Source organism: Oceanobacter mangrovi, assembly GCF_019740315.1.
GTDB classification, from domain to species: Bacteria; Pseudomonadota; Gammaproteobacteria; order Pseudomonadales; family Oceanobacteraceae; genus Oceanobacter; species Oceanobacter mangrovi.
Window position 1 is genome coordinate 115,343 of sequence record NZ_JAHXZR010000013.1, and the last position, 46,129, is coordinate 161,471.

The 46,129-nt window shown below is 53.4% G+C and carries 37 protein-coding genes (1 of these 37 only partly in view); 15 read left to right on the plus strand and 22 right to left on the minus strand.

What is annotated here, in order from left to right; genetic code table 11:
• The 3 genes from K6123_RS21180 to K6123_RS21190 all read left to right on the plus strand — a co-directional run.
• A protein-coding gene (locus tag K6123_RS21180) for a Bug family tripartite tricarboxylate transporter substrate binding protein (RefSeq protein ID WP_221801384.1) crosses the window boundary here: on the plus strand, positions 1–975 show its 3' portion. The gene continues 24 nt to the left of window position 1, outside the view; the window shows 975 of its 999 coding nt (coding positions 25–999); its start codon lies beyond the left edge, outside the window; the stop codon is at positions 973–975.
• Between the two features lie 102 nt (positions 976–1,077).
• The gene (locus K6123_RS21185; protein WP_221801386.1) at positions 1,078–1,596 is read left to right on the plus strand and encodes a tripartite tricarboxylate transporter TctB family protein; all 519 of its coding nucleotides are present in this window, start codon (positions 1,078–1,080) and stop codon (positions 1,594–1,596) included.
• Positions 1,597–1,605: 9 nt separating this feature from the next.
• Positions 1,606–3,108, plus strand: coding sequence for a tripartite tricarboxylate transporter permease (locus tag K6123_RS21190; protein WP_221801388.1), 1,503 nt, complete (start codon positions 1,606–1,608; stop codon positions 3,106–3,108).
• A gap of 78 nt (positions 3,109–3,186) precedes the next feature.
• Here K6123_RS21190 and K6123_RS21195 read toward each other — a convergent pair whose 3' ends face one another.
• The 4 genes from K6123_RS21195 to K6123_RS23435 form a co-directional block, all read right to left on the minus strand.
• Entirely contained in the window at positions 3,187–3,600 is a 414-nt protein-coding gene (locus tag K6123_RS21195) for an ester cyclase (RefSeq protein WP_221801389.1), read from the minus strand.
• 143 nt (positions 3,601–3,743) lie between these two features.
• A complete protein-coding gene (fliD, locus tag K6123_RS21200) occupies positions 3,744–7,697 on the minus strand; it encodes a flagellar filament capping protein FliD (protein WP_221801392.1) in 3,954 nt (1,317 codons plus the stop codon).
• A gap of 117 nt (positions 7,698–7,814) precedes the next feature.
• Positions 7,815–8,195, minus strand: coding sequence for a flagellar protein FlaG (locus K6123_RS21205; protein WP_246624942.1), 381 nt, complete (start codon positions 8,193–8,195; stop codon positions 7,815–7,817).
• Positions 8,196–8,256: 61 nt separating this feature from the next.
• Entirely contained in the window at positions 8,257–12,300 is a 4,044-nt protein-coding gene (locus K6123_RS23435) for a flagellin N-terminal helical domain-containing protein (RefSeq protein ID WP_221801394.1), read from the minus strand.
• A gap of 331 nt (positions 12,301–12,631) precedes the next feature.
• Here K6123_RS23435 and K6123_RS21215 point away from each other — a divergent pair, with 331 nt between their 5' ends.
• The 3 genes from K6123_RS21215 (at position 12,632) to gloA (ending at position 14,095) form a co-directional block, all read left to right on the plus strand.
• Entirely contained in the window at positions 12,632–12,877 is a 246-nt protein-coding gene (locus tag K6123_RS21215) for a hypothetical protein (RefSeq protein WP_221801396.1), read from the plus strand.
• Positions 12,878–13,003: 126 nt separating this feature from the next.
• Complete coding sequence (nth, locus tag K6123_RS21220; RefSeq protein WP_221801397.1) at positions 13,004–13,639, plus strand: endonuclease III; 636 nt, start codon at positions 13,004–13,006, stop codon at positions 13,637–13,639.
• 51 nt (positions 13,640–13,690) lie between these two features.
• Positions 13,691–14,095 (plus strand): lactoylglutathione lyase, encoded by a 405-nt coding sequence (gene gloA, locus K6123_RS21225; protein ID WP_221801398.1) that lies wholly within the window; start codon positions 13,691–13,693, stop codon positions 14,093–14,095.
• An 80-nt stretch (positions 14,096–14,175) separates the two neighbouring features.
• Here the strand turns inward: gloA and K6123_RS21230 are convergent, their stop codons facing one another.
• From K6123_RS21230 to ung, 3 genes are all read right to left on the minus strand, one after another.
• Entirely contained in the window at positions 14,176–14,697 is a 522-nt protein-coding gene (locus K6123_RS21230) for a hypothetical protein (RefSeq protein WP_221801399.1), read from the minus strand.
• A gap of 254 nt (positions 14,698–14,951) precedes the next feature.
• Positions 14,952–15,332 (minus strand): c-type cytochrome, encoded by a 381-nt coding sequence (locus K6123_RS21235; RefSeq protein ID WP_221801400.1) that lies wholly within the window; start codon positions 15,330–15,332, stop codon positions 14,952–14,954.
• Between the two features lie 282 nt (positions 15,333–15,614).
• The gene (ung, locus tag K6123_RS21240) at positions 15,615–16,292 is read right to left on the minus strand and encodes a uracil-DNA glycosylase (RefSeq protein ID WP_221801401.1); all 678 of its coding nucleotides are present in this window, start codon (positions 16,290–16,292) and stop codon (positions 15,615–15,617) included.
• Between the two features lie 145 nt (positions 16,293–16,437).
• On the opposite strand from ung, the gene K6123_RS21245 reads away from it, so the two are divergent.
• The 4 genes from K6123_RS21245 to K6123_RS21260 all read left to right on the plus strand — a co-directional run bounded on the left by K6123_RS21245 (position 16,438) and on the right by K6123_RS21260 (position 19,630).
• Positions 16,438–16,746, plus strand: a complete 309-nt coding sequence (locus K6123_RS21245) for an antibiotic biosynthesis monooxygenase family protein (RefSeq protein WP_221801402.1) — start codon at positions 16,438–16,440, stop codon at positions 16,744–16,746.
• Between the two features lie 115 nt (positions 16,747–16,861).
• Positions 16,862–17,668 carry a COG4705 family protein gene (locus K6123_RS21250; RefSeq protein WP_221801403.1) on the plus strand — a complete coding sequence of 269 codons (807 nt, stop codon included), beginning with the start codon at positions 16,862–16,864 and terminating at the stop codon, positions 17,666–17,668.
• Positions 17,669–17,672: 4 nt separating this feature from the next.
• Complete coding sequence (locus K6123_RS21255) at positions 17,673–18,335, plus strand: response regulator (protein ID WP_221801404.1); 663 nt, start codon at positions 17,673–17,675, stop codon at positions 18,333–18,335.
• On the plus strand, positions 18,332–19,630 hold the full coding sequence (locus K6123_RS21260) for a sensor histidine kinase (RefSeq protein ID WP_221801405.1): 1,299 nt from the start codon (positions 18,332–18,334) through the stop codon (positions 19,628–19,630). The genes K6123_RS21255 and K6123_RS21260 overlap by 4 nt, the downstream gene beginning before the upstream one ends.
• 95 nt (positions 19,631–19,725) lie before the next feature.
• Here the strand turns inward: K6123_RS21260 and K6123_RS21265 are convergent, their stop codons facing one another.
• From K6123_RS21265 to K6123_RS21275, 3 genes are all read right to left on the minus strand, one after another.
• Positions 19,726–21,114 carry a TRAP transporter large permease gene (locus tag K6123_RS21265; protein WP_221801406.1) on the minus strand — a complete coding sequence of 463 codons (1,389 nt, stop codon included), beginning with the start codon at positions 21,112–21,114 and terminating at the stop codon, positions 19,726–19,728.
• Between the two features lies 1 nt (position 21,115).
• On the minus strand, positions 21,116–21,679 hold the full coding sequence (locus K6123_RS21270; protein WP_221801408.1) for a TRAP transporter small permease subunit: 564 nt from the start codon (positions 21,677–21,679) through the stop codon (positions 21,116–21,118).
• Between the two features lie 86 nt (positions 21,680–21,765).
• The gene (locus K6123_RS21275) at positions 21,766–22,815 is read right to left on the minus strand and encodes a TRAP transporter substrate-binding protein (protein ID WP_221801411.1); all 1,050 of its coding nucleotides are present in this window, start codon (positions 22,813–22,815) and stop codon (positions 21,766–21,768) included.
• Between the two features lie 293 nt (positions 22,816–23,108).
• Here K6123_RS21275 and K6123_RS21280 point away from each other — a divergent pair, with 293 nt between their 5' ends.
• The gene (locus tag K6123_RS21280) at positions 23,109–26,606 is read left to right on the plus strand and encodes a hybrid sensor histidine kinase/response regulator (RefSeq protein WP_221801413.1); all 3,498 of its coding nucleotides are present in this window, start codon (positions 23,109–23,111) and stop codon (positions 26,604–26,606) included.
• A 30-nt stretch (positions 26,607–26,636) separates the two neighbouring features.
• Here the strand turns inward: K6123_RS21280 and K6123_RS21285 are convergent, their stop codons facing one another.
• Complete coding sequence (locus tag K6123_RS21285) at positions 26,637–27,254, minus strand: response regulator (protein WP_221801415.1); 618 nt, start codon at positions 27,252–27,254, stop codon at positions 26,637–26,639.
• Between the two features lie 358 nt (positions 27,255–27,612).
• Here K6123_RS21285 and K6123_RS21290 point away from each other — a divergent pair, with 358 nt between their 5' ends.
• On the plus strand, positions 27,613–28,788 hold the full coding sequence (locus K6123_RS21290) for a glycosyltransferase (RefSeq protein WP_221801417.1): 1,176 nt from the start codon (positions 27,613–27,615) through the stop codon (positions 28,786–28,788).
• 34 nt (positions 28,789–28,822) lie between these two features.
• Here the strand turns inward: K6123_RS21290 and K6123_RS21295 are convergent, their stop codons facing one another.
• From K6123_RS21295 to K6123_RS21345, 11 genes are all read right to left on the minus strand, one after another.
• Complete coding sequence (locus tag K6123_RS21295; protein ID WP_221801418.1) at positions 28,823–30,658, minus strand: AAA family ATPase; 1,836 nt, start codon at positions 30,656–30,658, stop codon at positions 28,823–28,825.
• Positions 30,659–30,754: 96 nt separating this feature from the next.
• Positions 30,755–32,008 (minus strand): glycosyltransferase, encoded by a 1,254-nt coding sequence (locus K6123_RS21300; protein WP_221801420.1) that lies wholly within the window; start codon positions 32,006–32,008, stop codon positions 30,755–30,757.
• Positions 32,005–33,378 (minus strand): O-antigen ligase family protein, encoded by a 1,374-nt coding sequence (locus K6123_RS21305; RefSeq protein WP_221801422.1) that lies wholly within the window; start codon positions 33,376–33,378, stop codon positions 32,005–32,007. Before K6123_RS21305 ends, K6123_RS21300 begins: the two co-directional genes overlap by 4 nt.
• A gap of 12 nt (positions 33,379–33,390) precedes the next feature.
• Positions 33,391–34,377 (minus strand): sugar transferase, encoded by a 987-nt coding sequence (locus K6123_RS21310; RefSeq protein WP_221801424.1) that lies wholly within the window; start codon positions 34,375–34,377, stop codon positions 33,391–33,393.
• Positions 34,378–34,555: 178 nt separating this feature from the next.
• A complete protein-coding gene (locus K6123_RS21315) occupies positions 34,556–35,929 on the minus strand; it encodes a GumC family protein (protein ID WP_221801426.1) in 1,374 nt (457 codons plus the stop codon).
• A gap of 33 nt (positions 35,930–35,962) precedes the next feature.
• A complete protein-coding gene (locus K6123_RS21320; RefSeq protein WP_221801428.1) occupies positions 35,963–37,018 on the minus strand; it encodes a polysaccharide biosynthesis/export family protein in 1,056 nt (351 codons plus the stop codon).
• Between the two features lie 24 nt (positions 37,019–37,042).
• Positions 37,043–38,032 (minus strand): CpsD/CapB family tyrosine-protein kinase, encoded by a 990-nt coding sequence (locus tag K6123_RS21325; RefSeq protein WP_221801430.1) that lies wholly within the window; start codon positions 38,030–38,032, stop codon positions 37,043–37,045.
• A 32-nt stretch (positions 38,033–38,064) separates the two neighbouring features.
• Positions 38,065–39,456, minus strand: a complete 1,392-nt coding sequence (locus tag K6123_RS21330) for an ExeA family protein (RefSeq protein WP_221801433.1) — start codon at positions 39,454–39,456, stop codon at positions 38,065–38,067.
• Between the two features lie 162 nt (positions 39,457–39,618).
• A complete protein-coding gene (locus K6123_RS21335; RefSeq protein ID WP_221801435.1) occupies positions 39,619–40,935 on the minus strand; it encodes an MATE family efflux transporter in 1,317 nt (438 codons plus the stop codon).
• A 14-nt stretch (positions 40,936–40,949) separates the two neighbouring features.
• Positions 40,950–41,903, minus strand: a complete 954-nt coding sequence (locus K6123_RS21340; protein WP_221801437.1) for a glycosyltransferase family 2 protein — start codon at positions 41,901–41,903, stop codon at positions 40,950–40,952.
• A 100-nt stretch (positions 41,904–42,003) separates the two neighbouring features.
• Positions 42,004–42,786, minus strand: coding sequence for an OmpA family protein (locus K6123_RS21345; RefSeq protein ID WP_221801439.1), 783 nt, complete (start codon positions 42,784–42,786; stop codon positions 42,004–42,006).
• A 246-nt stretch (positions 42,787–43,032) separates the two neighbouring features.
• On the opposite strand from K6123_RS21345, the gene K6123_RS21350 reads away from it, so the two are divergent.
• From K6123_RS21350 to K6123_RS21360, 3 genes are all read left to right on the plus strand, one after another.
• Entirely contained in the window at positions 43,033–44,115 is a 1,083-nt protein-coding gene (locus K6123_RS21350; RefSeq protein ID WP_221801441.1) for an alginate lyase family protein, read from the plus strand.
• A gap of 154 nt (positions 44,116–44,269) precedes the next feature.
• A complete protein-coding gene (locus K6123_RS21355; RefSeq protein WP_221801443.1) occupies positions 44,270–44,998 on the plus strand; it encodes a GNAT family N-acetyltransferase in 729 nt (242 codons plus the stop codon).
• A gap of 3 nt (positions 44,999–45,001) precedes the next feature.
• Positions 45,002–45,988 (plus strand): polysaccharide deacetylase family protein, encoded by a 987-nt coding sequence (locus K6123_RS21360; RefSeq protein ID WP_221801445.1) that lies wholly within the window; start codon positions 45,002–45,004, stop codon positions 45,986–45,988.
• Positions 45,989–46,129: the final 141 nt, after the last annotated feature.

The following is a 46,129-nucleotide window of genomic DNA, read 5'->3' on the forward strand; positions in this document are numbered from 1 at the left end:
CTTGCTGCCCTGAGCCTGATTGCAGGCCAGGCCAACGCCGCAGAGTATCCGACCAAGGATATTCAGGGTGTCATTATGTGGGGCGCGGGCGGTTCAACCGATACCGTTATGCGTTCCGTCACCCCGCACGTCGAAAAGCTGCTGGGTGCTGATGTGATCATGACCAACAAAACCGGCGGTGTCGGCGCCATCGCGACCAAATACGTTTTCACTCGCAAGGCCGATGGTTACACCTTGTTGATGGGCGCCGAAAACCCGCAGATGTACAAAGTGCTGGGGCTGGCGCCCATTGATTACAGCGACATGATTCCAATCAGCATCCTCGCCCGTGGCACTCCGATCATGGTGGCCAGCAACGATGCGCCCTACAACAACATGCAGGAATTGATTGATTACGTTAAGGCCAACCCGGGCAAGGTGAAGGCTGGTTCCACCGGTCAGGGCGGTATGGCGTCGATTGTGATGTCGATGCTGCAGTCGCAGGTCAAGCTGGATACCACCACCATTCCCTATGATGGTGATGGCCCGGCACTGACCGCTCTGCAAGGCGGTGCCATTGACATCATGCCAGCGGTGCTGGGGGCCGCGATTGAACACGTGAAAGCTGGTCGCATGAAGGTGATTGGTCTGATTGATGTTGACGCCAATCCACTGCTGCCCAACGTTACCCCGATCACAGAGACCCTGCCTGGCCTGAAGTCCATGCTGCCATGGGGCCCATTCTTTGGTGTATTCGTCAAGGCAGGCACACCGGCCAATATCGTCAGCAAACTGTCTGATGCTTTCAACGCCGGCGCTCAAACCGACGACTTCAAGGCACTGATGGCACAGCGTGGCTACACTGTGATGGGTATCTCCGGTGACACGGCCAAAACCTTCCTGGAAAGCTACCGATCCGTTTCTTCCTGGCTGGTCTATGATGCCGGCTTCGCCAAACAGTCTCCGGACAAGTTCGGTATCAAACGCCCGCAATAATACAGCCCACGGCCAGCGCCCCGCGCTGGTGTTCGATCGGCCATCCCACAACCAGGGTTGTGGGATGGCCAGAATCCGCTTATCAATAACAAGGGGTTACCAATGTCTGTCGACATTATGACCATCCCGAAAAAACCTGGTGAAACCCTGTTTGGTTTCCTGATGTTGGCATTGAGCCTGTTGCTGTTCTGGCAATCCTGGAAAATTGCCGGATTTTCCTCTCTCAGTTCAGCGGGTGTCTTGCCTTTGGCAGCTTCCGGTTTAATGGTAATCAGCTGTGTGATTGCTCTGGTCGACGATTTCCGCCGCCCTTCCCATGACGGTGAATGGCATGAGTTTTTTCAGCACGTCCTGCCATTAACCGTTGCCCTGATGATCGCGGTGATTTTCCTGTTCGCCATCATGCTGGACACCGTTGGGTTTATTATCACCGCCTTCCTGTTCCTGTTTGGCAGCATTCAGTTACTGCATCGCCGGGGCATTGGCAAATCCTTGCTGATTGCGGCAGTAGCGCTGGTACTGGTGTATCTGGTGTTCCGGATTATTTTTGTTGTCGTGCTGCCAGAGGGCATTATTCCTGAACAGGATATGCTGTCTGCCATTACTGCCTGGCTGGAGTGAGACAGATCCATGGAAGCCTTAAGTTATTTTGCCAGCTCGTGGATTCACCCCGAATTACTGGCGCTCACTGCGCTGGGAACCTTCCTCGGCATTTATGTCGGCGCAATTCCCGGCCTATCCGTCACCATGGCGGTTTCGATCCTGATTTCCTTCACCTTCTCCTGGGACGTCAATAACGCCCTCTGCCTGATGGTGGGAATTTACATGGGTGGTGTATACGGCGGCTCCCGTACCGCCATTTTGCTGAATATTCCCGGTGCTCCATCGGCCATTGCCACCGCGCTGGATGGTTACCCGATGGCGCAACGCGGTGAAGCCGGTCAGGCTATTGGCCTGTCGACGGTGATGTCGGTTATCGGTGGTTTTGTCGGCATTATCGTGCTGGCGGTAGCTGCCCCGACCGTCAGTGAATTTGCCATCAAATTCCAGCCGCGAGACTACCTGATGCTGGGTCTGCTGGGTATTTTGCTGGTTGGTTCGCTATCCGGTGAGAGCCTTTCCAAAGGGATTTTTGCCGGTGCTCTGGGCATTCTGATCGGTACCGTTGGACTTGATCCGATGACTGCGGAAGAACGCTTCACCTTTGGTGTGGTGGAGCTGTGGAACGGTATCAACCCGGTGGCGGTCATGATCGGTATGTTTGGTATCGCCGAAGCCCTCAATCAGCTGCACCATCTGGATAAAACCGCCGTCAAACAGAAGGTCGACAAGATCATCCCGTCCTGGAAGGACATCAAAAAATACCTGCCACTGTCGTTACAAAGCTCCTCAATTGGCGTGGTCGTTGGTTCCCTGCCCGGCACTGGCGGCGACATTGCCGCGTTGATGGCTTACGACCAGGCCAAACGCTCAACCCGCAATCCTGAAGTGCCGTTTGGCAAAGGCGCCAGGGAAGGTTTGATTGCTCCGGAAGCAGCCAATAACGCTGCCGTTGGTGGTGCCTATATTCCGATGCTGACGCTGGGTATTCCCGGTGATGCCGTGACCGCCGTTTTTATTGGCGCGCTGTTTATTCATGGCCTGAACCCTGGCCCCATGCTGCTCACTGAAAAGCCGGAAATGTTCTGGTTTACCGTTGGCAACCTGACGCTGGCGAATATCTTTGTGCTGATTTTTGGCCTGACCGGTATCAAGCTGTTTACCAAAATCGTCGAAATGCCCAAAGGCATTCTGATTCCGCTGATTTTCCTGCTATCCATTGTTGGTGCCTACGCCATTAACAACTCGATTGCGGATATCTGGTGGATGCTCGGATTCGGGGTATTGGGATATTTTATGAAGCTCTACGGCTATCAGGTTGGCCCGGTGATTCTGGGCGTGATCCTCAGCCGTCTGATTGATGAAAACTGGCGGCGGGCGATCATGTCGGAACGCGGTGAAATCGATTCACTGTTCGTCAATCTGTTTGCCAGCCCGCTGTCGGTCACGCTGTTCTGCATTATCTGTCTGGTATTTATTTCCCAGACACCGATCTGGACTCGCTGGCTGAAGCCACGTCTGATTCGTTCCTGAGAGCTGCTGCAGTAACAAAAACGCCCCGATAAGTCGGGGCGTTTTTGTTTATAAATCTGGATCAGGTGCTGGCTTGAATCAGGCAACAGCCACCGTCAGCTGGCGTTGCAGATGGGCGATATCGACCATCATGTTGATATGGCGAACCTTGCCGCGTTGCAATGTCCAGGTAATCGCACAGGTAATACCAACCAGTTTGTTATTTGGCTGAAATCCGAATACCGGCTTATTGAACGTGCCACATATGGTCATCACACTGATACCACGGTCACCCTCGACCATGATGTCTTCGATCGCCAGATCGAAATCTGTGATGGCGGAATGGAGGTATTCTACTTCCTTGGCAAAATCATCAAATTCCCGGGATTGCATGGACTCGGATGCGTGAAACAGGAAGTCCCTACTCACCATTTGCCGCACAATGTTGAATCGACCTTTCCCCCAGGCATTGTGGATAAACTGCGCTATCAAAAGCTTCTGTTCACTAGCCATTGCCATTTCCATGGGTTGTTTATTTATTCGGCAGTGATTCTAGTTACAACTAATTACACCAGCTATCGGAAGCCGAAGGATTCGTGATCTGGTTCAATAATTCCGGATAACCGGTCTGTAATAACCTGTCAGCGGTCAATTAATCAGTTATTTTTCGCCGCGTTCAGCACCTCAAATTGCTGCTTCACATAGTCCAGCGTGGTGTTAAGTGTCTGGATAATGGCGTCATTATAGGAAAACTGCGATTTCAGCCGCGCCTCCTGAGCCGTCATCCGATCATCCAGATCTTCTTTCTCTTGTTCTATAGCCGTTTGCTGGTCAGTTAATGAGTTCAATTTGGTGTTGATCACACTGTCACTACCAGACAACAAGGACTCCATTAAATCCGCCAGTTGGTCACCAAAGCCGGATACATAAGTCACTGTGCCACGATCACCGACAGAGCCACCGGTAATTTTAAGACGCAAGCCCGAAGCATCATCAACCTGCCCTACCGCATCAGAACCCCGTTCCCCATCGCCGATGCCTTTGACGAAACCAAAGATCGACGCTGCTTCGGCACTAACGGAGGTAATTTCCACCACTGAGTCACTGCCGGTGGTATTCGAAATAATGCCGAACTTGTTGTAGGCAAATGAGGTAGCGTCGGTTGAGAAATCGACACTCACCGAAATGTTTTCAGACTTGAACGCCGAAGTGTTGTTTATAGCCGTTTCGAGCGCGCTGGCCAGCGCCCCGCCACTGATGTAGGTCGCCGGATAATTCAGCTGCACCTCAGCTTCAACACCATCAATATTGATACTGAAGGTGCTGTTATCGGCATCCAGTACCACGCTGCTGGAGAAATCGGCTGCTTCTCCACCGAGGTAATAACCCGGCTTGGCAGCCACGTTACCGTCCACGGCACGCAGGTACTGGCCGTTCCCGGTCGCGGTCACACCATTAATGGTACCGGCAACGTCCTGGCCGGTCGGAATCTCTTCGGAATACAGGCTGACGTCCTGCAAGCCCAGGTAGGAAATGGCGGTCGAATCGAGATCGGTAAAACCAACCCGGGTGCTCTGGCCGCCAATGGTGATGTTAAACGAGCCCTTGTCGTCATCAGCATTGTAGTTGTAGGCCACCTCAACATTGAGGTCATAACCATAATCCCGCTCTGACGTGGTCAGACCCAGACCGTCGTAACCATTGCTGGATACTTCAGCACTCATGCCCAGCGTGGTAGCGGCACTGCCAGCCAGATTGGATACTTCAATACTGGCGTTGGAACCCAGCGTCGCAGCATTCTTGATGCCATGCTGGCTGACAGTTTCAAAATACAGCTGGCCAAGGTCATCAACCTTCGCAACCACATCACCGGCAGAGAAATTACCCGAAGCCACCAGCGCTTCATCCAGCGCCAGCTGAATCACAGACAGGTTGGAATCGGCATCGTTAGTGCCTGCGGTACCGTCACCATCCACCGTCACGTCGATGGCGGTGCCTCCCACGGTGAGGGTGAAACTGGCGTTGTCACCAGTGAAATCAATACCGGTAGTGATGTCGCCAAACGACGAGGTGTAGGCACCACGGCCGTCAGCTGCGACTTCAATATATTCTTCGTGCCCCGTGGCCACGGTGGTCAGCTTGAGGCCGGTGCCATCCAGACTGGCCGTCACCACGCCACTGCCATAGGCAGCATCAATGGCACTCTGGATATCCGCCAGGTTGTCACCGGTCGAGCTGTTGATAATGATTTCCTGCTCGTCGCCGGAAACGTTCAGAGTAAAACCGGCATTGGTGGTGCCAAAATCAATCAGCGAGCTGATGTCGCGGGAACCGGTCGTGGTTTCCGCCCCTTCCACCTTCGGTGCCAGGTTGGCGTCGGCATCAATACTGGCCTGCAAGCTAGCCTGCAACTGCGCTGCCAGATCGTTACCGGTGGCGTAGGTACCGGCTGGCAAGGTCACCAGCGAATCGCCTGATGTACCATCCACCTGAACCCGAAACGACACGTCAGAGCCAAAGGTCAGCCCCGCGTCCTTACCATTGGTTTGTGCACCATCCGTGGCATCCAGCCCCAGCAGCACGTCGGCAGTACTGGAACCCGCAGCGGTAATTTCAATCGACTTGCTGGCGCCGGTGCCGGTAGTGGTGAAAATCAGATAGCCACTGTCATCAAACGAAGCCGTGACCTGGCCAGACAACGCAGTACTGTCGATCGCCGTCTGAATCGCCTGCAGGGTGTCCTGGCGGTCACCAAAAATACCGTCGCCGTTGAGGTCGTTACCGGACGCGCTCTGACTCACAGTGACGTCCACCGCCGCCGCACCGTCAACCGACAGCGAGAACGTGGCATTGTTGCTGGCGAAGTTGATACCGGCACTTTCTGCGACTGAACGGGTTCCCGCCAGCGTGCTGGCACCACGACCATTAAACGCAGAGGCGTCCAGCGTGGTTAATTCAACGCCTTTGTAGGTACCCGAGTTGAGCGTATTAAAGCCGAGGGTATTGGCAGTGTTTTCATCCACACTGGTGAAATACACCTTCGACGAGGAGCCGTAGGTGTTGGAAATAATGTTGAAGGACGACTGGGTTTCATCGTACTCCACCGATACCGAATAGCCCTTGTTGGCAATGTTGTCGGAACTGTTGATCTGCAGCGCCAGCTCCCGGGAAAGGTCGTCTGCGCTGCTGTAACTACCCTTGGTCAGCGTTACACGCGACGTTGTACCGTTGACGTTAATGGTGAACTGGTCGTTGGTGTCGTCGATCACGACCGGTGAGCTGAAATCCAGCCCGGCCACGCTGCCGCCCTCATAAATCGCCTGGGTCGCCAGCTGGGTTACGACCACATCGTAGGTGCCTGGCTTGGTATTGATCGAATCGTTCACATAAGTGATCTGGCTATCGGTGGTGGTACCGGTTTTGGCCAGAATTCCCACGACAGAGCTGCGCGATTCAGTCAGCGCGGTTTTAAACGCTGATGTGTCAAAGGTCAGCAGATAGCCATTGTTTTGGTCGGTGTTGACGCCCAGCTCGGTCAACGAGCGGTAGGACGTGCCCGACAAGCCAGTAATAGGTTGGCTGATCAGCGAACGGATCTGCGATTGAATACTGCGCAGGGTCGAGTCACCCAGCAGAATACCGCCGGTGGATTCGGTGGCATTGTAGGCAGTGACTTCGTCGGTAAAAGCCTTGAAGCTGTTGTAGGCGTCCACAAACGCCTGGATATTATCCGACAGGGTTTCAACATCCGGCTCAACCGTAATGGTGACTGAAGTCCCCACGTCGGCGCTTTTGAGGTTCAGCGTAACGCCGTTGATCACCTCATTCACGTCGTTGCTGCTGCGGGTAATCGTCAGGCCGTTCACCACCAGCAAGGCGTCCGAACCGGCACTGGTTTCTTCAATACCGCTGTAGGCCAACTGGGTTGGGTTATAGGCCAGCGCCGCCAGACCATCAGTCAGCTCGTTGCCATTGCTGTCGAGCGCCTGAATCCGCATCGCCTGCTCTTCACCGGTGTCATCCGAGGTGATCAGCAAGCGATAGCCCTGACCATCGTTAACGATTGAGGCGGTCACGCCAAATTTACCGGAGTTAATCGCGTCTCGAATACCGCTGAGGGTGTGGTTGGAGTCGTCAATCGTGATGGTGGCACCAGCGATATCCGGGTTTACTTCCTGGCCGGTCAGGTTGCCATCAACGTCATAGGTATTGGTGCCAAAGGTAAATACCAGCTTGCCAGTACCCACAATTTCCTGGGCGCTGGCATAACTGTCACTGGCCAGAGAATGCGCCTTGGCAGTGGCCTGAACTTCGACGGTGTAGGTGCCCGGTGTCGCCGAACTGGAGGTCGTCGCGGTCAGAATGCTTTCGTTGGAGGAACTGGCAATGGTCGACGCTGCTTCCGACGGACTCGCCAGAGCACTCACCGCCGAGTCAATGGAAGACAACAGCGATTTGACTTCGCCATAGGCAGTAATACGGGCCTCAACCAGCTCAGCTTCGGCATCCAGACGCAAATCAGCCGCTTCACGTTCAGCGCCAATAATGCTTTCGACCAGATCCGAGGTCAGTACACCTGAGCCAAGCCCCAGTGATTCGATGGTTGCCATGATTAACTCCAGGCCGGAACGGCGGCCAATAAAAAACCCACACCAGTGTTATCGACCAGTGTGGGTTTTACTTTAGTGCAATTTTTAGACAGGCATTAGCGAATCAGAATTTCCTCACTAGACCTGGGCACTGAACAATAACGATGGTTCTTCATCATTCAATTTTTGCGCCAGTTCCACTGCCAGTTCACTGGGAATTTGCCGGATCAACTCCTCTGAGCTTTTATCGTAAACCCGAATGATGGTCTTCCCTGAGTGTTCATCGAGTCTGAATTCCAGACTGCGTTCGGATTGTTGGACGTACTCGTTGATTCGACTTACTGCTTCCTGAACTTGTTCTGCATTCACTGCGGCTGGCTTGTTCCCTTCTGTTCCCGCCGCTGGCAATGCCTTGCCGCTTTCGATCGTCTTGCCAGTATTCGCCTGATACATACTGGTCACCTTGTTGGAGGCTCCCAGCGATGACAGGTCTGGCCGGTCCATGCTGAATTCGTTCATGGTTCACCTCACTGGTTTAAATACGATATCTGGTGGCCATCAGGCCACCAGACCCCGAGGATTAACCCAGCAGAGACAGAACCTGCTGACCAGCAGCGTTTGCCTGAGCCAGAACCGAGATACCTGCTTGCTGCAGTACCTGGGTACGGGACATCTCTGCAGTTTCGGCAGCGAAGTCGGCGTCCTGGATACGGGAGTTCGCAGAACTCAGGTTTTCAGAGGTGATCGCCAGGTTGCTGACAGTGGATTCCAGACGGTTCTGGATCGCACCGAGGTCAGCCCGCTGGGAAGCAACCTGCTCGATGGCGTTATCCACTGCAGTAATCGCAGCCTGGGCACCTTCGAAGGTAGTGATGTCGATATCTTTCAGATATTGACCGTCTTCACCACCGCCGTAGTTACCTTGCTGCAGACCCATGGCTTCCAGCTCATCGGAACCGTTTTCACCGTTCTCGATGTTGATTTCACCGGCCGAAGTCAAAGTCACTGTGGAGTAAGTAGTACCCGCAGTGTTGGCATAGCTGGCTTCAGTACCAGAGATATCCGCTTCACCAATACCGGCTTCGCTGGCGCTCAGGCCGATCGCGTTACCGAAGTTGGTAGAGTCATAACCGGAAACCGCGTTCTGGGTGGCGTGGTTATCAACCGCTACCGAGATGTTACGGCCGTCAGCAGCAGTCAGTGAGATGGACTCACCATTGTCGCTGGCGGTAACGCCGGTTTGACCGGAAATGGCGTTGATCGCGTCAATCGCAGTCTGACGGTCAGCAGCCAGGTCACCAGTCAGGGCAAAACCAGTGGTTTCCACGTTGTTGACGTAGATAGAACCGATTGAGCCAGCGTCGGCTTTTGCCAGCGCGCTGTTATCACCACCACCGGAAACGGTGGTTGCGTTAACAGTGGCTGTGACGCCGGTTTCTTCCGCAGATTCGTTAATTGCGGCGGCTACCGCAATACCGGAACCAGCTGCGTCACTGGTCAGTGCAGTGGTATCAGAAGCCGTGTCATCAGAGGCCGCAGCACCCTGAATCGCAATGCCGTTGATCACCAGGTCACCGGTTTTCAGGACGTTTGGAGTCACACTCTGGGACACTACTGCGCCAGAAGTGAAATCACCGTTGATCGCGAAAGTACCGTTTTCCAGTTCTACCGAAGAGCTGGTACCGGTAGATGCAGAGGTGAACACCAGGCTCTGATTGTCATCAGAAACCGCAACCGACATTGCCGGAATGTTGCTGGCGTCAGCCGAGCTACCCAGACCGCCGTTACCAGGCGCAGCGTTGTTGGCAGTGACTTCCAGCGTTGCACCAGACTGAACGGCAGTCAGTTTCAACGCACCGTCAGAGTAGGATGCGGTGATCTTGCCAGCACCGTACTGGGTATCCAGCGCAGCCTGGGCATCGCTCACCAGCGCAGCCTGGGCGTCTTCCAGAGTCGCTTCACCACTGTAGTCGCCAGTGAGCACCAGGTTGAAGTCAGCACCACCATCCAACGATACATTAACATCAATGTCTTCACTGGAACCGGTATCGCTGAAATCGAAGTTAGCCAGGCTAACGCCGCTCAGGTCCGCCACAACCACATCGGCAGCAGCTTCTTCCAGGCCAGCGTTAATGGCATCGGCCACTTCGCTCAGGCTGCTGTAGCTACCAGCTGCCAGAGTCACATCCTGGGCAGTGCCACCATCAATAGACACACTGAAGGTATCGTTTTCACCGGCAACAATGGTCAGCGGTGAAGACTGGGCTTCATAGGTAGTGCCATCGCCATCCGGGTCGGCAGTCACGAAGTTGCCGTCAGAGTCCACAGAGAAACCACCAGTGGTCGCAGTACCGGAAGTACCTTCCAGTGTGCTGATCACAGCCACACCACCACCAACCACAGAGGCTGCAGCACCGCCAACAGTTTCTGCCGCAGTAGAAGCATCACCGATGGTAACGTCACCGCCGCTGTTGGAGGAGATCAGGATCTGGTCACCAACCTTGGAGGCAGTGATACCGGAACCAGTCAGGGAAGCCGCCGCTACTTCGTTGATGGCAGACACCAGTGAGTCGATGTCAGTCACCGCAGTGGTAGCCGTGCTCAGATCCAGGTCCGCAGCGGTATTACCATCAACACTGATAGAGAAAGTATCGGTAGTACCGGAAGAGTAGCCAGCCAGGAAGCCGGTTACGTCACTGATTACCGAGTCACCGTTGGACAACTTGGTGATGTCCTGTTGCAGTGCAGAAACCTGCAGCGGAGAAGTACCTGCGCCAACAGTCACTGAGCCACCAGGCAAGGTAGACTGAATGGACACTGCACTACCGTCATCAGACAGTACGGCTTCGGCACTGAAACCACCGGCAGTCAACTGGGTGTTCAATTCATCAACCAGTTCCTGACCGGTGTAGGTTCCGGCAGAAATGGTGATATCAGCCGCCGCGATTACACCGTCGTTGATGTTCAGCTGGTTGTTGGCACCAGCAACCGTGATGCTGTTGGAACCAGCGAAGTTGATCTCCAGGGTTTCACCAGACAGGTCGCCGCCCTCAGTACCATTGGTAGTAACGGTATTGGTAGCGATTTCCATGTTGCCGTCACCAGTGCGAACGGCAACCGCAGAGTCGGCACCCACTTCGGTAGTGGTGAAGGTCAGGCTGCCGTCATCGTTGGCAGACGCAGTCACCAGCGCATTACCAGAAGCATCCTGGAAGTTGCTGTCGTTGGCGATGGCGTCGTTAATCGCTGCCGCCAGCTGGTCAGCGTCGTCGTAGTAACCAGCACCCAGTGCAGCACCAGCGTCGAAGTCACTGTCCAGTGTCAGAGTCTGGTAATCGCCGCCGTTAACGGAGATTTCAAACGAGTTATTGGTAGCGTTAACCGCAGTACCGGCTGTGATACCCATATCACCAGTGGTGAAGGTAGACGCAGTTTCGGTAGATTCGATTGAACTGGTAGTGACAGTACTGGTTACCGCAGACACGTTGGCCTTGTAGGTACCGGCAGTCAGACCAGAGTTGCTGATGTCGCCAGTGCCAGTGCCCTGGCCACCGCTGATCACGATGTCGGAACCGTCTTTGGAAGTCAGGGTATAACCGCCGTAGCTGGTGCCGGCAGTCAGACCGGTGGCTGCTTCAGTCAGGTTGTCTGAGCTGCCGCCAGAGTTCAGTTCGACCGTGATGTTACGGCCATCAGAAGCTTCCAGAATCACACCGCCGCCATCACCACCGTCACGGGCGATTACACCGGTTTGGTCAGACTTGGCGTTAATAGAAGCAATCACCGAGTTACGGTCAGCAGATGCATCAATACCACCGGTAGAGATGTTGATATCCACACCGTTCAGGGTCACGGTACCGGCAGTGGCTGCCAGCGTGTCGGAAGACATTTCAGTACCAGCGGCAACGTTGGTCATTACCTTGGCGGTCACACCGGTTTCACTGGACATTTCGTTGATCGCTGCAACCTTGGCGATTGCAGAGGCGTCACCGCCCACAACGGATGAAGTGTCATCGGAGGCACTGGAAGGAGAAATCGCCACGCCGTTGATGACCAGGTCACCGTTTTCCAGGCTGGCAGAAGTACCCTGTGCAGATACACCGTTGGACTTGCTGACACCCAGGCGGTCGGCGGTCAATTCGTCAATGGAAACGTCTACAGTCTGACCAGCGTTGGCACCAACCTGGAAAGTTGCAGAGAAAGAACCGTCCAGCAAGGTACGACCGTTGAAGTCGGTATCTTCAGCAGTACGGCTGATTTCCGCCAACAGCTGATCAACCTCAGCCTGCAGGGCTTCACGGTCAACGTCGGAGTTGGTGGCGTTGGAAGACTGTACTGACAGCTCACGAATACGCTGCAGGTTTTCGTTGATAGAGCTCAACGCACCTTCAGCGGTCTGGGCCAACGAGATACCGTCGTTCGCGTTACGGGTTGCAACGGTGAGACCGTTGATCTGGGATGTGAAGCGGGTAGAAATTGCCAGACCGGCAGCGTCATCAGAAGCACTGTTAATGCGCAGACCGGATGACAAACGCTCCATAGCCGTTTGGTTCGCCGCCTGTGAAGTGTTCAGATTTCGCTGAGCATTCAGAGAGGCGATGTTCGTATTAATGACTTGTGGCATGGTTAGTCTCCTGTGAGAATCTGGAGCAACCACCACATTTTGTGATGTTTGGCAGCGCTCCGCCTGACATTGTCATAAGGGTTAACGGCACACCCGTGGGGTTCTTTAGAAAATTTTCAGGATTATTTTTCGAACGCTATTTCGCCGTGGCCAAACCAGCCAGATATCGACAGCCCAACTCAGCCAAAGCCTTTGCTGTCCGACAAACCGTCAATATTCTCCACCTCGCTGTCAAGCCAGGTAAAAAGCCGTAAAGCGCTGGCAAAGATGGCAGTCATTGCGCCTCACTGCTGCTCCAATCTGACGAATTGACAAAAAATGGAGAACCCTCATGTCAGCCCAACACGTTACCCACTCATCTGCCAAAGCCAGGATTCAGCGCCGCCTGGCACAGGGCGCCTTGCTGCTCTTGACCAGCCTTACCTTGACTGCCTGTATTCATCCACCCGGTGGTGCTGGCGGTACCAACTCAGGCCCTGGCGGCAATTCCAGCCATGGTAGTAATTCCGGCCCAGGCGGCTCTGGCCATGATCAGCACCATGACCAGCAAGGTGACCATCGCGACCAGCCACGCTAGACCCGGGTTCGGCACAGCAGGCAAACACAAGGCTGGGCTACTGCCACGCAACGTGGCACAGTAGCCCGCCTGACCCGTGCAGACTTTATTGCCCTGTGCCTGACCTTGTGACAAAAGCCCAGCCCCATGAACAAAGACAAACGAATCGAAATTTTCAGCCGCCTGCGCGACGCCAATCCCCACCCGGAAACCGAACTTGAATACAGCAACCCGTTTGAACTGCTGATCGCGGTGCTGTTGTCAGCCCAGGCGACCGACGTTTCCGTCAACAAGGCCACCCGCAAGCTGTTCCCGGTTGCCAATACCCCGGAAACCCTGCTGGCGCTTGGCGAAGAAGGTATCAAGCAGTACATCAAGACCATCGGCCTGTTTAACGCCAAGGCCAAAAACGTCGTAAAGCTGTGTGAAATCCTGATCGAACAGCACCACAGTGAAGTGCCACAAAAGCGTGAACAGCTCGAAGCCTTGCCCGGCGTTGGCCGTAAAACCGCCAATGTGGTACTGAACACAGCGTTCGGCCAGCCCACCATTGCAGTCGATACCCATATCTTTAGAGTCTCCAACCGAACCCGCATCGCCCCCGGCAAAAACGTCGATGAGGTCGAACAGAAATTGCTGCGACTGGTGCCAAAAGAGTTCAGACTGGATGCCCACCACTGGTTGATCCTGCACGGTCGTTACACCTGCGTGGCGCGCAAACCCAAATGTGGCTCCTGTCTGATTGAAGACCTGTGCGAGTTCAAGGAAAAAACCTCTGACTGACGCCAGTATGGGTCAGCAACAAAACAACCAAGCTATTTGATGAGGCCTGCTATGCGAATTCTTCACACCATGCTGCGCGTTGGCGATTTGCAACGTTCGATTGATTTCTACACCAAAGTGATGGGAATGGAGGTGCTGCGCCAGCACGACAACGAGGAATACCAGTACACTCTGGCCTTTGTGGGTTACCAGCCAGAAAGTGAAGGTGCTGTGATTGAACTGACCTACAACTGGGGCCAGACCGAATACGATCTTGGCACCGCCTATGGCCATATCGCCCTGGAAGTAGATGATGCTGCCGACGCCTGTGAACGCATCCGTAACGCCGGTGGCAAGGTGACTCGTGAAGCTGGCCCGGTGATGGGTGGAAAAACCATCATTGCCTTTGTTGAAGACCCGGATGGCTACAAGATCGAGCTGATCGAAAAAATGCCGGTTACACCGATCGAACTGTAAAACAGACTGCCAGCGCTGAAGCTGAACCTTTCAGCGCTGGTTTTGCTTCCATCACCGCCCTCTGCGTTCCACAGCAAGACTCACGACTCGTCAGCAGACTCACGGCAAAGCTTGTGAGTGAGCGACAGAAAGACGCCCAGCGAACACAGCAACAGCGCACAGGCCACCAGAATCGCTACCGGATAATAGAGGTTACCGGCCAGTTCCAACTGACTGTACTTGATGGTCATGATCAGGGCCTCTAGCACCAGCGCAATACACACAGTGCCAACGAAGCGCGAAATTGTCCGTCGCACACTGACAAAAATGCTTTCGCCCTTTTCATCCGATGCGTATTCCTTGCCAACCCCGACACCCAGCTCATACATCGCCAGCGCAATCACCAGATTATTAATCGACTTGATCACATGGGTAACAATATCCAGCTCGGGCTCACCCAGACCGGTAAAAAAATCATGGAAGGCCAGTCCCACCAGCAACAGCGCGATCAGGTGAAAAATGCCGGAGAACAACAACGCCACACCGGTTTTGTATTCAAACCTCAGTAGCGCAGGCTCGGCAGTATCCCGCTGACGGCTTAACGGTGAAAAAATTGACAACATGAGTACCTCGATTTGTGATGAATTCAGGTTGTCGCGCGCAGACGTTAATGCGACTGGCATTTTGGTGTCAGGTTCCAGAAAACAGCTCAATCCGGTCAGTCTGACCAGACTGACGAATCCGTGAACAGGCCAGCGGAACCCGGCCCGAACGAGCCATGATTGCAGACACAAAAAAGCGGCCGCTTCTTTCGAAACGACCGCCAGACTCGCTAACAGAGTGTCAATTTTTCAGACAAAAACCGGATCACCAGCAATCAAAGCGTCTTGAGGTAGGCAATCAGATAGTCCTGCTCGGCCTTGTCGGTAATGGAAACGTGGCGCATGCGAGTGCCGGGCACCAGTTTTTCATTGTCGGTAATCCACAAGCGCAGCTGGTCTTCAGTCCAGCTGAAGCCAGCCGCTTTCATGGCGTCGGAATAGGCAAAACGAGGCATTGAACCCGCCTTGCGTCCCACCACACCGGACAAGCTGGGGCCAAAGGTATTCTTGCTGGAATCTTCCGAGTGGCAAGCGTGACAATTATGGTTAAACAGCACCTTGCCCTGAGCTGCTTCGGCGGCCATAGCATCAGCCAGAGCAGACTGTGACGCCAGGGCGGACAACACAACGGCGGAGGCCATAATCAGTTTTTTCATGGTGAAGCTCCTGTGAGGACTGGAAATCAACCGAATCGCGAAGACCTCGCCAATACGCCTTTCAACCAGCTCTCAATGAGCCTTGACGGTGTTTGGAAGGGCTTCCCTGATCTATGAATTCAGTCTAAGCCCGGGCTCCAAACCCACCTTCATGTACTATGGTACTGTTTGCTGAACACTGCTGAGGCAGATCAATTTTTGTCTGCTAACGGCGCTTGCCTGAGCGCTCAAGAGCCTTGTGAGCACCTCATCGCCGGGTCCCGGCAGGCCGGGACGGTAAGATCAAAGCGCCCAGTTAATCGGCGTCTGACCTTGCTGGATCAAGTAGTTGTTGATGCTGGAAAACTGCCGCTGGCCAAAAAAGCCACGGTGCGCCGACAGCGGCGACGGATGCACCGACTGCAACACCAGGTGACGACTGCGGTCGATCATGGCACCTTTCTTCTGGGCATAACTGCCCCACAACACAAACACCAGCCCGCTACGCTGTTCGTTCAGTACCCGAATTGCTGCATCGGTAAATTCTTCCCAGCCCTTTTTCTGGTGCGAACCGGCTTTAGCCTGTTCCACCGTCAGCGTCGCATTCAGCAGCAATACGCCCTGATCCGCCCACGGCGTCAGATCGCCGGAACCAGACATGCGAATGCCCAGATCGCCTTCAATTTCCTTGAAGATATTCACCAGCGATGGCGGCACCTTGACGCCTGCTGGCACCGAAAAGCTCAGCCCCATCGCCTGGTCCGGGCCGTGGTAAGGGTCCTGGCCAATAATCACCACCCGCACCTGTTCAAACGGGGTGTGATTGAAGGCATTGAAAATCAGCGGCCCGGGCGGAAAAATCACCTTGCCAGCGGCTTTCTCCGCCTGCAGGAACGACTTCAGCTGCTGCATATAGGGCTGTTCCAGCTCAGCACCAATAACCTGTTGCCAGGATGGATGCAGCTCTCCGGGTTTCGACATGATCAACCTCGTATGGGAATCCAGAAAAACAAAACGGCCGCGAGTATAACGCAGCCGTCCTTCTTATCGGCAAACAGCAGCTACTGGAAATCCGTCGGCTTCGGCTGTGATAATCCAGCTCCACCCAATCGTCGGAACTTCAACCATGTACGCCGTTATTTTCCGCGCCAGACTCAAACCCGCCATGCTGCAACAGCCGGACCCTGAATATGCCACGACAGCGGCAGCCATGCGCCAGCGCGCCTTTGAACGCTATGGCTGTCTCGACTTCAGCGCCGTCACCGAAGGGGATCAGGAAATTGCCGTGTCCTGGTGGCCATCACAACAAGCCATTCAGCAGTGGCAACAGGACGAGCTGCACCAGCAGGCGCAACAGCTTGGCAAACAGCGCTGGTACGCCAGTTACCATGTTGATGTGGTGGCGGTTGAGCGCCAGTATCAGCAAGTGCTGTAACCATGAAGAAAATCCCGCAGCCCTGATCAAGCTAAGTCAGTCCTAAGTTTCGGCTCAGACAATGGCCTGCAATGCCATTTTCCATGTGTAAACCATCTCACTAAGGGAGCCAGATATGACATCGACCAGCGCTGCAATCAGTACCTCACCAGTCGCCCCGGCGACTTCACTGGTGAACCGGGTACCGCATATCATCCTGCTGTACTGGGTTATCAAAATCGCCTCGACCACACTGGGGGAAACCGGTGCGGATATGTTTTCCATGACCTTTCAGCTGGGTTATGGCACCACCATTCTGATGTTTCTGGCGCTGTTTGCGGTCCTGCTGACAGCCAAACTGATGATTCAGCGATATGAGCCCGTCACCTACTGGCTGACGTTTACGGCAACCGCCATTGTCGGCACGGCCATTTCCGACTTTATCGACCGCACCCTGGGTTTGGGGTACGCCGCTGGTTCTGCCTTGCTGATGGCTCTGCTGATTGCAGTACTGGGTTTGTGGTACTGGCGTCAGGGCTCAGTGCGGGTTGAAGTGATCACCAACGGCAGTGCTGAATTTTTCTACTGGATTGCTTTTCTGATCGCCAACACCCTGGGAACTGCTGCCGGTGATTACGTTGCCGACCAGCTCGGCCTCGGCTTTGCTACCAGCGCCCTGCTGTTTACCGGCCTGCTGGTTGCCATCACCTTGCTGCACTTTTTCAGCCGTGTGTCTGGAGTATTGCTGTTCTGGCTGGCGTTTGTATTAACCCGTCCGTTTGGTGCCACCTTTGGTGACTGGCTGACCAAACCGCTCGACCACGGTGGCCTGGCATTGGGGACGATTGGCGCTTCGGTATTCTTTATGGTGGTATTGGTGGCCGCTGTTGGCCGCGAAACCTGGCTGGAGCGTTCCCGTCGGAGCATCCCGGAACTGGACTAGGAAAATGCGTATTTTACTGGCAGAAGATGACCACCTGATTGGCAGCTCGGTACAGCAACGACTGCGCGACGAAGCCTGTGCGGTCGACTGGGTACAGGATGGCAATAGCGCCGCTACCGCAATTGCAACCCATCCGTATGATTTGCTATTGCTGGACCTCGGGCTGCCCGGTCAGGATGGAATGAAGGTATTGCAGCAGCTGCGCGCCAACCGCAATCCGTTACCTGTGATTGTGATTACAGCCCGCGACAGCCTTGATGAACGTATTCGCGGGCTTGATCTCGGAGCCGATGATTTTCTGGTCAAACCCTTCGCCATGACAGAACTGCTGGCACGGATGCGAGCCGTGCACCGGCGCCATCAGGGCAATACCACTCCCCTGCTGGGGAATGGCGTGCTGGAACTGAATTTATTGACTCACAGCGCTCGCCGCGACGACCGCGAGATCAGCCTTACCGGCCGGGAGTTCGCGCTGCTGCAGGCGTTGCTGCATCGGCCCGGCGCGATCCTCTCCCGCAGTGACCTTGAGGATCGTATCTACGGCTGGAATGAAGAGGTGGAAAGCAACGCGATCGAATTCATCATCCATTCGTTGCGCAAAAAGCTTGGCGCTGATGCCATCAAAAACGTACGAGGGGTCGGCTGGCTGGTCGATCGTGAATCATGAGCCACTCCATTCAGCAAACCCTCAATCGACGGTTATTGGCGGCAACCTGCGTCTTCGCCTTGTTGGCCAGCCTGGTTTCCGGCTGGTTGTCCTTTAATGAAGCCCGCGAAATCCAGGACAATCTGCTGCAACAATTCGCCAGCCTGATCCGTATTCCTGTCAACCAGCAAACCGATCCAGACCCGGACTTCAGCAGCAGCGAAGATGCCCTGCTCTGGCAACCCCTGGACAATAATCCCGCCAACCCGCTGGCCCTGCCAAACGCTCTGGCGGAAGGCTTTCATACCTTGCGGATCGATGAACTGGAATGGCGGGTGTTCGTTTATCAGCCAGCCCACAGCCAGCAACGCTATGCCGTCAGCCAGCAAACGGAAGCCCGTGATGAGGTTGCCTGGAGCAACAGTCTTAATACCCTGATACCCATGTTATTGCTGGTGCCAGTGTTATTACTGATTGTCCGGCTGGTAATTCGTCGCAGTTTTGCACCACTACAGAAGTTGGCACGCCAGCTTGATCAACAAGGTGATGACTGCCTGGCTGCCTTGTCCAAACAGCCATTAGCCACGGAAATCGCACCCTTTATTGCCTCGATTAATCGGCTGCTGCAACGTCTGCAGCAATCCATCGACCAGCAACGCCGTTTTGTTGCGGATGCCGCTCACGAATTACGAACCCCGGTCGCCGGGCTCTCGCTGCTGGCAGATAACCTCAGTCAGGTAACCACACCGGAGCAGCTGCAGTCACGGCTGCCACCACTGCAAACCGGGCTTAAACGCATCCAGCTACTGGTCAGCCAATTGCTGGATCTGGCCCGGCTTCAAGGGCAAGGTTCGCAAGCCATCAAAGCCGACCTGCAGCTGATCGTGCAGGATGTGATCGCCGAGCTGTATCCGCTGGCGGAGCAGAAAACGATCGACCTCGGCATGCTGGTCAATGAACCACTGCAGGCAAAAGACATTGCCGGTGTCCTGCGGATTTTGATCCACAACGCCATTGATAACGCCATTCGCTACAGCCCGGTTGGTAGCCAGATCGATATCAGTCTGTTCAGCCGTGATGGCATGGCAGTGATTCTGGTAGCAGACAATGGCCCGGGTATCCCAACCGATGAGCTGCAGGCCGTACTGGAACCGTTTTACCGGGTTGGCGTTAATAGCGAGCCGGGCAATGGTTTGGGGCTGGCAATCAGTAACGAAATTGCCAAACGACTCGGTGGCAGTCTGACGTTGAGCAATCGCCCAACCGGTGGTCTGACCTTGCAGTACTGTCAGCCGCTGGCGAGCAGTCTCGATTGAGCAGCAGACAGGCGCTGCCAAGCCGACGCCTGACAACAAAACAGCCACGCCGATAAACACCATCGTGGCCGTTTGAGTTTGTCGATTAGGGGAAACTAGTTCCCGTACACATAAGCCGGGAACCAGTTCACCAGTGCCGGGAACAGGATCAGCAAGGCCAGCGCTGTCAGCTGCAGCAGGATAAACGGCACCACACCCTTGTAGATGGTCGAAAGCTTCACATCCGGCGGGCAAACCCCCTTCAGATAGAACAGTGAGAAGCCCACCGGCGGCGTCAGGAACGACGTCTGCAGGGTCAGCGCCACCAGCATCACAAACCACACCAGCGTCGGGTTATCGATCACACCATAACCATTGATGGAAATTTCCAGCGCACTCACCACCGGGGCCACCAGCGGCAGAATGATCAGGGTGATTTCGATCCAGTCGAGGATAAAGCCGAGCAGGAACACCACCGCAAGAATAAACAGAATAATGCCGTAGGGGCCAAACGGCAGCGACGTCAGCATCGATTCAATGTATTCATCACCGCCCAGTTCCCGCAGTACCAGCGCAAACATGGTGGCGCCAATAAAGATGGCAAAGATGTAGCCACTGACGTTGAGGGTATCGTTAAGACACTCGCGGATAACCTTGATGCTCAGACGACCGTTCTGCAACGCCAGCCCCATGGCGGCGGCGGCACCCACAGCCGAGGCTTCGGTTGGTGTGGCGATACCGGCAAAGATCGAACCCAGAACGGCCAGAATCATCGCCAGCGTGGGGGCAACGGCCTTGAAAACGTCGATCCAGACCTGTTTGGTGACCGGTTTGATGTCTTCCGACAGCGGCATCGAATCCGGTTTGATCAGACCCCAGCCCAGGATGTAGACAATGTACAACACGCCCAGCAGCAAGCCTGGCATCACAGCGCCCATAAACAGGTCGCCAACCGACAACGCCAGCTGGTCGGCCATGATCACCAGCATAATGCTGGGCGGAATCAGAATGCCCAGCGTACCGGCACTGGCAACCGTCCCGACCGTCACGGTTTTGCTGTAGCCCTGCCCCAGCATGGCGGGTAATGACATTACCCCCAGCAGCACCACGGAAGCCCCCACAATACCGGTAGAAGCCGCCAGAATAATGCCGATCAGCACCACGGTAATCGCCAGCCCACCCCGCACGCGGCCAAACAGTGCCTGAAACGACACCATCAGCTTTTCCGCTACTCCGGATTTATCCAGCAGGTTGCCCATGAAAATAAACATCGGCAGCGCCACCAGAATCCAGTTATCCATGATCTTGTAGACCCGGTCGACCACCAGCCCGACCGACAGGAAGTCGATACCAATCACAGTGTCGAGATACATATCTGACAGGTAAGCGATCAACGCAAACAGAGTGCCGACACCCGCCAATACCCAGGCCACCGGGAAGCCGGTGAACAGCAGCAGAATAAAACTGAAAAACATCGCAACGATGAGGATTTCATTGATTTCCATCTCAGCGGCCTCCCTCAGTGGTGTTACTGGAAGTTCCACTGAACAGGCGCTTCAGAACAATCGCATCCCGTAACAAACGATTCAGCGCCGCCAGCATCAGCAATACCATGGTGGCCGGAATCAACGACTTGATCAGCCAGCGCAGCGGCAAGCCGGCTGGCGCCAGCGAGCGTTCATCAATACGCCAGGACTCATAAACAAAATCCAGGCTGTGCCAGAACAGCAGCAGCAGGAATGGCATCAGCAAAAACAACAAGCCAAGAATCTCGATAATGCTCTTGGCTTTGGGGCCAAAACCGGCGTGAAAAATATCCACCCGCACGTGGCTGTTATTGGCCTGGGCATACACAGCGCCGATAAACACACCGATGGCATACAGATGCCATTGCAGCTCTTCCAGAGCCACCAGACCAGCACTGAAACCACGCCGTAAAATCACCTGGGTCAGAATCACCAGCATCAGCAAAAAGAAAATCCAGGCGACCCATTCGCCCAGTTTGATCAGCGCACGATCCAGCCTGTCGGCCAGCGGAACTGCAGCCAGAGCTTGCGGTTGAGCACTCATACAACACCCGTTTCAGCAAAAACAAAAAAGGCGCTGTCAGCCAACACCAGCTGACAGCGCGTGAAATGGCCGGTTAACCGCGCTGCTCAGTCACGCGGCAGGAAGGCACGGTTCGACCACAACTTGTAGTTTTCACGGAAGGTTTGCAGGTCATCATAAACGGCTGCGAAAGTCGGATCTTTCTTCTGCTCTTCAGCAACCTCCATCCAGGCTTTGTGGAACGCATCAAGCATTTCTTTTGGCCACTTCTTGACAATCACACCACGCTCTTCCTCGTTGGCACGGATCGCTTCGAACTGGATGTATTCAGATTCAGCAACCGAGTTGGTCACCGACGCCTTACAGGTGGTAGATACAACCGCACGCTGCTGGTCACTCATCGACTTCCAGGTGTCACCGTTGATCAGCAATTCAAAGAAGGTGGCTTGCTGGTGCCAGCCCGGGAAGTAGTTGTACTTGGCGACCTTGTAGAAACCGAGTTTCTGATCAATCGCGGGCTGGGAAAATTCCGTCGCATCAATGGCACCTTTTTCGAGCGCACCAAAGATCTCACCGCCCGGAATCAGCGAAGTTGATACGCCCAGCTTGGCCAGCACTTCACCGCCAAGGCCATAGAAGCGCATGTTCAGACCTTTGAGATCATCCAGCGAATTCACCGGCTTCTTGAACCAGCCGGAGGTTTCCGGGCTGATCAGGGCGCATGGCTCAACATGGATGTTGTAACCAGCATCGTCGTACATTTTCTGGTACAACTTGAGGCCGTTACCGTAATACATCCAGGCCGCGAATTCCGGTGCTTCCGGGCCGAATGGAATGGTCGAGAAAATGGCTGAAGCAGGCATCTTGCCAGCCCAGTAACCGGCAATCGAATAACCCGAGTTCACCTTGCCGCTGGATACCGCATCGAGAATTTGCAGCGGCGCGACCAGTTTGCCCGGTTCATAGAGTTTCATTTTGACTTCGCCGCCAGATACCAGCGGCAGTTGATCGGCTACCCAGGCAATCGGGGTACCCAGTGCAGGCAGGTTGGAGCCAAAGGCAATCGGGGTTTTCAGCAATACCGGTTTGGCCTGGGCCGCTACCGCACACATGCTCAGGGCAGATACAGCAACCAGTGTCTTCAGGTTCGTTTTCATAGCCGTTTCCTGTTTATTCTTGTTGTCTTGTCGGTTGATAGTCGACAGCCTTCAATGGCTGTCCAATCGCCAAAAAACTATAGGAATCGGCCGCTAGCGAACCTACCGTTCTTTAGTAGGGGAACTGGCCAGCCAACCGCCAATTCGGGACAAATCCCTACCAAAGTAGGTTGAGCCAAATTCGGGCGGGCGTTAGAAAACGGATATAACAATAACGTCCTGTTCAGAAGCGGGACCATAACAGAGACCATCACAGAGGCGCCTGCTGATGGCCGTTGCCAGGGAGTCATCCATTGAGTGAACTGATCAGCCAGCTATGGTTTGTCGGCGGCCTGTCGCTGGTCTACGTGGCATCGCTGTTTGTGATTGCCATGCTCGGTGGCCAATCGATTCGGCAAAGCTGGCAGCCCTATGTTTACAGCCTGACGCTGGCAATTTTCTGCACCACCTGGGCCTTCTACGGCACGGTCCAGCAGGCCATGACCCACGGCTGGCTGATGGCGCCGACCTACGCGGGCGCAATTGTGCTGATGACAGTGGGCTGGAAAATTATGGATCGCATGATCCGGGTCGCCCGGCAGGAAAACAGCACCACCATTTCTGACTTTATCTCCGCTCGTTATGGCCACAGCCGCGGTATTGGCGCGCTGGTCGCGCTGCTGTGTCTACTTGGTGTGGTGCCCTATATCGCGCTGCAGCTGAAGGCGGTTTCCGACAGTTTCCAGCTGGTGACCAGCACCTCGCTCAGCAAGCTCAACTGGTACAGTGATCCGACTCTGATCATCGCCGCGATTATGGCGCTGTTCAGCATCCTGTTCGGCACCCGTGCGGTGGATTCCAGTGAAAGCCACCAGGGGCTGATGCTGGCGATTGCATTTGAATCGCTGATCAAACTGGTGGCGCTGATGGCGGTGGGGATTTTTGTGGTGTACGGCCTGTTTGATGGCTTCATCGATCTGTTTGATCAGGCCATGGCCGAAGGCGATATCGCCCAGACCCTGACGGAATATTCCAATCCCAGCGCCTACCTCACCCACATGCTGTTGGGGGCAATTGCGATCATGGCGCTGCCGCGCCATTTCCATGCCACCGTGGTGGAATATCGCAGCGAACGCGACCTCAAAACCGCGCGCTGGCTATACCCGCTGTACCTGTTTGGCATGAACCTGTTTTTGCTGCCGATTGGGCTGGCGGCCATGCTTGACGAAGACTTGCTCAGTTCCTTCACCTACATCACGCTGGAATTACCTCTGGCCCATGGCGAGACCGGTCTGGCCCTGCTGGCCTACATCGGCGGCCTGTCTGCCGGTACGTCGATGGTGATTATTTCCTCCATCACCCTGGCCACCATGATCTGTAACGAGCTGGTGATTCCGCTGCTGCTGAAAAGCGGCTGGCAAGGCGACGACCAGCAGCTCAAGCGGCAGGTATTGCTGACCCGCCGGATCGCCATCATTGCCGTGCTGATGCTGTCGTTCTGCTATTACCGGCTGCTGTCGCATTACCACAGCCTGTCTGAGATCGGCCTGCTGGCACTGGTGGCCATTGCCCAGTTCGCCCCAGCCATGCTGCTGGGCATGATCTGGCAAGGCGCCAACCGGCTGGGCGCCTATCTGGGTATCCTGGCCGGTTTTCTGGTGTGGTTTTACACCCTGTTTGTGCCGGTTCTGGTGGATATGGACCTGTTGCCGCTGGCGCTGATGGACGGTGCCTTTGGGCTGGAATTTCTTAGCCCTTATGGTTTGCTGGGTCTCAATGGTCTCGACCCGATTGTGCACGGTACCTTCTGGAGCCTGTTTATCAATAGCCTGCTGCTGGTGATCGGTTCGCTCTACCACCACAACAGCTACACGGATATCGAACAGGCCAATCGTTTTGTGTTGACCAGCCCGCAATTACCTCTGATCAACGCCAAATCCGGTTCGATTCGTACCCAGGATCTCAAATCCCTGCTGGGGCGGTTTTTATCACCGGCCAAGATGGCGACTTTTTTTGAAGGTTTCAGTAACCCGCTGACGGGCCGGCTGGTGCAACAAGGAGTCGCATCCGACGCCGTGATTCGCGAAGCTGATCGACTGCTGAGTTCGGTGGTGGGCCGAAAAGGGGCTCAATCGCTGTTGCGCAACCTCAGCAGTGGCCGTTCCGACCATTACGACAACCTTCGCCATATGGTGGATGAAGTATCCGATGTGGTGTCGTTCAACCGCGACTTGCTGAATTCAATTCTGCACAGCCTCAATCAGGGCATTAACGTACTCGATGACGAGCTGAATCTGGTCGCCTGGAACCAGCGTTTTGCGGAAATCTACGGCTTCCAGAACGGTGAGCTCTACGTCGGCCAACCCGCCGAATCACTGCTGCGCCACATCTTGTTGTTCGGCCAGCCGCTCACCGCCGCCACCGAAGAGCAGATCAACCAGCGTATTCTGGAACTGAAGGCCCGAGAGCCATTGCGCTATGTACGCAAGACTCCGGATGGTCGTTTTATAGAACTGAACGGCCGTCCGATTGGCAGCGACCTCTACATCACGGTGTTTTCCGATATCACCCAACACAAGCAAGCGGAAGACCAGCTACGGCAGGCCAATGAAGAACTGGAGCAGCGCGTCAGTGAACGAACCCGTGAGTTGACCGAGCTGAACGAAGATCTTGAGATTGCCAGCCGTAACAAGACCCGCTTCCTCGCGGCGGCTGGTCACGATCTGGTGCAACCTCTCAATTCGGCGTCGCTGTTTTCGGCCGCTCTGCTCAACAAGCTGCAACGGGTCAGCCTGCATCACCCCGACCTGACCACAGAACTGACCGACACTGCCCAGTTGCTCGACCACTCGTTGCATTCCGCCGAATCCTTACTGAATGAGCTGCTGGAAATTTCCAAACTGGATGCCGAACTGATCAAGCCGAAGCTCCGGGATTTTCCGGTCACAGAGGTACTCAGCTCACTGGCGACGGAATTCCAGCCAATCGCAGCCCAGAAAAAATTGCTACTCCACTATGTACCGAGCAGCTGTGGCGTCCATTCTGACCCGGTATTGTTGCGCCGTATTCTGCAGAACCTGCTCAGCAATGCCTTGCGCTACACCCGCCACGGCCGGGTGCTGATTGGCGTTCGTCGTTTGGGTCAGCAGCTTCGTATTGATGTGCTGGATACCGGCTGCGGGATTCCGGCCGATCAGCAGGAACTGGTGTTTGAAGAATTCCATCGGCTGGACCCGAGCCAACAGCCGTTGTCAGAGCATGACAGCCAGACGCCCAAGGTTGCCCTCGGGCTCGGCCTGGCAATCGTTAAACGGCTCGGACGTTTGCTCGATCATCCGTTAGAGCTAAGTTCAACCGTGCAGCGTGGCACCCGCTTTTCAGTGTTGGTGCCAATGGCAACAGCGCCTTTACAGCAACAGCAAGAAACCCAGACCGGTCAGGTCGCAACCCAGTCCGGTTTGCTGGTGTGTATCGATAACGATCCGCTGATCGTCAGTGGTATGTCGATCCTGCTGCAGGAATGGGGTTATCAGGTGGTTGGAGCCGATTCACTGGTGAATGCCTTGCCACTGCTGGACGGCCGTACGCCGGATGCGCTGATTGTCGACTACCATCTCAATGCCGGAGCCACCGGGCTCGATGCGCTGGCACAGGCTGAGCAGCAATGGCCACAAAAAATCCCTGGTCTGATGATTACCGCTGACTACACCGAAGAATTAAAGCAAAACGTCGAAGAACATGGCTATCAGCTGATGCACAAGCCGGTCAAACCGATGGCCCTGCGGGCCTGGTTACGGGCCTGCTGTCACTGACAGCCGCTATGAGCCTTGGCAGAGAGAAAATTAATCCGGCACCTGTAGCTGCTGTACCAGCAGCGCCGCCTGGGTGCGGTTATTAATCTCCAGCTTGCGGAAGATATCGCTGATATGGGATTTGACGGTAGTTTCCTTGATATTGAGGATATAACCGATCTGCTTGTTAAGCGCCCCTTCGGCGATCAGCTGTAACACCCGCAATTGTTGCGGCGTCATCGACTGCAGCTGCCGGGCGGCGGTTGACTGATCAGCCAGCGGACTGGTGTCCGGAAAGCTCAGCTTGCCCATAAAAACATCGTTGAGTGCAGCAGTGATCTGTTCCATTGGCGCAGACTTGTGGATATATCCCATAGCGCCTAATTGCTTGACCTGGGCGATCACACAGGCGTCTTCGGAGGCACTCACGACCACGATCGCCAGCCCTGGAAACTCCGCACGTAACCGCATTAACCCCATCAGGCCATCCATGCCGGGCATCCGTAAATCCAGCAACAATAAATCCGCCCCCAGATCCGTCAGCTCCGACCAGGCCGCTGGGAGGTCACAGGCTTCTGAAATAACACAGGGTTCGCCGGTTTCAGCCAATGCTTCACGCATGGCGCGCCGGAATAATGGATGGTCGTCCGCAATAATTACCTGATACATGCTGATTCCGTACGCTGTTATTGTTGTGTGAATACCGGAAGGCAGTGGTCGGAATATAATCTCCGACGCCGCAATCTACTGCTACAGCTCGGACGGCAACAAGGCAACCTAAGGAGGAGAAAATCCAATTTTGGCTCAGAAAAACACATTTAAATAAGTTGCGGTTATTTTACATACATACTGACATTTACTTTGGCTCTATCCTTTTATCATTACCTCCGGCGGTACCACTCCTGATATAGCCATTGACGCCTTTAGACGGGCCGTTAAAAATGACCCCATACCGGGTTTGTTCCGGCTTACCCGCCTCCGCAATGGTCAGCGTCAGACAAGACGCCTAACGATGGATAGTTAAATCATGATTGGCTGGATTCTGTTGTATTTTTCGATAGTGGCGATTGCGGCGGTGTTTGTTGGTTATCCCCTGTTCCTCTGGCTCTACCGCCAGCGCTTGCCGAAACGAGCAGATATTGTCGATTTACCAGACTCTGGCCTGCCCCGTCTCTCAGTACTGATTGCCGTACGTAACGGCGAACACCTGATCGAACAGAAAGTCCGTAATTGTCTGGAGCTGGATTACCCCCACGACAAGCTCGAAGTCGTGGTGGTTTCGGATGGCTCCAACGACGGCACTATGGCGGTACTCAAATCCATCGATAGCCCACAGCTGCATGCCTGGGAACTGTCCGAGCACAAGGGCAAACACGAAGCCCTGAATACCGGCATGCCCCACTGTCGTGGTGATGTTGTATTGTTCACCGATGCCGATGCCATGCTCGAACCTCAGGCTGCCCGCAAGTTGGCACGTCATTTTGCTGATCCGCGTATTGGTGGTGTCGGTGGTCAGCGGCTGATCGGGGACGTCAGTGGTCAGCTGCAAAGTGCCCAATCAACCTATATTGATGCCGACAGCAAGGTCAAAATGCTCGAATCGGCCTGGGGCAGCGTCACCTCTAACGATGGCAAGATTTATGCGATTCGCCGCTCCCTGTTTCAGGGTGTCGCAGCAGCGGTCACCGATGATCTGTACGTCTGTCTGACCGTACTGGCGCAAGGCTGGAAGTTTCGCTTTGAGCCCGAAGCCAAAGCCTATATCCGCACACCATCGCGCGATTCCGGCCATGAGCTGTCCCGTCGACGCCGTATTGTGAACCGTTCCTTGCGTGGTATCTGGCTTAATCGTGTGGTCTTGAATCCAGCCCGCACCAGCTGGCAAATTGCCGTCGGCCTGTTTATCAACAAGGTAATGCGCCGCTTGCTGCCGGTGTTTCTGCTGTTGCTGTTACTCAGCTCCGCAGCCCTGTGCTGGCAACAGCCATGGTTATTGCTGTTACTGCTGCCACAACTGGGGATTTATGGCGCTGCACTGTTGCACTGGCTGCTTGATGGCAAAAAACTGCCACTCGGCCCACTCAACAAGATACTGTCCGTATCTTTCTATTTTGCGCTGGGGAATCTGGGAACATTGCTGGGCATGATGGATTTTCTGTCAGGACACCAGCCAATTCGCTGGGAGCCGAAGAAGTCCGGTTAAGCGTAATCCGGACCCGTTGGCACAAGAGCCACTTTCAGCCAAACAGGTAGGGAATAAAACCGATTTCCATACCGGCCATGGAGTTCCAGGCTTCCTGCTTGTCTTTGAACGGTCCAGCAAACACACGCCACATACGATCACGGCTGCCATTAGTCTGAATGGTCGCCTGGTAACCGTCTTTCAACAGCCGTGAACGAATTTCCAGAGCCGTTTCATGTTTGGCTGAACTGCCGTAATAGAAAAAGTATTGGCCATATTCATTACGAATCAGCAGCGTACGGGCGGTGATATCCGGTAAATGAACTTTTTCGCCGGTTTCAATATCGTCGATATTGCGAATCTGCGGATTGGCCGCCATCAGGATATCCTTGAGGCTGTCATTCCAGGCGCCGTAGCGGGTTTTCGCCATTTGGGCGACGGTTCGGTTAAGCGCCAGCGAATGCCATTGCCCTTGTGACTGGCCATCAATCGGAAATGGAATGACGGTGTTGCCACTCATCACGGCCGCCATACTGGGCTCGGGCCTGCTAGTCACTGCGGCTGTTGGTTTGCTGACCGTCGATTGAGTCGCAGCGGATTGTGTTTGAGCTTCAGATGGCTGTGAAGGACGTGACTGCGCAGCTGGTGATTGAGCAGCCGGTGATTGTGAAGCCGCTGACTGACTACTGTGAGTAACTGACGCGATTGTCTGTTTAACAGCCTTGGCCTGGTTATCCACCTTCTCAGACAAACTGGCAATCAGGCCTTCTGCCAACGAACGGGTTTCTGATGATTGTTCCTTTTGCTGAGCAGCATCAGCTGCCTTGGCTACAACCTTGTCAGGCTGAGGTTTGGCCGTCGATGAGGATTCAAAAATCTGCAGCGAATCGCGTTTTTTGGCAGGCTGATCATCCAATGACTGCATCAGTTCCGGCGCCACAATCAGGCGAGAGTCATTGGCTGTGTAGCTGTAAATTGCAAACACGACCAGAGCCGCCACAGAGCCACTGATAACCCAGCGAGCGCCTTTCGGATGATCCGTCAACCAGGCCATCGAACGCTCCATCCAGCCAGGTTCTTCCTCGTCGTCATCTTCCTCGTTTTCATAGGGTACTGACGTTGGCACTTGCATGTTCGACGCCACAGAATCGAGCAAGGCTTCATCCACCCCGGCCAACCCGTGCCAGCAGGCAGTGGTCATGGCTTGCTGACAGATCAGATTGATTTGTTCCGGAATCCCGGCACTGTAGAAATACAGCCGCTCCAGCGCCTGATCGGTAAAAATCGCAGATCTGGCCCCAACATGCTGCAGACGGGTTTGAACATAAGCCTTGCACTCGGGCAAGGAATATTGCCCCAGGCGCATTTGCACCAGCCAGTCGCCACTGTCGAGCACCTGACGGGAGACCAGCACGGAGGGAAACAGACGCACGCCCTGCCGCTCAGCCATCGTCAGGCTGATAATCATCGACCAGGCGTCAGCAGAGAGCTGGTCCGCATCATCCAGCAACAGCACCATACGGCGTTTGGGAGCCAGGGCCACCAGCGTATTGGCTACCAGTTCGAATAATCCATCGGTACCAATCCCTGTGGTCTGACCAATGCCTAACTGATGTGCCATTTCAAACAGAATTTGCTGGGTCACCAGCGAATGCTCCGTAGCGACCACAACCAGATGACCTTCCGTAGCCAACCGCTGTTTGAGACTGTCCAGCAGCAGAGACTTGCCAGAGCCCGGCTCGCCAATCAGACAACCAGGGCCCATGCCACGCCGCAGCATGTCGGCCAGTGCCTCCAGGCTGTAGGAAAAGCTGGCCGCATTATAGATACACGGCGTCTGGCCAAATTGACCAAACGGTTCTTCACGAAGACCAAAATATTGAACGTACACTTGCCTGTATCCCCGGTAATTAACCCTTGAACTACTTCCCTGTATTCACAGATATCCGTCACGAGCAAAGAGGCCTGAAGATCAGGCTAACGTCTGTCAGTGTAGACTGCTGGCAACCACCTTGTTGGCCAGCACCAGCCATTGACCCAGTATGACGTCACGCGAAAAATCTGCCGCGCGCTGTAGAGACTTCTGTTGATATGTTTCACATAATGTATTGTTATTTAGCATTCGCTCAATGGCATCCGCGAGCGATTTTTCAGAATCTGACATTACCAGCGCCGTGGTTAACGGCCCTTCCAGTGGTGCAGTCAGCACACCAAAACTGGCCATATCCACTGCAGTGGTTTTGACCGATGCCTGCGTTTCAGGAGCCAGCAGTTCGCGTGGTCCAGAACGACAATCGGCAGCTATCACTGGTCGGCCCAGCGCCATGGCTTCCAGCAAGGCATTGGGAAAACCCTCCGCCCGCGACGATAAAACAAACAGCTTGCAGCGGCTGATCCAGGCGTACGGATTGGCTTTGAACCCCACCAAATGCACACGCTGCTGCAACCCCAGCTGGTCCACCAACTGCTGCAGCTCTGCCCGCTTGGGGCCATCCCCAACAATAATTAAACGGGCATCAGGATGACGAGTGGCAACATCGGCAAAAGCACGGATCAGGGCATCCTGTCGTTTCACTGCCGCCAATCGACCACAGCTCAGAATACTGGTTCCCTCTAACAGCTGTTGTTCTTCGGTCGTCAGGGGGTCCTTGCCCTTTTGCAGCATCAATGGCTCAAAAAAATTATTGATCACCGACAGCTTTGGCTTTACAACCGGAAACCATTGCAACAGGTCTTCAGCCGCTTCACTGGAATTCAGATTGATATTACTGGCGCGCCCCAGCAGTAAGGCATAACCGCGTTTAACCAGCCAACGTTTGAGTGGGTCCTTATCCGCCAAAGCCATCGACAGGTGCTTGCGTATCGAAATAATCCGCGGCACCTTGCGACTGCCAAGCAAATTCAGAATATTGGCCCGCTCCATAAAACTGATGACCAGATTGAGCTGGTCATCTTCCACATGGCGACAAAAACGTCGATGCATACGCGGAAAGGCCAGTGCCTTTTTGAGCGTCGAGCCAGACTTGCCATCTCCCAGCACCACAATCCGTTCGGCCAGTTGACGCTGCTGTTCGGGAGTCCCTGGCAGCGGCATTTGGCCACCTGGGTCCATGCAATAGAACCGCACGTCCAGCCCTGCATCGAGGAGGGCACGGGCGACCGCCAGTGCCATCCGTTCTGCGCCACCAACTTCCAGAGTGGCAATCAGAATACCGACTCGCATAGGTACAGCGGTGTTCATGCTCCCTCCTTGCGATCATCGGGCAGCTCTCCCGCCAGCTTCATGCGATGTTCTTCCAGCTTGAATTCTTCGTAATATTTGATGGTTCCTGCCAAACCAATCAGTAGCAGGAAATACTTGTGTTCCAGACCGCTTTTGAAAAAGAAGTACAGGCACACCCCCACCAGCGACATTTTGAGTGCCGCCGCAAGCTGGGATTCAGCCTCCAGACCGTGTTCCCGCAAATTTTTTTCTGCTGAAGCAAAGTTTGAATACATTCGCCAGAGCAAGTAGAAAAAGGCAAACAGCCCCAGTGTGCCAGTCCCCACAGCAACTTCCAGGTAGGTGTTGTGAGCCGGCCGCCGGTCCATGTCGAAAAAGCGGGTTTCAACCGACCTGATCCAGTTTTCCTTGAAAGTGTCTGGTCCGGTTCCGATCACCGGATGCTCTTCAAATGCCCTGACTGCTACCGTGACATACGACGAACGACGGTCGAGCGAACGGTCCTGGGCAGGTTCATCACTGACCAGTGACATCTGTCGCTCAACGAAGTCTTCCGGAATAAACAGCACCACGGCCACCGAAAAGACACTGACGCCCGCAATTACCAGACCAAAATAACGCACCTGAAACTTGTTTTTGTACTGGTTCAGCAACACCACAGAGGTCAGCATCATCACCAGAAAGCCCGCCCGCGACAGGGTTGAAACAATCCCCCCCACCACAAACAGGGTGAAAATCCAGCCCACGATCTTGCCTAGATTGCTTTTGGCATAAATCGCTCCGTAGACCACCAGCGGATAAGCGAAAATACACATGATAGCCATGTTGTTGGAGCTGAGAGTTGCCCCTACGCCACGGTTGGAATCTTCCTGCTGGAATTGCTCCATACCGCCAAAATAGCCGAAACAGGCCAACAGTGCACCGATACCGGTACTCCAGGCAATCGACCAGTACAAACTGCCTTGCAGGCTAACCGGGTTCACCACCAGCACGGTCATGGTCACCAGCACAAACCCCTGTACCAGCATCATCATTCCGCTCACCGAGGGCCCCGGGAAGGGTGAAATCAGTGCGGAAATCAGATTAACCAGCAGGAACATCAGGTAGGCTGGCCAGATACTTGAACCCAGCCGGTAAATTGAGCGTTTATTCAGTACCAGACAGGGGCCAATGACCAGCAGCAGCCCGCCCATCGCCAGCCAGTCCACCCGCATAAAGCTGGGGCCCGGCAGGTCACGCCACTTAAAGAAGGGCACCGAACAAATAATGATGATAAACAGCAGCTGCGCGATCCAGTGATCAAAACAGCTGTTGTATCGCCCGCCCATGATCCGCTCACGAGCCAACTGGCTTGAGTCAATCCGTTTTTCGCTTTTCAGATTGATCACAATTCAGGCCTGTCAGTTGGGCGAGGCAATGATGGATTTGTGCAGAAAGTACTGATCGATCAGATAATGATTCAGCGGTGACGCCGGTTCATATTCAACCAGATATTCCCGTTCACCCGATGGCCGTCCGGTATTTTCACGCACCACACTGATGTAGCAATAGGCGACTTTTGAGCGACCACCGAGTGACTTCTTTGGCCTCGAAGTCATTCTGGCCTTGTAGCGCACATCATGATCCAGATCGATATGGCCAGACATGCGAATGTATTGGTGGTTGATGTCGCTGATCTGGCCACTAAACAGGGTTTCAGAACCGTCGTAGCTCTGGATTTCTACTCGTGCACCATTGGTATTAATACGCGGCTGGCTGCGACGCTCTTGCTGCCCCTTGATCAGCTGATTAGCAATTTTTTCCTTCCAGAAATAGTTAACAGAACCTAATACCAGGCGGCGTAACAATGCCCAGGCAGCAAACAGCCCAAAGCCCAGCTGGCTGCGCGAAGCACTGGTAACGTATTGGCGGTCAATTCGCGCCCGCATGGTTTTGGGCGCACTGTGCGGAGTACACAGCTGTGAGAACCCCACAACGCCGGGGGCCGTACGAAACCGGTCTTCGTAGTTCGGAATATCCTTGCATTGCTTGACGTACACTTCGTAGCGCTCTGGCCTTGGACCAATGAACTGCATGTCACCACGGGCGATATTCCACAATTGCGGCAGCTCATCCAGCCGGGTATCGCGCATAAATTGCGCCGCCGGACGAATCTGGTCGTGCTTGTGGTTAAACAACTCACCACCGATTTTCTGCTGGGCGTTTAATGGCAAGGTGCGGAACTTGATGATATTAAACGGCTTTTTCTGATAGCCAAGCCGCTCACCAACGTAAAAGACCGGCCGACCGGAAGTCAGCCAAACCATCAGGTAAAGGCAAAGAAACAATGGGGAAGCAAGAATCAACAGGAACAGTGCGAGCAATCGTTCTACTACGGGTACTTTCATAGCTCAGTCTCTGAGGCTCCGTAATGGGAATGGCTACCAGCGACTCTGGCTTTCCATCTTGTCACCAATTGGCAACTGCATTCCCCGTCAATTTTTTTGAGATCTACATCTCAAATACTAAACAACAACGCCAGTTTTTGCCTGGCCTCAGCAAACCCAATTACGGGCCGCATCAAGATTAATGGGTACTTTTATCCGGTACCGAAAAAAGATAGACGACGCCCGTATAGTTATTGATATCTTCAGGTCGCTTGAACCTGTGATCAAAAAACTCCAGCAGGAAGCCAATGGTCACACCCATTAACAGCCCCAGAATCAGACTGATGGGGAGAATTCGCCCGGCTTTGGGGAAAATCGACTGGTTGGAGGCATAAGCCCGCTCCAGAATGGATACCGAGAACAAACGATCCGATTCGGTTTCACTGCGAATCTTGGCTTCCCGGTAACGGGTCGCGAACGTTTTGTAGGAATCCTCAATAACACCATGTTCACGATCGAGCCGTTCAGCATCGAGCATCTTCTGATATAACTCGGCATTCTTGCGCTCCACCCCGGCCATTTGCTCTTTGGCTGCCAGGATCTGATCTTCCACACCACGCAGTTCACTGCGTTCTTTCTCAATGTGGCTCTGTACTTCCTTGCGATACACCTTGTAAAGACGATCCAGGGTTTCTGTCTCACGAACGACCTGTGGGTTTTGTTCGGTATAAACACGTAGTTTGGCTTCCTTCTCGATCAGCAAGTCCTGCACCTTTTTCGAAAAGTCACCCAGCTCCAGGCTGTCGATCGCTGTAAACAGGTTGATACCGTCGCGCTTCATGCTGTCTTCGAGGTAATCGACATAATGGGTTTTGGCTATCCGCTGCGATTCCAGATTGGTCATATCCTTCTCCAGATCTGCCAGCAGCTCAATATTGCGCTTGATCAGGTTGCTAAGCGCCTGGGCATTGGTGCCACCAGACACCTCCACCATTTGATCTTCCAACGTGTTTAGACTGTCGTGGAAAGACTTCAGCTGGGTTTCAAAGAAAGCAACTTCCTCTTCCGGATTGAAAACGCTCTGACGTCGCTTGAGGTATTCCTCAAACACTGCCGACAATAAATAGGTCGCGATTTCCGGGCTGTTCCAGGTCAGGTTAACGCGAATAATGGTCGAGCGAGGTACCAGACTGGTCGTCATGTTCTTCTGAATGTTGCTGGCCATGCGGCTCATCATCTCGATATCGTTGATATCGATATCCAGCTTGCCTTCCGCCTGTACCCGATGAATGGCGCCCAGCACCACATCCAGTGACTGGATAATTTCCATGTCAGAAAACAGGTCAGCCTCAGAGATTGGGCCGACTTCCGCCCGCACGTCCGTCAGCGTTTCCTGCGATTGCAATAACTGGCTGCCTTTCAGAATAACCGCGCCTTTGGCCTGATAACTGCGAGGCGCGAACAGCACAATCAGGGTACCGATGACCACCGCCGCCAGAACCACCCCGAGAATCACCCTTTTCTGGATGAAAAAGATGATCGCAAACTCCTTGATATAGTCCTGGGTTTTCATAGTGAAATAGCCATCTCTGACACTGAATGTGGTTTACGGAATGTCATAGTTGATCCCCAGCCCAAGGCCCTGGAAGAAGGTGATATCAGCAATTTCGCTCATCAGCTGAGCAAAGCTGGACACCTTGCTACGCGGCACCAGCACAATATCTTCCGGCTGCAAATAGAAGCTGGTCGCATGAGCACCGTATTGAGCCATATCCTTGATATTAAAACGGTGCGCATCCAGCCGATCGCCATTACGACGGAACACCACCAGGTTTTCGGTCTGACCTTCCTGGGTGTAGCCGCCAGCCATCGCGATCGCCTGCAAAATATTCACTGGTCGGTTGATGTCGTAGGCACCCGGGTCCTTGACCTCACCCATCACATAGATGTTGGTACCAGTCTGCTCATGCAGGAACAGGTTGGCCTTCAAACCCGGCATATAACGCTCATAAGCCTCGATAATATCGGTCGACACCTGGGCAATGGTGCGCTTGGCAACGTAGAACTCACCGATCATGGGGAACGAGGCATAACCATCCTGCCGCACGGTGACCAGTTTACTCAGACCACGACCCGCAGTACGCAAGTCGGTACGGATCTGCTCAACCCGAGCATTGATATTGCGAATTTCAACCACCACTTCCGGATAGCGCAAATAGCGGGCGTAGGCTTTTTCAAGCTCGTTTTTAAGCTCTTCCGAGGTTTTGCCAATGACCGGATAAGAACCAAAATACGGCAACGAAATCGTACCATCCGGCAACACGTCCTGGCTGATATCCAGCTCGGACGCGCCAAGGAATTTAATATCCAGCGAGTGGTACAGGTTGATCTCGAAACGGGCATCCTGCAGACGTCGTTCAAGGTTATACACCACGTCGAGAATATCGCCCGGGGCGATGTAATAGTGGTCGAACAACGGGTAGTCATTGGCCATATTCAGGGTTGCAATCTTGGCAGATGGCACCCCTAAGGTATGATCAATAATATCTGTTTTGTCAGCTTCACTGTCTGATCCCATAGGCGCGCCGAAGCAACCTGCCAGCAGCAACGAAGCCAACAGGCAGACAAACAGGACACGACAGTTTGAGTAGATATTCTTCATGTTGTAACTTCCGACGCCCCTGACTCAGCCCGACAACCAGTCGTAAATACGACGGGGGATATAAAACTTTCTGCGGTTCATGGAAATCCCGACCAGCTTACCGCCAGAGTTGGTGATTTTTTCCTCCGCGCTTTGTGCCACTTCCCAACGGGTCTGTTCGCACGACACTACCATCACCATGCCATCAAAGGCGGACGCCATTCGGGTCGCTTCGGAAGATGAAAACACCGATGAACCATCCACCACGATATAGCGGTAATAAGGCTTGAGTAGCTCCAGCAACTCTTTCATGGCCCGATTACTGATATGCGCCCCAACCGGTAAACGTCCGGCCGGAATGTACTCGAGGCTTTTATAGCGAGTCGGGTGTAACACCATTTCAACCGGAACATGGCCAGTAATGATGTCAGCCAGTCCTGGCCCCTGAGCAGCAAAATACCGTTGCAGCCCCGGGTTATTAACATTGGAGTCGATCAGCAAGACCTTCTCACCATGGCTGGCCAAACCATAAGCGGCGTACAAGGCTGAGATGCTTTTACCATCACCATCAAAACAACTGGTGAAATAAAGGGTCTTCAGGTCTTTTCCGGCACTCGAAAGGTTACCTTCGATCATGCCCAGTTCTCGCAAGCTGCGGGTCAACTGACGTTCCACCTTGCTCGAGAAACCCAGCATCTGGCCCCTGGCCACCAGCTTTTTCAAAAACGGTTTGGCTTCTTTCGAAGGGTTCTGCTGTTTTGGTGGCTGTGGTTCTTCTACAGCAGCAGAAGTCGGAGCTGTAATTTCAGGCTGCACAACCGCTGCCTGCGGAGGGACAAATGCTGCCGCAACCGGTATTTCCGCAGCTGGCGTTGGTTGTGACTGAACGTCCCTCCCTGGCCGATTGGCATGCAGACGATAACGATCACTGTAGGACAGACCGTTATCTATCGGTGGAGCAACTGTCGCGCCAGAGCCATTGCGCAACTGACGGAATTGTTCAGCATATGCTCTGGATGAAGGAGCGTCAGACATGAGCGCAGCTCCAGTTCAGCCTAATGATATATCTAGCCCGCGACATTGGTATCCCTCAATACGACGGCAGCAAAAATAGCAATCAACAACAGCACGACCGCACCCCGAAACAGCCAGGATGTCCAGCGGGACTCCGCAGGTTTGGGTGGTGCAATCTCCTTGTCAGTATCATGGTGAGCAACATGACTGCCCCCAAAGCCCGTGGACTGGGAATTCTGCTGCATATGTCCCATCGGCACAGAGCCTGGCTGATGAAACGGATTTCCTGTTGCTGCAGACATATTGCCGCTACCAGCGTGGTAACCGCTGGCAGTATTCAGTGGTGGCATGCCGCTGTTCATGCCGCCATGTCGATTAGGTTCAAACGGCGACTGCTGCCCAGCACCGGACTGTCCCATAAACCCCTGCCCGGACTCTGAATGAATCCGGATAGAAGGGCCCACGCCGCTTTCGTTCGCCAGGGACTCAGGCGGAATAGCTGCCGGAGTCTGAACCTGTGGATGAACAACGGCTGCCGGACTCAGGGGGGCTGCAGTTACCGATGCAGTCACAGCCGGTGCAGGGGCTGGAAGCACAGTAGACGGCTCTTCAGTGGCCTCTGGCTTGGTATCTTTTAGCTCCCATCCCAATGCCAACAGGGATTCATTAACCAAATCAACATCAATATCTTCTATGCCTCTCGACGCACCAATTTGCAAACACATATCGCAAAGATTATTCGTCTTCCGCAAAATTCCGTCAGTTGCAGACACAATGCGTTGAATGGCATCGTCGGTGAAAAACGGTGATCCTTTGGCTCCCGCGTGAATCAAGCGAAAATAGATATATTCCTTGGTATCTTCGAAATCCAGACCGGTAACATCAAAACGTCGTTTGATACGCTGATCCAGAGGCTCCATATCAACCGCTTTCAGCCGGGTAACAAATGCCGGACTACCAAACAGAAATAGCCGAATGGAATACTTGCCATCCTGCGTATAGTTGGACAACAACCGAATTTTATTAAGGGTTTTGGAATTGTGTTCCTGTACATCATCAACAATGATAAGCAGCTTGGTATCCGGACTTTTATCCAGATATTTATAAATCGCACGATGCAGATCATCTTCTTCGCTGGCGGCCGCAACACCCTTGATTTTCAGAGCACTACAAATTCCCCACAGCACTTCCTGATAGCTTTGCATCGGTGTAGAGACATATACATATGGATGATCATCCTGTTTCAGCTGTTCAACCAGCTTCAGGCACAATACTGTCTTACCGACGCCATAGTTACCGGTAACAAGAATCGCAGGTTCTTCTGAGTTGATGGCGGTCCGCAGAAACTCCCAGGCCCTGGCATGCGTACTGGAGTCAAAAAAGATCTTGGCCGAAGGCTTGTTCAGAAACGGCTCATTGTTGATCAGATGATATGTATTGTACACGGTTGCTCCTCGGGCTCCGCTTGGCACCAGATTACTCTAACTGATCAGCTTGTCAGATCAGTTGCCAGAGCCTCTCGCTGCCTTGCCTACAGTACTGGGCAATTTTGTTAAATTATAGCGTCCCTGTGGCTGGTCCATGACCTTATTTTATGCCACAGGTGCTTAACTCACCCTTAAGAATTTAAATGGTAAATACAACGGGGTCGACCAGATACCGGTGAGACGGTAAATTCTCCAGACCAAAAACACCTTGTATACAAAAGTACTGACAAGTGTGCCCCAGGCTGCTCCCATTGCTCCATATGACGGAATCAAAATCAAACATAATCCGAGATTTATCAGCAACCCCATAGCCATACCCCGTGCGGCCTCTCCCGCATGATTGGTCATCGCCAGCATTTGGGTTACTGCTCCCATCGAAGCATCTATCAAATGAGCACCAGCCAATATCGTCAAGGCTGGAGCTACCGATATAAATTCCGGGCCAAACATTGCCAATAACCATTCGCCGGCAAAAATCATTATCAGAGCCACCGGAATGGTGACGATAAAAATAATTGCAGCGACCAGGGTCATTTTTTTCTGCAACTTGTCCATTTCACCAGCCTCGTAGTGGCGGGCAATCATGGGCTCAATGATCAAATTTGCGACCGCATGCGCCAATGTAATAATTTCAGCAATACGAAAGGCTGCATGAAATTTACTCGACTCAGCAGTGTCATCCAACACCCCCAACAACAGGATGCCAATACGACTGTCAGCAACCAACAGCCAGCCGGTCAGCATCAGTGGGAACAACTCCCGCAACCAGTCGCGGGTTCGATATTCCGTGGGCCCGGCAGGAAGCTGGCTATCGATATAGCGCCAGGTCATGTGCCGATACACGAAAGCTGCCAACAAAGCTGCCAATACTTGCATCGCCATCGCCCACCCCGCGGTAAATTCCTGCCGCAGAATCAACCAGGCAATGCCTATAAAAACCAACAGAAACAAGGGTCGCAACAACAACTTGGGAATTTGTCCGGCAACCAGTCGACCTGCGCCACGCAACATGCCATCACGAATGCGGTTTATCCCCAGAAACACAGGCAGGATTGCACCACTGAGGCAGAGCCAGAAAGCCTGATCACCAAGGTCTTGCTTCATCAACAGCGCAACCAATGACAAGACCAGGCCACCAACCAAAGCCCCGACCAACGAAAACAGCCACAGCCGAGAAAAGAGGCCTTTTACCAGCGCAACAGATCCAGAAGCCAAATAAAGTGAACTATGTCTCACTGCAAGTGTGCGCAAACCGATAAACTGAGGTTCTGACAGCAGTCCAACCAGAGTAAAAACGAACACGTAGTGGCCATATTCCTCCACTCCCAGTGTCCTTGCCAAAACGACAGACACAGCAAACATAGCCCCAAGATTAAAGAGCTTGAGACCCAAAGTGTTGATGCCGCCAAGAATTTGCTTGCGCGAAATTACAGCCATTCACTCTCCATCCATTAGAGTGAGTCGAGTTTACGTTGACGAATAATATCCATCACTCCCGCCAGGGTACCCTTCAGCCTTTGCCATTCCTTTTTCCTGAAAGTCAGTAGAACCCGGGTTGCTGCATATAACACATACCCGAGCACAGCGTACCAGAAAAAAAACCAGTCGAGCGGTGAACGCTTAACGCTTTCGACAAAGAAGTAATAGCGCGATAAAACAAAGGCGCGTCCTTTGATAAAGCGATTGAAATTCTTCTTGGGTGCCGGGTAATGACACAATCGAGCTGCTGGGTTCACCAACAAACGATACCGTTTGGAAACCCGGTAACTGAATTCCTTGTCCTCACCTTGCCCGTAGCCACTGGCACTGCGATATCGATTCGAGAACTGGTAATGCTCGAATACTTCCCGTTTGAAGGAGGACACCCCTCCTAACAGGAAATCAACTGGCTCGACTTTACTAATAGGAAAACCGGTGCGTCCATAGTCCGTTGCAAAGCCCGACCTCAGAACGCGTCCTTCCCGCCATCCAGAGATTCCAAAAAGAATGAAGGGAATGCGTTCAAACACCCGTTCAAAAACTGACAGACTTTCATTATCAATAATGCCGCCCACACCACCCAGCTGACCGTCCTGATCATACTCCCGATAGACGCGGATCAGTTCTTCAATGTAGTTATCAAATAACACCACATCGTCTTCCAGAAAAACCAGCAGCTCACCACGGGCAATTTCAGCAGCCTTGTTGCGAGACTCGGTCACCCCGGGGATACTTTTCTGAAAGTAAACACATTCAATTCCCCTGGCTTCCAGGCGCTCACGCATTGGAAAACCACCAAGATCTCCGTCATCAATCAAAATGACTTCATCAGGCAATAGAGTCTGACGCAAGATCGACTCAAGGCACTTGTTCAGATCTACCGGCCGGTGATAAGTCGGAATGATCGCACTGATTTCCATAGTCATGATTACATCCGTTCCTTAACAACCTGTCAGGCTCTGATCACCTGCTATCTGGCGAGTACCGCACGATTTGAAGACCAGGCTGATGGCAATGCAACAGCCGCTATTCAACAACAAGAAACTCAACTCGTCGGTTACGTGCCTGGCCTTCTTTCGAATCATTCGAGTCAATCGGTGAAAACTCCCCCTTGCCTGCGAGCAACAGACGATCAGGAGAGACCCCAACCCCCAACAGATACTGATAGGCCGAACGGGCCCGGCGCCAGGATAGTTCGAGGTTGTAGACGTCCGTTCCCAGGCTGTCAGTGTGACCAACAATAAGGATCCGAACCTCAGGATTGGCGGACATATAGTTGGCAACCTGATCAAGCACGGCATCAGCCGTTGGCTTCAGAACATCGCGGTTAAACTCAAAGTGAACAGCCTGCAGCACTGGCAAACCGGCGACAGAGTTGGCGCAGCCATCACCACCAACAGCCAGTCCATCAGGAGTATTCGGGCACAAATCATCAGAGTCGGCAATTGAGTCGCCATCACTGTCCAGCGTACAACCAGCAAAATCGACCAGCGTGTCTGGAGGAGTGTCCGGGCAGTCATCAACCACATCCAGCACACCATCAGCGTCGCCATCAATAATACAGCCCCACTGGTCAACTACAGCAGGAGGGTAGGTTTCCGGGCAACGATCAATGATATTGGCAACGCCGTCGCGGTCATCGTCCCATGGACAGCCGTTTTCATCGACAGGAACTCCTGGCATTTCGACTTCACACAGATCGATATTGTCAGGAACGCCGTCACTGTCATAGTCCGGAGCACGGCCATCACCTTCGACCCACATACCAATATGCTTGGTGCTACCACACCCAGCCAAACTGGCAAGCATGAAAACTGCGAAAAGGAAACGATGACCAGACACAAAAGAGTTCCTGAAAAGTGAAAACCGAGACTCTGTTTCAAACTGTTACATTATGTATCATGAATATTTTATGATCAATATTAATGATAACAACCTCAATCACAGTAGACGAAACCAGCAAGCAGAGACATTATGAGTCGACTCAAAACCAGTCTAGCAGTTATATCAGCGGCGCAATAAAAAATGACGTTTCTATTCTCAAAAGTTAAAAAGATGTCGTTTGTCATCGGAACTCTTGCAGTGCTATGCACGTCCTGTCTGGACTCAACCCAGCAAGCAGTTGCCGCCAATCTCAACGATACAAACTCAGCACCAGGTCCGGCAAAGCTGCCGGAAAACTACTTATGGATTGATGCAGAACGATTGTCCAGCCTGCCGATGAGCGGCGCTGGCTGGGAGAATCTGTATAAAACGGCACAACAACCAGCAGGCTATCCAAATTTGTCTGATCAGGACGATCCTACCAACGTCATCGTCATGGCTAAAGCGCTGGTATACGCCCGCACCGGTGATGAAAAGCTGCGCCAGGAGGTAATCGCCAGTTGTCTGAGAGCCATTGGCACCGATAAGAAAGGACGCGTGCTGGAAGTCTCCAAGGAGCTAATGGCTTACATCCTGGCTGCTGATCTGGTGAAACTGCCGGATGATGCCAACAGCCGTTTCAAACAATTTCTGATCACAACCCTGATACGGGAATTCCCATCCGGAAAAACCATTCGTTCAACACACGAAGTTCGCCCGAATAACTGGGGGACGTATGCTGGCGCAACCCGCATTGCCATTGCAGGATATCTCGGCGATTCCAAAGAAGTTGCCCGTGCAGCAAAAGTGTTCAAGGGCTGGCTTGGTGATGAATCAATCTATGCAGGCTTCCGCTTCAAAGATGACTCCTGGCAAGCGGACGCCAACCACCCAACAGGTATCAATCCTCCGGGAGCGACCAAATATGGCCACTCTATCGATGGAGTGCTACCCGATGATCAACGCCGGGGAGGCAGCTTCAGCTGGCCACCACCAAAAGAAAACTATGTCTACACGGCTCTTCAGGGAGCAATGGCGCAAGCTGTTTTACTGGATAGAATGGGCTACCCTGTCTGGCAGTGGCAAGACAAGGCATTACTGCGAGCATTTAACTGGTTGTACACCGTGGCAGATTATCCAGCCGTTGGCGATGACACCTGGCTGCCCTTCCTGGTCAATTTCTATTACGACAGTGATTTCCCGGTTGCAGAAACATCGAAACCCGGGAAAAACGCTGGCTGGACAGACTGGACTCATAACCGAATCGCACCTTGAGCAGATTTGGATCTAACATTTGGTAACAAAAAGCAGAGATAATTCACAGAAGTTAGGATAGGCTTTTGAATATCTGAGTCACGCAAGGTGGTTGTTTGCCTGCAAACAGTCACCTGACGTTTTCCGAATTGAATAACCATCAAAGGAGCCGGGTTTGGTTCAAATCGATTCCCGCAAATTGATTTTCTCACGTCGAAGCTATTGGTTTACTCCTCCCCAAGACGTTAGTGGCTGTGATGTGGTTTCTTTTTTTGCCTGCCAGTCTGACGTCACCCCAGCCGGATTCAGCCGCACAGAGTCCCGAACCCTGTTGATCAATTTGCAGCAAGATGAAAGCACACTACTGCAAAACATGAGCAAAAATTGCCGCTACGAGATAAATCGGGCATCCCGTGAAGGGCTGACTACTCAAAAGAACGTGAATCAGCAAGCCTTCTTTGATCTTTACCAGGATTTTGTCAAAGCCAAACAGTTCTCAGGCGATCTCGACATGTATTGGCACTTCGTCGAACAAGGCACCTTGTATACCTGTTATTGGGAAGGAGAATTAATTGGCGGCCTGCTCGCACTTCAGGACGAGCAACACTCTCGCTGGATTTTGAGTGGCTCAAAACGATTGACCACTGATGACAAGACTCTCTCCAAAGTTATTGGCTACGGTAATCGACTGTTGATATGGGAGGCTATCAAAGACGCCAAGGCTAAGGGGTTGGAATTCTTTGATCTCGGCGGGTTTTATGACGGCTGCGATGAAAGCAATCCGGAATATCGCATCGCTCGCTTCAAGAGTGAGTTTGGTGGAGCAGCCGTAAGCCAGTACAAATTCAGCAAAACCTACTCCCCTTTACTCAAGCTGGCCAAGCAACTGAAAAAGAGTCTCTGATGTATGAAGCGCCTGATCAACACCATCACAGGCAGCCTAGCACCTTTTGCAACTGGCCTGAAATCCCGCAAATTGGTGCTCTGCTATCACAGGTTTTCAAGTCCTGGTTATACCGACGCCTTCCCAAGTCCGGTTTCGACGACGCCTGCTGCAGAACTTGAAAAGCAAATCCGTTGGCTTGCCAGCTTTGCGGATTTTGTAACTCTCGATACGTTAGCCAGCAGCAAACATAACCCGCGCTGGCAAATAGCAATCACCATTGATGATGGCTATAAAGATGTACTTGATCTTGGCATGCCACTGTTTGAAAAACACCAGGTGCCAGTTACCTGGTTTATTGCGACCAAAGCCGTGCAGGATCCGAAATGGATTCCCTGGTGGGATTTGTCTGCCTGGCTTGGTAATCAGGGTAAAGGCAAATTAAACCTGAATGATTCGATTCTAAATGGGGAGTTTGACCTGTCCAACAAGACCCAGGTTGGGCATATCTGCTCGACTCTCCGCAAACGGGCACTATCTGATACAAAGCAGGGATTGGATAATTTGGTAGCGAACATCGTTACTCAACTGAATATTCCAGCCAATGCTTTTTGCCGTCCAACAGAACTCAAGGCTGCACAGACCTCTTCATTTCTGCAATTAGCTCCTCATACACATAGCCACCCCAACCTGGCGTTATTAACAGCAGAGCAACAGAGACGGGAGTTTGAAGAGTCCTTCAAACTATTATCCAGCTGGGAGGCATCGCCACAAAATTGGCTGGCCTACCCTTTCGGAAAGGAGTGGGCTCGAAACCAGGAAACACTCAAAATCGTAGAAGAACTGGGTTTCAAAGGAGCCTGCACAACCAACATTGATTACGCATCAGAACAGGGAAATCGCTATACCATTCCCAGAATCAGTATTGATGGCCGCTGGGATTTGCAAACATTTAAGAGCAGAGTGGTTTTTGCTCCGCTGAAAAATCGTTTGAAAAAACGCTTCAACTGAATCTGACCAGGTTGAGAGCTGAAGATTTTCATTCTATAAAAGCTAGAAAACGAAAAAAGCCCCGTCAGCATTAGCTGACGGGGCTTCTGTTTAAGAGCTTGACGATGACCTACTCTCACATGGGGAGACCCCACACTACCA

Bases quoted from the DNA above. Each gene is read 5' to 3' on its own strand.
- K6123_RS21335 (WP_221801435.1), bottom strand. From the start codon at position 40,935: ATGGCTGTAATTTCGCGCAAGCAAATTCTTGGCGGCATCAACACTTTG.
- nth (WP_221801397.1), top strand. From the start codon at position 13,004: ATGAACAAAGACAAACGAATCGAAATTTTCAGCCGCCTGCGCGACGCC.
- K6123_RS21360 (WP_221801445.1), top strand. From the start codon at position 45,002: ATGAAGCGCCTGATCAACACCATCACAGGCAGCCTAGCACCTTTTGCA.
- K6123_RS21185 (WP_221801386.1), top strand. From the start codon at position 1,078: ATGTCTGTCGACATTATGACCATCCCGAAAAAACCTGGTGAAACCCTG.
- K6123_RS21310 (WP_221801424.1), bottom strand. From the start codon at position 34,377: ATGAAAGTACCCGTAGTAGAACGATTGCTCGCACTGTTCCTGTTGATT.
- ung (WP_221801401.1), bottom strand. From the start codon at position 16,292: ATGTCGAAACCCGGAGAGCTGCATCCATCCTGGCAACAGGTTATTGGT.
- K6123_RS21285 (WP_221801415.1), bottom strand. From the start codon at position 27,254: ATGTATCAGGTAATTATTGCGGACGACCATCCATTATTCCGGCGCGCC.
- K6123_RS21345 (WP_221801439.1), bottom strand. From the start codon at position 42,786: ATGCTTGCCAGTTTGGCTGGGTGTGGTAGCACCAAGCATATTGGTATG.
- K6123_RS21190 (WP_221801388.1), top strand. From the start codon at position 1,606: ATGGAAGCCTTAAGTTATTTTGCCAGCTCGTGGATTCACCCCGAATTA.
- K6123_RS21340 (WP_221801437.1), bottom strand. From the start codon at position 41,903: ATGACTATGGAAATCAGTGCGATCATTCCGACTTATCACCGGCCGGTA.
- gloA (WP_221801398.1), top strand. From the start codon at position 13,691: ATGCGAATTCTTCACACCATGCTGCGCGTTGGCGATTTGCAACGTTCG.
- K6123_RS21315 (WP_221801426.1), bottom strand. From the start codon at position 35,929: ATGAAAACCCAGGACTATATCAAGGAGTTTGCGATCATCTTTTTCATC.
- K6123_RS21270 (WP_221801408.1), bottom strand. From the start codon at position 21,679: ATGAGTGCTCAACCGCAAGCTCTGGCTGCAGTTCCGCTGGCCGACAGG.
- K6123_RS23435 (WP_221801394.1), bottom strand. From the start codon at position 12,300: ATGCCACAAGTCATTAATACGAACATCGCCTCTCTGAATGCTCAGCGA.
- K6123_RS21300 (WP_221801420.1), bottom strand. From the start codon at position 32,008: ATGAACACCGCTGTACCTATGCGAGTCGGTATTCTGATTGCCACTCTG.
- K6123_RS21260 (WP_221801405.1), top strand. From the start codon at position 18,332: ATGAGCCACTCCATTCAGCAAACCCTCAATCGACGGTTATTGGCGGCA.
- K6123_RS21255 (WP_221801404.1), top strand. From the start codon at position 17,673: ATGCGTATTTTACTGGCAGAAGATGACCACCTGATTGGCAGCTCGGTA.
- K6123_RS21245 (WP_221801402.1), top strand. From the start codon at position 16,438: ATGTACGCCGTTATTTTCCGCGCCAGACTCAAACCCGCCATGCTGCAA.
- K6123_RS21235 (WP_221801400.1), bottom strand. From the start codon at position 15,332: ATGAAAAAACTGATTATGGCCTCCGCCGTTGTGTTGTCCGCCCTGGCG.
- K6123_RS21325 (WP_221801430.1), bottom strand. From the start codon at position 38,032: ATGTCTGACGCTCCTTCATCCAGAGCATATGCTGAACAATTCCGTCAG.
- K6123_RS21205 (WP_246624942.1), bottom strand. From the start codon at position 8,195: ATGAACGAATTCAGCATGGACCGGCCAGACCTGTCATCGCTGGGAGCC.
- K6123_RS21320 (WP_221801428.1), bottom strand. From the start codon at position 37,018: ATGAAGAATATCTACTCAAACTGTCGTGTCCTGTTTGTCTGCCTGTTG.
- K6123_RS21290 (WP_221801417.1), top strand. From the start codon at position 27,613: ATGATTGGCTGGATTCTGTTGTATTTTTCGATAGTGGCGATTGCGGCG.
- K6123_RS21215 (WP_221801396.1), top strand. From the start codon at position 12,632: ATGTCAGCCCAACACGTTACCCACTCATCTGCCAAAGCCAGGATTCAG.
- K6123_RS21275 (WP_221801411.1), bottom strand. From the start codon at position 22,815: ATGAAAACGAACCTGAAGACACTGGTTGCTGTATCTGCCCTGAGCATG.
- K6123_RS21265 (WP_221801406.1), bottom strand. From the start codon at position 21,114: ATGGAAATCAATGAAATCCTCATCGTTGCGATGTTTTTCAGTTTTATT.
- fliD (WP_221801392.1), bottom strand. From the start codon at position 7,697: ATGGCAACCATCGAATCACTGGGGCTTGGCTCAGGTGTACTGACCTCG.
- K6123_RS21250 (WP_221801403.1), top strand. From the start codon at position 16,862: ATGACATCGACCAGCGCTGCAATCAGTACCTCACCAGTCGCCCCGGCG.
- K6123_RS21350 (WP_221801441.1), top strand. From the start codon at position 43,033: ATGTCGTTTGTCATCGGAACTCTTGCAGTGCTATGCACGTCCTGTCTG.
- K6123_RS21230 (WP_221801399.1), bottom strand. From the start codon at position 14,697: ATGTTGTCAATTTTTTCACCGTTAAGCCGTCAGCGGGATACTGCCGAG.
- K6123_RS21195 (WP_221801389.1), bottom strand. From the start codon at position 3,600: ATGGCTAGTGAACAGAAGCTTTTGATAGCGCAGTTTATCCACAATGCC.